The sequence below is a fragment of the Amycolatopsis tucumanensis genome, from assembly GCF_021654135.1.
Classification (GTDB): domain Bacteria; phylum Actinomycetota; class Actinomycetes; order Mycobacteriales; family Pseudonocardiaceae; genus Amycolatopsis_E; species Amycolatopsis_E tucumanensis.
The window spans coordinates 1-55,731 of the sequence record NZ_JAKGSD010000054.1 but is presented as its reverse complement, the minus strand read 5'-3'; the positions used below and the strand labels follow the sequence as shown (position 1 = coordinate 55,731).

The window sequence follows — 55,731 nt, the reverse complement described above, 5'->3', positions numbered from 1 at the left end:
CAGGCAGCGGAGGCGGGGCGGCGCGGTGGGGCGCGCGTTGCCGTGCGCGGGAGGCCGCTGATGACCGATGAGCAAAGCCCTGGTCGGGGGCGATCGGTGGCGCGGCGCCGCTGCGCGTGCTCCCGGTGCCTGGTGGTTTGCGCGGGAGCCGCGGAATCGGCTTCTGGGTGGTCTGCCGTCGCGGGTGGGCTGGCCGGCATTGGAGGCGGGGCGGCGCGGTGGGGCGGGCGTTGCCGCGCGCGGGAGGCCGCTGATGACCGGTGAGCAAAGCCCTGGTCCGGCGCGGGCGGTGGCCGCTGCGCGGCGCCGTGGCGCGGGGTGCCCCGGTGTGTGGTGGCTCCTGCGGGAGCCGGCGCCGCGGAGTCGCGTTCTGGGCAGTCTGGCGGCGGGTCGCTGCGCCTGGTCGCCGCGTCTGCTGCCGTCGCGGGCGGGCTGGCCGGCATTGGAGATCCCTCATGACCGGTGAGCAGGGGCGGGCGGTGGCCGCTGCGCGGCGCCGTGGCGTGGGGTGCCCCCGGTGTGGGGTGGCTCCTGCGGGAGCCGGCGCCGCGGAGTCGCGTTCTGGGCAGCCCGTCGGCGGGTCGATGCGCCTGGCCGCCGCGTCTGCTGCCGTCGCGGGCGGGCTGGCCGGCATTGGAGGTCGCCGATGACCGGGGAGCTGCTCGCCCTCGCGTCGGCGGGGTGCTTCGGCGTCACCCACTTCGTCAACGGCGTCGTCGCGCGCCGGGCGCCTGGGCTCACCGTTTCCCTCTACGCGCAGCTCGGCGGCACCCTCGTCACCCTGCTCGTCGCCCTGGTCTGGTCGGCTCCCACGAGCCACGGCATCTGGTGGGGCGCGCTCTCCGGCGCCGGCACGGGGATCGGCGTCGGGTTCCTCTACCGGGCCATGAGCCGGGACGCGCTGAGCGTCGTGGTGCCCGTCAGCGACGTCGGGGCCGTCGCGCTGCCCGTGGTCGCCGGGCTGGCCTTCCTCGGGGAACGGCCCTCGCCCGCGGCGATCGCCGGCATCGTGCTCGCCCTGCCCGCCATCTGGCTCGTCTCCGGCGGCGGGCGTCCCGCCGGGCCGGGCATCCGGGACGCGCTCGTCGCGGGGGCCGGCTTCGCGATCCAGTTCCTCGCCATGAAGCCCGTGCCGCTGGACGCCGGGCTCTGGCCGATCGTCGTCAGCCGCGCCGCGTCCGTGGCCGTCATCCTGCCCCTCGTGCTCGGCACGCGCACCCCGCTCGCGCTGCGGCCCCGCCTCGCCTGGCCGGCCGCCTCCGCGGGCGCGCTCGGCAGCGTCGCGATCGTGCTCTACTGGGTCGCCACCCACCAGCAGCTGCTCGCCGTCGCGACCGTCCTGGCCGCCCTCTACCCGGCCATCCCCGTGGTGCTCGCACTGCTCTTCCTGGGTGAACGCCTCAGCCGCAAGCAGACTCTGGGTGTCTGCGGAGCTGCCGCGGCACTCGCCCTGTTAGCCCTGGCGTAGGAGAAGTACCTCCGTAGCGTTTCGAAGTGACTCCGCCGGGTAGGAGGAGTGCGTGCCAGGGCATGCGGTCGTCACGGGTGGAGCGGGCTTCGTCGGCTCCCACCTCTGCGACCGCCTGCTCGCCCGCGGCATGCGCGTCACCTGCGTGGACAACCTGTCCACCGGCCGCGCGGACAACATCGCGCACCTGCGCGGCGACTTCCGCTTCGTCGAGGCCGACGTCGCCCGTGGACTGGACATCACCGGCCACGTCGACCTGGTGCTGCACCTGGCCAGCCCCGCCTCGCCACGCGACTACGAGCGCCTGCCGGTGGAGACGCTGCAGGTCGGCGCGGCGGGCACCAACCACGCGCTGGACCTCGCGCAGGCCAACGGCGCCCGGTTCGTGCTGGCCTCGACCAGCGAGGTCTACGGCGACCCGCGCGAACACCCGCAGCGCGAAACCTACTGGGGCAACGTGAACCCGGTCGGCCCGCGCAGCGTGTACGACGAGGCCAAACGCTACGCCGAAGCGCTCACCGCCGCCTACCGCCGCGCGCGCGGCGTGAACACCGGCATCGCGCGCATCTTCAACACCTACGGCCCCCGCATGCGCGCCGACGACGGCCGGGCGATCCCGACGTTCATCAGGCAGGTCCTCACCGGCGAGCCGGTCACCATCGCCGGCGAGGGCGCCCAGACCCGCTCCCTGTGCTATGTGGACGACACCGTCGACGGCCTGCTGGCGCTGGCGGACAGCGATCTCCCGGGACCGGTCAACCTCGGCAACCCGCACGAACTCCGCATTCGCGACCTGGTCGGGGAAATCCAGCGGCTGGCAGGCACGAGCGTCCCGGTGCGCGGCATCCCGGCCCCGGTGGACGATCCGCAACGACGCTGCCCCGATATCGCGGTGGCGCAACGGGAACTGGGCTGGCAGCCGCGGGTGGAGCTGCACGAGGGCCTGCGCCGGACCCTGGAGTGGTTCGCCACCCACGTCAGTCTCGTTTAGACGAGGAGTAGCAGGGGTAGCGCTAAGTAGCAGTGGTGACCGGATGTGGAGGTAACGAGCTTGCGGATCCTCGGGATCAACGCGGTGTTCCACGATCCGGCTGCCGCCCTCGTGGTGGACGGCCGGGTGGTCGCCGCCGCCGAGGAGGAGCGGTTCAGCCGCCGCAAGCACGGCAAGCGCCCGGTCCCGTTCGCCACCTGGGAACTCCCCGAGCAAGCCGCCCGCTGGTGCCTGGCCGAGGCCGGCCTGGAGCCCGCGGACCTGGACGCCGTGGGTTACTCCTACGACCCGGACCTGGTCGATCACGATCTCGACGGCGTCGACCCGGGCTGGGAGGAGCTGCGCACCACCTACGCGCGCCGCGCCCCGAACTTCCTGAAGACCGCGCTGCCCGGCCTGGACCCGGGCAAGGTGCGGTTCGTCCGTCACCACGTCGCGCACGCCGCGTCCAGCGGGCTGGCCGCGCCGTTCGGCGACGCCGCCGTCCTGGTCGCGGACGGCCGCGGCGAGGCGACGTCCTACCTGGCCGGCGAGTACCGCGACGGCAAGCTGGCCGAGCTGGCCGCGCAACGGCTGCCGCACTCGCTGGGCCTGCGTTACGAGGACCTCACCGAACACCTCGGGTTCGCGCGGTCCAGCGACGAGTACAAGGTGATGGCCCTTGCCTCGTACGGGAAACCGCGGTTCCGCGACGAGCTGTCCGAGGTGCTCGCCGCGTTGCCGGACGGCGGTTTCCTCGCCGCGCCGGTGGATCTGACCCGGTTCGCGCCGCGCCGTGAACCCGGCGCGGACTTCCGGCCCGAGCACGCCGACCTCGCGGCCAGCGTGCAGCAGCGGCTGGAAGAGGTCCTGCTCGACCTGCTGCGCTGGCTGCACGCCCAGACCGGGCAGCCCAGGCTCACGATGGCCGGCGGCATCGCGCTGAACTGCGTGGCCAACACCCGGCTGCTCGCCGAAGGCCCGTTCGACGAGATCTGGGTGCAGCCCGCCGCGGGCGACGCGGGCACCGCTCTGGGCGCCGCCCTGCACCTCGCCGCGGAACTGGGCGAACCGGCCGCGCCGATGCCGGGCGCCGACCTCGGCCGGGGCTTCACCGACGCGGAGATCCAGCAGGCGCTCGAGACCGCGCGGCTGCCCTACGACCGGCCGGACGACCTCGCCGCCACCGTGGCGCAGGCGCTCGCCGACGACGAGATCGTGGCCTGGTTCCAGGGCCGCGCCGAGTTCGGCCCGCGTGCGCTGGGCCACCGCTCGCTGCTCGCGCACCCCGGCCACCGGCGCAACCTGGAACGCCTCAACGACGTCAAGGGCCGCGAGCAGTTCCGCCCGGTCGCGCCCATGGTCCTCGCCGGCCGGGCGCGGGAGCTGTTCGAGCGCGGCCCGGTGCCCAGTCCGCACATGCTGTTCGTGCACGACGTCCGTCCGGAGTGGAGGGACCGCATCCCGGCGGTGACCCATGTGGACGGTACCGCGCGGATCCAGACGGTGGACCCGGCCGACGAGCCGCTGGTCGCGCGGATGCTCGACGAGTTCGCCGCCCGCACCGGCATTCCCGTCGTCGTCAACACCAGCCTCAACACCGCGGGCCGCCCGATGGTCGACTCGCCCCGCGACGCGCTGGAGTGCTTCGGCTCCAGCCCCATCGACCTGCTCGCCATCGGCCCGTTCGTGGTGCGGAGGCCGGCATGACGGCCTACACCGTGGTTGTCCCGACGACCGGCCGGGACAGCCTCCGGGCTCTGCTGTCCGCGCTCGGCCACGGCATCGGGCCGGGACCGGCGGAGGTCATCGTCGTCGACGACCGCCCCGAGCCCGGCGACCTGCCGCTGCCCGACACGAACCTGAAGGTGCGCGTGCTGCGCTCCGGCGGCCGCGGCCCGGCCGCGGCGCGCAACGTGGGCTGGCGCGCCGCCGACACCGAGTGGATCGCGTTCCTCGACGACGACGTCCGCACCACCGCCGACTGGCCGTCCCGGCTGGTGACCGACCTGGAGTCGCTGGCTCCCGACGTGGCCGCCTCGCAGGGCCGGATCGTGGTGCCCGGCCCGACCGGCGGCCGCCGCCCCACCGATCTGGAACGGGACACCGCCGGGCTCGCCACCGCGGAGTGGATCACCGCGGACATGGCGTACCGGCGCGCGGTTCTCGCCGCCGTGGGCGGTTTCGACGAGCGGTTCCCGCGGGCCTTCCGCGAGGACGCCGACCTCGCGCTGCGCGTCCGGCAGGCCGGGTGGCGGCTGGAGCACGGCACCCGCCGGACCCTGCATCCCGCGCGGCACGGCGATTTCTTCGCCAGCGTGCGCGCGCAGCGGGGCAACGCCGACAACGCGCTGATGCGCCGCAAATTCGGTCCACAGTGGAGGGAACTGTCCGCGGCCGGTCCCGGCCGTCTCGGCCGCCACGCGCTCACCACCCTCAGCGGCGCGGCCGCGCTCGCGTTCGCCGCCGCCCGCCGCAACACCCCGGCCGCCTTCGCGGGCATCGCGTGGCTCGGTCTCACCGCGGAGTTCGCGCTGCGCCGCATCCTGCCCGGGCCGAAGACGGCGGACGAGCTGGCGAAGATGACTGTCACGAGCGTGCTGATCCCGCCCGTCGCGGTGGCCCACCGGCTCGCCGGCGAGGTGCGGGTCCGCCGCCCGCGCCCGGTCGCCAAGGCGATCCTGTTCGACCGCGACGACACCCTCATCCACGACGAGCCCTACAACAACGACCCGGACAAGGTGCGCCCCGTGCCGGGCGCCGAGGACGTGCTGCGCCGCCTGCGCGCCGCCGGCGTCCCGGTGGGCGTGGTGAGCAACCAGTCCGGCGTGGCCCGCGGGCTGATCACCCCGGACGAGCTGGCCGCGGTGAACGCCCGCGTCGAGGAGCTGCTCGGGCCGTTCGGCACCTGGCAGGTGTGCGTGCACGCCGACGGCGACGGCTGCTGCTGCCGCAAGCCCAAGCCCGGCCTGGTGACACGTGCCGCGCTGGCACTGGGGGTGCGGCCCGAGGACTGCGTGGTCATCGGGGACATCGGCGCCGACATCGAGGCCGCCCGCGCCGCGGGCGCACGGGCTGTCCTGGTGCCGACCCCGCGCACACGGGCCGCGGAGATCGAAGCCGCGCGGCGGGACGCGCTGGTGGCGGGTGACCTGGCCGAGGCGGTCGGGCTGGCGATGGGGGACCGGAAGTGGTGAGGTCACGGGTTCTGGTGGCGCGGCTGGACAACGCGGGCGACGTCCTGCTGTCCGGGCCGCTGGTGCGCGCCGTCGCGGCGGAGGCCGACACGGTCACGTTCCTGGCCGGGCCGCACGGGCGCGCGGCCGCCGAACTGCTGCCCGGCGTCGACGAGGTGGTCGAGTGGTGCGCGCCGTGGATCGACCCGCAGCCGCCCGCGGCGACGCCCGCCCACCTGGCCGAACTGCGCGCGCACATCCGCGCGGCGCAACCGGATGCGGCGCTGATCGTCACCTCGTTCCACCAGTCGCCGCTGCCGCTCGCGCTGGTCCTGCGCGAGTGCGGGGTGCCGTGGATCGGCGCCATCTGCGAGGACTACCCGGGATCCCTGCTGGACCTGCGGCACCGTGTCGAGGGCGACCCGCCGGAGGCCGAACGCGCCCTGTCGCTGGCGCGGGCCGCCGGGTTCGAGCTGCCACCCGCCGACGACGGGCGGCTGGCCGTGCGCGAGCCCCTGCCGGACGTGTCCGGCCTGGTCGGCGAACCCGGCTACGTCGTGGTGCACCCGGCGGCGTCGGTGCCCGCCCGGCAGTACCCCGCCGAGCACAACGCGGAGGTCGTCCGGCTGCTCGCCGAATCCGGGTACCGGGTCGTCGTCACCGGCGCCCCGTCCGAACGGGACCTGACCGCCCGGGTCGCCGGTGACCACGGCCTGGACCTGGCGGGGAAGACCGATCTGCACGGCCTCGCGGCCGTGCTCGCCGGGGCGCGCGTGACCGTCGCCCCGAACACCGGGCCCGCGCACCTCGCCGCGGCCGTCGGCACCCCCGTGGTGTCGCTGTTCGCGCCGGTGGTGCCTGCCGCGCGGTGGGCGCCCTACGGGGTGCCGCTCGTCCTGCTCGGCGATCAGGACGCCCCCTGCCGTGACACCCGGGCCCGGACCTGTCCGGTGCCCGGCCACCCGTGCCTGGACCGGGTTCCGCCCGAGGAAGTCCTGCGGGCCGTGGAGAAACTAGGAGGTGCAGCGTGATCGAAGAGCGGTTCGCGGCGTTGGCCGCGACCATGCGGGACCTGACCGCGCTGGCGCCGAGGATCGAGGCGTGGGGTCGTCACCTCGCCGAGGTGCTCGGGGCCGGCGGACGGCTGCTCGCCTGCGGCAACGGCGGCAGCGCCGCCGAGGCCCAGCACCTGACCGGCGAGCTCGTCGGCCGGTTCGTCAACGACCGGCAGCCGCTGTCGGCGATCGCTCTGCACGCCGACACCTCGGCGGCGACGGCGATCGTGAACGACTACGGCGACCAGGAGGTGTTCGCGCGGCAGGTGCGCGCGCACGGCCGCCCCGGCGACGTGCTGGTGGCGCTGTCCACCAGCGGCCGCAGCCAGAACGTGTGCGCCGCGGCGAAGACGGCGCACGAACTGGGCATGACGACGTGGGCGCTGACCGGCCCCGGCCCGAACGCGCTGTCCTCGGTCAGCGACGACGCGGTGATGATCGACGCGCCCAGCACCGGCACCGTGCAGGAGGCGCACCTCGCGGTGATCCACGGCCTGTGCGCCGCGCTGGACGAGGCGCTGGGAGTGCCCTCGTGACCGGCCCGCTGGTGGTGGTCGGCGACACGCTGCTCGACATCGACGTGGACGGCAACGCCGACCGGCTGTGCCCGGAGGCGCCGGTGCCGGTCGTCGACGTCGGCCGCGAATGGCACCGTCCCGGCGGCGCCGGGCTCGCCGCCCGCCTGGCCGCCCGGTCCGCGGCGGACGTCGTGCTGGTCACGGCGCTCGGCGCGGACGAGGGCGGGGCGCGGCTGGCCCGGCTGCTCGCCGGCGAGGTCGAGCTGTGCGCGCTGCCGCTGGAGGGCGAAACCGTCCGCAAGACCCGCATCCGCGCGGCCGGGCAGTCGGTCGTGCGACTGGACCACGGCGACGGGCGCGCCGCGCACGAGCCGCTGGACGAGCGCACGGTGGCCGTGCTGCGAGAGGCGTCCGCGATCCTCGTCGCCGACTACGGGCGCGGCGTGGCGAGCCACCCGCGGATCCGGGAGCTGCTGGCCGCGACCGACGCGCCGGTCGTGTGGGACCCGCACCCGCGCGGCGGCCCGCCGGTGCCCGGCGCCGCGCTGGTCACCCCGAACGACAGCGAGGCCGCCAACTTCGCCGGCGAGCCCGGCACACCAGAGGAGCTGGCCGAGCGGCTGCGGGCCGAATGGGCGGCCGAGGCGGTCGCGGTGACCGTCGGCTCCAAGGGTGCCGTCCTCGCCGACGGCACCGGCACGCGGACCATCCCGGTGCCCAACGCCGCCCGCGTCCCGGCGAGCGTCCGGCCGGACACCTGCGGCGCGGGCGACCGGTTCGCCAGCGCCGTCACCGCGGCGCTGTTCGAGGGCGCCGCATTGCCGAACGCCGTGGCTTCCGCGGTCGAGTCGGCGGCCCGGTTCGTCGCCGCGGGCGCGGCCACCGCGCTGTCCGAGCCCGCCGAACCGATCCGCCCGCCCGAGGGACTGACCGGCTTCGAGCTGGCCGAGCGGGTCCGGCGCCGTGGCGGCCGGGTCGTCGCCACCGGCGGGTGCTTCGACATCCTGCACCCCGGTCACGTGACCCTGCTGCGGCGCGCCCGCGAGCTGGGCGACGCGCTGATCGTGTGCGTCAACTCCGACGAGTCGGTGCGCAGGCTGAAGGGACCGGGCCGCCCGGTCGTGACCGCCGCCGACCGGGTGCGCGTGCTCAGCGCCCTGGAGTCCGTCGACGCCGTCGTGGTGTTCGAGGAGTCCTCCCCGGTCGAGGTGCTGCGCACGCTGCGGCCCGACGTCTGGGTCAAGGGCGGCGACTACGAGGGCGCCGACCTGCCCGAGGCCGAGGTGATCCGTGAGAACGGCGGCAAGGTCGTGCTCGTGCCGACCGTCGAGGGCTACTCCACCACGCGGCTCATCGAGACCGTGTCCAACGGATAGAAGGGGAGACATGGCTGCATCGCCAGGCAAGGTACTGATCACCGGGGGCGCGTCCGGGCTGGGCGCGGCGACCGTCAAGGCGGTCGCGGACGCCGGCGGGACCCCGCTGGTGCTCGACCGCAAGCCCCCGGTCGCCGGGGTGCCCTACGTGCCGGTCGACCTCACCGACACCGCGGAGACCGAGCGGGCCGTCGCGGAGCTGGCCGAGCAGGCCGGCGGGCTGGACGCGGTGTTCACCGCCGCGGGCATCGACTTCCCGGGCAAGCTGACCGACGTGTCCACAGAGGACTGGGAGCGCGTCGTCAAGGTCAACCTGTTCGGCACCGCCGCCGTGGTGCGCGCCGCGCTGCCGTACCTGGAGCGCTCGCGCGGCAAGGTCGTCACCGTGGCGTCCACCCTGGGCATCAAGGCGGTCAGCGACGCCACCGCCTACTGCGCGTCGAAGTGGGGCGTCGTCGGCTTCACTCGCGCGCTGGCCGCGGAGACCGCCGGCCGCATCGGCGTCACCATGCTGGTGCCCGGCGGCATGCACACCGCGTTCTTCGACTCCCGCGACGAGCAGTACAAGCCGCCCGCGGACGCGAAGCTGAACAATCCGGAGAACGTGGCGCAGACCGTGCTGTTCGCGCTGTCCCAGCCGGCCGGCTGCGAGGTGCGCGAACTGGTCGTGGCGCACTCCGAGGAGGGCTCCTGGCCGTGACCGGCGACGTCCTGGTGCTGCGGGCGCTCGGGGTGGGCGACCTCCTGGTCGCCGTCCCGGCGCTGCGCGGCCTGCGGGCCGCGTTCCCGGACGCGCGGATCACCCTCGCCGCGCCCGCGGCGCTGGACGAGCTGGCCGCGCTCACCGGCGCGGTCGACCGGGTGCTACCCACGACCGGCCTCGGCGCGCTGCGCTGGACCGGCGCGCCGCCCGCCCTGGCGGTCAACCTGCACGGCAGCGGCCCGGAGAGCGTGACGGACCTGCTGGCCGCGCGGCCGGACCGGCTGCTGGCCCACCGGCACCCGGACTTCCCGGATCTGGACGGCCCGGACTGGCGGGAGGACCAGCACGAGGTGCTGCGCTGGTGCCGGATGCTCGCGTTCCACGGCATCGCGGCCGACCGGCACGACCTCGGACTTGCCCGGCCCGGGGTGCCGAGCCCGGCGGCGGACGCGGTCGTCGTGCACCCCGGCGCGGCGTTCGGGTCACGGCGCTGGCCGCCCCGGCGCTTCGCCGAGGTGGCACGCGAGTTCTCCCGCGCTGGTCACCGCGTCGTGGTGACCGGTAGCGCCGCGGAACGGGACCTCGCGGGAGACCTCGCGGCCGCCGCCGGCCTCGGCGGGGACGCGGTGCTGGCCGGGCGCACCGGTCTGACCGAGCTGGCCGCCCTCGTGGCCGGGGCGCGGCTGGTGATCAGCGGCGACACCGGGGTCGGCCACCTGGCCACCGCCTACGGCACCCCGTCGGTGCTGCTGTTCGGCCCGACCCCGCCGTGGCGGTGGGGGCCGCCGCCGGGCACCGAGGACCGGCACGTCGTTCTGTGGGCGGGGGAGGAGGGCGACCCGTTCGCCGACACCCCGGCCGCCGGGCTGCTGCGCATCACCGTCGACGAGGTCGTCGCCGCGGGCCGGAAGGTGCTCCGGCCGGTGGCGGAGGTGTGACGTGGCGGCCGTCGGGGTCGCCGGGGCCGGCTACGTCGGCCTGACGACCGCAGCCTGCCTCGCCGGGCTCGGCCACGACGTGACGTGCGCCGAGGTCGATCAGTCCAAAGTGGATCAGCTGTCCCGCGGCGAGGTTGCGCTGGGCGAGCCGGACCTGGCCCCGCTCGTGCGGGACGGGCTGGCCGCCGGGCGGCTGCGGTTCACCCCGGACCCCGGCGCGCTGGACGGCCGGGAGTTCGTGTTCGCCTGCGTGCCCACCCCGGCGGGCCCGGACGGCGCGGCCGACCTCGGCGCGGTCGAGGCCGTGCTCGCGGCGCTCCACCCCGGCCCGCACACCGTGCTGGTGGTCAAGTCGACCGTCCCGGTGGGCACCTGCGCCCGCATCGCGGAGACCGCCGGGATCCCGGTGGTGAGCAACCCGGAGTTCCTGCGCGAGGGCCACGCGGTGCACGACTTCCGCCACCCGGACCGGATCCTGCTCGGCGGCGAGGAACCCGCGGTGGCGCGGGTCGCCGCCCTCTACGCGGACCTGGGCGCGCCGGTGGTGCGCACCGACCACGCCAGCGCCGAACTGGGCAAGTACGCGAGCAACGCGTTCCTGGCCCTGAAGCTGTCGTACGTGAACCTGCTGGCCCGGCTGTGCGAGCGCACCGGGGCCGACATCGACGCCGTCACTCGCACGATGAGCCTGGACGAGCGGATCGGGCCGCACTTCCTGCACCCCGGCCCCGGCTGGGGCGGGTCGTGCCTGCCCAAGGACACCAGCGCGCTGGTGGCGACCGGCGCCGCGGCCGGGGTGGACCTGACGATCCTGCGGTCCGCGATCGAGGCTAACGACCGGCAGCACGACCACGTGGTCGCGCGGATCCGCCAGGCGGCCGGCGGGCGGCTGGACGGGGTGCGGATCGGATTGTTCGGGCTGACGTTCAAGGCCGGCACGCACGACCTGCGGGACTCGCCCGCGCTGGCCGTGGCCGCCCGGCTCGCCGCGGCGGGCGCCGTGCTGACCGGCTACGACCCGGGCGTGACCGGCGGCGACCAGGCCGGGCCCGTCCAGCGCGTGGACGACCCGGTGCTGGCCGCCAAAGGCGCCCGGGTGCTGGTGGTGCTGACCGAGTGGCCGGAGTTCGGCGGGCTCGACTGGAGCCAGCTGGCGGCCGTCGCCGAGGGCGACGTCGTGGTGGACACCCGGGGGGTGCTCGATCCCGCGGCGCTGCGGGGGAGCGGGCTGCGCTGCCTGCGGCTCGGGCACCCGGCCGGGGAGTGACGGTCAGTGCGCGACGGGTGCGCCCTGCGTGAGGTGGCGGGCGGCCACGGTGACGCTGGGGAAGAGCGGCAGCTGCTCGTGCAGGCCGGTGACCTGCAGCGGGCGGACGACCACCCGGTGGCTGCCGGCCAGTGCCCACCGCACGGAGCGCCGGGCGGCGGCCTCGTCGGCGTCGACCAGGGCCTGCAGGCCGGCCGAGCCGAGGAAGGCGATCGATTCGAGGTCGATGATGAACGTGCGGCCGTCGTCCACGCAGCGGGTCAGGAAGTCGCGCAGCGCGGGCGCCGCGGCGAGGTCGAGTTCACCGGTGAGGCGGGCCAGCCGGATGCCGTCGGCGCGGTCGGTGAGGTCTATGCGGAGTTCGTGAGCTTCGTACACGGGAGTCTCCCCGGGTTGTGGTGAGCACAGCGGGGAAAGCCACACACGCGTCCAAGTGTTCGAAGAGTCGAAATTCGAAAGCCCAAGGGCCGGGTGTGTCGTTCCCCGGCACGGCTGGTCACTCAACCGCTCCCCACCGACGGTACGGACCAGCAAGCCGCGTTGGCAACCCGGGTCATCCGGTTAGCGATGTTTCGCCGCGGGTATCCGGTGCTGGTCGGCACGACGGCGAGCCGTCCCCGGCCGCCGCCTGGGTCGTCGTGGTGGGTGCAACCGGCGGTGCGGGACAGCGGTGGTCCCGCACCGCCGGGTCCGCCGCTCACCGCACGGTCGCCCACACCGTCTTGCCGCCGGCGGGCTCCCGGTCGCACCCCCACTGCTCGGAGGTCTGCGCGACCAGCAGCAGCCCCAGTCCGGGCGGGTGACCGCTTTCCCGGATGACCGCCTCGTTCGGGTCGTCGTCGGTGACACTGACCGTCAGCTGGTCCCCCTTCAGGTGGTCTCGGTGCAGCTTCAGGCCGAGCCGGGGCGCCGCGCGGGTGTGCCGCAGCGTGTTCTCCACCAGCTCCGTGACGATCACGATCGCGTCCGGCGCCAGGCCGGGCACCCGCCACTTCGCACACACCTCGGTGGTGAAGCGGCGTGCCCGCCGCGCCGCGTCCAGTGTCCTGGGCAGCCTCAGCTCGGTACTGCGGCGCATCGCGCTCCCAACCCTTGCGGACGGGACGGGACATACCCCGAGGCCGGGGCGCGAAACCCCCGTCGTTTGCCCCGGCCGGGCACGGGTACCCGGCCGGGCATGGACGAGCAGTCGTTGCTGCGCACGCTGACCAAGGTGGTCACCACGCTGACGGCTCGGGAGATCCCGTTCACGGTGTCCGGCGGCTGCGCGGTCTACGCCAGGGGCGGGCCACCGTCCGACCACGACGTCGACGTCTTCCTCAAGGAGGAGGACGTGCCCGCCGCGCGCGCGGCCCTGGTCGCGGAGGGCATGCGGCCGGAGGACCCGCCGGAGGACTGGCTCAGCAAGGTCTGGGACGGCGACGTGCTGGTCGACCTGATCTTCCGGCCCAACTACCGCGCCGTCACCGACGAGACGCTGAGCCGCTCCGACGTGATGCGGGTCGGCCCGACCATGGCGCCGGTCCTGAACGGCACCGACATCATGATCGACAAGCTGCTCGTCCTCGACGCGCACCGCTGCGATTTCGCCCCGCTCCTGCACATCGCGCGCGACCTGCGGGAACAGGTGGACTGGGAGCGGGTGGCGAAGGAGACCGGCGAGTCTCCCTACGCGAAGGCGTTCCTGACGTTGCTGGACTCGCTGGACGTCGTCGAGCTCGAAGGAACCGCGTGATGACAACCGAGCACGAGACACCCCAATACCGCGCGGCCCACCTGCGCCGCGCGCTGGCCGAGGACCCCCGGACGGCCGAGATGGGCGTCCGGGTCAACGTCCGCGGCGACGACGTGCACCTGTCCGGGGAGGTGACCTGCGACGAGCGGCGCGCCGAGCTGGAGAACGTGCTGCACGAGGTCGCGCCCGGCCTGCGGGTGCACAACGACGTGCGGGTGGCCGACACCCGTGAACCGGCCCGGAGGGAGGACCTGCGGTGATCCGCGTGGCGGCGGTCGGGGACGTCCACCTCGGCGAGGACGCGCGGGGCCTGCTGCGCCCCGCCCTGGAACACCTCGGCGACCTGGCCGACGTGCTGCTGCTGGCGGGCGACCTGACCCGGCACGGCGCGCTGGAGGAGGCCGAGGTGGTCGCCGACGAGTTCAGCGGCCTGGACCGGCCGGTCGTGGCCGTGCTGGGCAACCACGACTACCACAGCGACCGGCAGGACGACATCACCAAGCTGCTCGAAGACAACGGCATCCAGGTGCTGGAGGGCGCCTCGACCCGGCTGGAGGTCGACGGGCAGACCCTCGGCGTCGCCGGGGTGAAGGGCTTCGGCGGCGGGTTCGCGGGCAAGTGCGCCAGCGCGTTCGGCGAGCGGGAGATGAAGGCGTTCGTCGAACACAGCATCGAACGGGCGGACGCGCTGCGCCGCGCGATGCTGGAGCTCGACGACGTCGACTACCGGGTCGCGCTCACCCACTACTCGCCCATCCCGGAGACCCTGCGCGGCGAGCCGCCGGAGATCTACCCGTTTCTCGGCGCCTACCAGCTCGGCGAGGTCATCGACGAATGCGGCGCCGACCTGGCCCTGCACGGCCACGCGCACTTCGGCTGCGAACAGGGCGTGACCCCGGGCGGGGTGCGGGTGCGCAACGTGGCCCAGCCGGTCATCCGCAGCGCCTACGCCACCTACGGGTTAGGGGCTTGATTCACCGGTGTGATCGGGAGCACCCTGGGTTCGTCCACTCGGCACCCGGGGAGGGCGCATGACGGAGCTGAAGGCACGTCCCATCGTCCTGGGCAACCGGTACGAGCTGCCGGCCAGGCACCGCAGGGGCAACCTGCTGGTGAAGATGGCGAAGACGACCGATCACAAGCTGATCGGCCTGATGTACCTCTACACGTCGCTGGGCTTCTTCGTCATCGGCGGCGCGCTGGCGCTGCTAATGCGCGGCGAGCTGGCGCGGCCCGGGATGCAGTTCCTGTCGCCGGAGCAGTACAACCAGCTGTTCACCATGCACGGCGCCATCATGCTGCTGCTCTACGCGACGCCGAACGTGTTCGCCTTCGCCAACCTGATCCTGCCGCTGCAGATCGGCTCGCCCGACGTGGCGTTCCCGCGGCTGAACGCGTTCTCCTACTGGCTGTTCCTGTTCGGCGGCTCGATCGTGCTGTCCTCGTTCCTCACCCCGGGCGGCGCGGCGGACTTCGGCTGGACCGCCTACACCCCGTTGTCCGACGCGGCGAACTCGCCCGGGATCGGCGGGAACCTGTGGATCACCGGCCTGATCGTCTCCGGTCTGGGCACCATCCTCGGCGCGGTCAACATGCTGACCACGATCGTGTGCCTGCGCTGCCCCGGCATGACCATGTGGCGGATGCCGATCTTCACCTGGAACATCCTGTTCACCAGCGTGCTGGTGCTCGCGGTGTTCCCGATCCTGACCGCGGCGCTGTTCGGGCTGCTGGCCGACCGGCTGATCGGGGCGCACGTGTTCGACCCGGCCGTCGGCGGGCCCATCCTGTGGCAGCACCTGTTCTGGTTCTTCGGCCATCCCGAGGTCTACATCATCGCCCTGCCCTACTTCGGGATCATCACCGAGATCATCCCGGTGTTCAGCCGCAAACCGCTGTTCGGCTACCGGCTGATGGTGTTCGCGACGATGGGCATCACCGCGCTGTCGTTCGCGGTGTGGGCGCACCACATGTTCGCCACCGGCGCGGTGCTGCTGCCGTTCTTCTCGTTCATGACGTTCCTCATCGCGGTGCCGACCGGGATCAAGTTCTTCAACTGGATCGGCACGATGTGGAAGGGGCACCTCACGTTCGAGACGCCGATGCTGTGGTCGGTGGGGTTCCTGGTGACGTTCCTGCTGGGCGGGCTGACCGGCATCATCCTGGCGTCGCCGCCGCTGGACTTCCACATCACCGACAGCTACTTCGTGGTGGCGCACTTCCACTACGTGCTGTTCGGCACGATCGTGTTCGCCACCTTCGCCGGGGTGTACTTCTGGTTCCCGAAGATGACCGGGCGGATGCTCGACGAGAGACTCGGCAAGCTGCACTTCTGGGCCACGTTCGTCGGGTTCCACACGACGTTCCTGGTGCAGCACTGGCTGGGTGACGAGGGCATGCCGCGCCGCTACGCCGACTACCTGGACAGCGACGGGTTCACCGTGCTGAACACGATCTCCACGATCGGCGCGTTCATCCTGGGCGCCTCGATGCTGCCGTTCGTCTACAACGTGGTGCGCAGCTACCGGTTCGGGGATCCGGTCGAAGTGGACGATCCCTGGGGCTACGGCAACTCGCTGGAGTGGGCCACCACCTGCCCGCCGCCGCGGCACAACTTCCTGGAGCTGCCCCGGATCCGGTCCGAGCGGCCCGCGTTCGAGCTGCACTACCCGCACCTGGTGGAGCGGCTGCACGACGAAGGGCACATCACCCTCACCGGGAAGACCATCCCGCACTCCGAGGCGCCGAAGACGCCGTCGGAGAAGGCCACCGAGGAGCTCAGCGAGGGCAGCTCGCCCACCGCGCACGATTAGTGCTCTCCGCCCGGGGGTAGCCGGACTACGAGCTACCCCAAGGGAGGCGAGGCATGACTGAGAGCACGGGCCGCGGGTCGACCGCGGTCGACGACCGCTCGATCGGGCAGCTCGTCCAGGACATGTCGCAGCAGATCCAGCGGCTGGTCCGGGACGAGATGCGGCTGGCCGCCGAGGAGCTGCGGCGGAAGGGCAAGCGCGCCGGCACCGGCGCGGGCCTGGCCGGCGCGGCCGGGATGCTCGCGCTGTTCGGAGCGGCGACGCTGGTCGCCGCCGCGGTGCTGGCGCTGGCCCTGGTGATGCCGGGGTGGGCCGCCGCGCTGATCGTCGGCGGCGCGCTGCTGCTGATCGGCGGGGTGGCCGGGCTGGCGGGCAAGAAGCAGCTGTCGGCGGCGGTGCCGCCGGTGCCGCAGGAGGCGGCGTCCGGGGTGCCCAAGGACGTGGCGGCCCTGCGGAAGGGGGTGCGCCGATGACGACGAAGAAGGACACCTTCCCGCACGACGCCGAACAGGCGCGGCTCGACCTGGAACTCACCCGCCAGGAGCTCGGCGAGACCGCCGAGGCCCTGGCGGGGAAGGTGCGGGAGACCGCGCACACGACACAGCGGATCGCGCTCGGCGCCGGCGCCGGGATCGGGATCCTGGCGCTGGTCTTCGTGATCGTGCGAAGGCTGACCGCCCGGAGGTGACAGATGGCAACGCAGTCGCATGTGGACGAAACACTGTGGGACGAGTTCCACCGCGTGGTGAACATGACCTCGCGGGAGCTCGGGGACTGGCTGCGGGTCCGCTCGGCGGGGACGGACAGCGAGGAGCTGCCGGACCAGTCGGGCACGAAAACCGGCCAGCACGTCCTGGAGATCCTCGGCAAGCGCCGGACGGACCTCACCGAGGACGACGAGCGCGTCATGCGCAAGGTGGTGGACAAGGTGCACGCCGAACGGCGGGACGACCTGGAGCCGACGGCGGGCCAGGAGAACTGGCGCCACCGGTTGATGACGATCGGGCACGACCCGCTGAAAGGGGCCGGCTGATGGAACGCGGCAGTGAGAAGCACAGCCCGCGCGAGGACGACGCGCTGAAGGCCGAACTGCGCGGCACGTTGCAGGGCAACCGGTCCAGCCGCGCCGAGGAGTGGCGCGACCCGGAGCCACCCGCCGACGACGACCCGGACGTCCCCCTGGCCGGTGAACGGCCCGAGGGGCAGTAGGGGAAGCGAACGGCCCGTGGTGTTGTCCCGGAGGGGGCACCACGGGCCGTTGCGCGCTTGCCGCCCGGCGTCAGGCGATCCGGAGGTGGATGGCCCGCGGGGCGGTAGGGGGAGCGGGCGGTCCGTGGTGGTGTCCGGGAGGGGACGCCGCGGGCCGTTGCGCGTTCGCGCCCTCCTCAGGCGTAGAGCTTCTTCGCGTACTCCTGGCCGTAGTAGCGCTCCAGCTCCGCCAGTGACGCGTCCCGCCGCTCGAGCGTCTTGGCGATCACCGCGCGCGGGGCCATCTCCTCCGGCGCCCAGGTGTCCGCCTCCCACAGCCGCGACCGCAGGAACGCCTTCGAGCAGTGGTGGAACACCTCGTCGATCTCCACCAGGATCGCCAGCCGCGGCCGGTGCCCCTTGACGACCATCTCGTCGAAGAACGGCGCGTCCCTCACCAGCCGCGCCCGTCCGTTGATCCGCAGCGTGTCGCCGCGGCCGGGGATGAAGTACAGCAGCCCGACGTGCGGATTGGCGAGGATGTTGCGGAACCCGTCGGCGCGCCGGTTGCCCGGCCGCTCCGGCACGGCGATCGTGCGGTCGTCGAGCACCACCGTGAACCCGGCCGGGTCGCCCTTGGGCGAGACGTCGCAGCGGCCGGCCGCGTCGGACGTGGCGATCAGGCAGAACGGCGACAGCGCGAGCCACTGCCGGTCCAGCTCGTGCAGCGCCGCCCGCTGCTTGTGCACCGCCTGCGGCAGCGGCTGCCCGATCAGCTCCCGCAGCTCGTCCTCGCCCGACACTTCGGTCACCCCAGTGAGATCCATGCCCGCAGGTTATCGGTCATGCGGGGAACCGCTCGAGCGCCACCTCCAGCAGCGTCTCCACGATCCGGCTCTCCGGCACCGTCGTGACCACCTCGCCCTTGACGAAGATCTGCCCCTTCCCGTTGCCCGACGACACCCCGATGTCGGCTTCCCGCGCCTCACCGGGCCCGTTCACCACGCACCCCATCACCGCGACGCGCAGCGGCACCGGGAACCCGTCGAACGCGGCGGTGACCCGCTCGGCGAGCTGGTAGACGTCCACCTGTGCGCGGCCGCACGACGGGCACGACACGATTTCCAGCCGCCGCGGCCGCAGCCCCAGCGACTCCAGGATCTGCGTGCCGACCTTGACCTCTTCGACGGGCGGCGCGGACAGGGACACGCGGATCGTGTCGCCGATGCCCTCGTGCAGCAGCACCCCGAACGCCACCGCGGACTTGACCGTGCCCTGGAACGCCGGCCCGGCCTCGGTGACGCCGAGGTGCAGCGGGTAGTCGCAGCGCGCCGCGAGCTGCCGGTAGGCCTCGATCACCACCAGCGGGTCGTGGTGCTTGACGGAGATCTTCAGGTCGGTGAACCCGTGCTCCTCGAACAGCGAGCACTCCCACAGCGCGGACTCCACCAGCGCCTCGGGCGTGGCCTTGCCGTGCTTGCCGAGCAGCCGCGGGTCCAGGGATCCGGCGTTGACGCCGATGCGGATCGGCGTGCCGTGGTCCTTCGCCGCACCGGCGATCTCGGCGACCTTGTCGTCGAACTTGCGGATGTTGCCCGGGTTCACGCGCACCGCCGCGCAGCCGGCCTCGATCGCGGCGAAGACGTACTTCGGCTGGAAGTGGATGTCCGCCACCACCGGGATGGCCGACTTCGCCGCGATCCGGGGCAGCGCCTCGGCGTCGTCGGAGCTGGGCACCGCGACCCGGACGATCTGGCAGCCGGCCGCGGTCAGCTCGGCGATCTGCCGGAGGGTGGCGTCGACGTCCGCGGTGACGGTCGTGGTCATCGACTGCACCGACACCGGCGCCCCGCCGCCGACGGGGACGTCGCCGACCAGCACCTGCCGGGACTTCCGGCGCGGCGCGGGCACCCGCGGCACGCCCAGCGCCACCGCGGTCACGACTTCCTCCGCACGGCCGTCGGCAGCGTGAAGTGGATGGTCTCGCGGGTGGTCTCCCGTTCGCCGACGGTGAGCGGGCCGAGGCCGCCGAGCGCGGTGACGACCGAGTCGACCAGCCTGGGCGGCGCCGACGCGCCGGCGGTGAGCCCGATCCGCTCCACCCCGGACAGCCACTCGGGCCGCACGTCCCGCGCGTCGTCGATCAGGTGGGCGGGCGTGCCCGCCCGCTCGGCCAGCTCGACGAGGCGCAGCGAGTTCGACGAGTTCCGCGACCCCACCACCAGGACCAGGTCGGTGTCCCTGGCGACCGAGCGCAGTGCGTCCTGCCGGTTGGTGGTGGCGTAGCAGATGTCGTCGGAGGCGGGGCCGCGCAACGCGGGGAAGCGCCGGCGCAGCTCGGTGAGCACCTCGGCGGTCTCGTCGACGCTGAGGGTGGTCTGGGTCAGGTAGGTGACCCGGTCCGGGTCCGGCACCCGCACCCGGCGGGCCTCCTCGACCGACTGCACCAGGACGGTCCGGTCGGGCGCCTCGCCGAGGGTGCCCTCGACCTCCTCGTGCCCGGCGTGGCCGATCAGCAGGACGGTGTCGCCCTGCCCGGCGAAGCGGCGCGCCTCGGCGTGGACCTTGGTGACCAGCGGGCAGGTGGCGTCGACGACCTTGAGGCGTCGGCGGTCCGCCTCGGCGCGCACGGCGGGGGAGACGCCGTGCGCGGAGAACACGACGGTCGCTCCTCGCGGCACGGCGTCCAGTTCGTCGACGAACACCGCGCCCCGCGCGCGGAGGTCGTCGACGACGTGGCGGTTGTGGACGATCTCCTTGCGGACGTAGATCGGCCCGCCGCGCTGGGCGAGGAGGCGCTCGACGATCTCGATGGCCCGTTCGACGCCCGCGCAGAACGACCGGGGCGCGGCGAGCAGCACCGAGCGGGGCCGCCCGGCGACGGCGAGCACCGCGGCCATCGCGGCGCTCACGGCGGCCGCGAGCGCGGAGGAGGCCTGCCCGGTGGCCGCGACGCCCAGCCCGGCCGGCCCGCGGGCCGCGGGGAGCACGGCGCGCAGGGCGACCGCGGCGGCGTGGTCGGTGTCGACGTAGAGGGGCCCGCGGGCGGTCGCGATCCCGCGGCGCCGCAGCTCGCCTTCGAGCAACCCGGCGCCGGGACAGCGGACCGACGGACGGTCCGCCCAGAGCAACTCATCGGCGACGAGAACCTCCCCGGGAGCCGGCCGGCCAGGATGATGCGCGGCGAGAATGCTCTGCGCTGCGGTGAACGACATGGTCTCTCCCGTTCCAGGTGGGGTTGGTCTTCTCGGGCGGTGTGGGCGCCGGGACGGCACCTCGGGGTGGCGCCGGAGGGCCGCGCCGCGGGTGACCCCGCAGCGACCCTCCGGGCACCCCTCGGGTGGCACCCCGAGGGGTGCGGGATGCCCGCACCGAGGGCAGGCCTCAGGTGTGACCCCGCTTTGCGGGGTGGCTTCTGGCGGCGTGGCCAGGCTTCGCGGATGGCGGCCCGGCAGGGGGAGCACCCGGCCTGCCCGATACGGCGGCCTGGCGGCCCTTCCGCCGCGGAGTCAGCCCCACAGGGGCGGCTGCTCCCGGGCCGGGTTCGCCCCGGGCGCGGCCCGTCGGCGGCCACCGCTCCCGGCCACCACCCGCTCCGCGGGTGCCCGAGGCGGCCGCAGGCGGGCTGCCTACCCCGGCCACCGCCTCCGGCTGCGCGGCCCTGCCACCACCCGCTCCGCGGGTGCTTGGACGCGGCCCGCTGACGGGCCGCCGAGCCCCGCCGTCGCTCGCGGCGGCCGCTTCCGACATCCGCTCCCGGCCACACCCGCTCCGCGGGGTCGCCGCTACCCGGTCCGCGGGTGGTCGGCCCAGGGCACCGCCTCCGGCTATCTGTCCCGGTCCGCGAGCAGCGCCGCCAGCGCCTCGAGGTCCGCGGCGCCCCTCGGGTCCGGCACGGCGGCTCTCAGGTGCGCCCTGGCGCGTTCCAGCAGCGCCGCCGCCTCGGTGCGGGTCCACTCCCGGCCGCCGGCCTGGTCGACCAGTCGCGCGGCCCGCACCAGGTCCGACCCGGCCAGCTCACCCGGCGCCGCGTACAGCGACGCCAGCTCCCGGCCCGCGGCCGTCCCCGAGGTCAGCGCCGCCACCACCGGCAGCGACTTCTTGCGGTTGCGCAGGTCCGAGAACACCGGCTTCCCGGTCGCCGCCGGGTCGCCCCAGATCCCGAGCAGGTCGTCGACCATCTGGAACGCCAGCCCGGCCGCCTCCCCGAACCGCCGCAGGTGCGCGACCTGCTCGGACGACCCGCCGCCGAGCAACCCGCCCAGCGCGCACGCGCACCCCAGCAGCGCCCCGGTCTTGCCCTCCGCCATCAGCCGGCACTCGTCCAGCCCGACGTCGGCACGCTGCTCGAACGCCAGGTCCGCGCCCTGGCCCTCGATCAGGTCCTGCACCGCCGCGCCGAGCACCCGCAACGCCTCCCGCGCCGCCGGGTGCCCGCTCGCCGCCAGCACGTCCGACGCCGCCACCAGCAGGCTGTCCCCGGCCAGGATCGCCGGCCCCGCGCCGAACAGCTTCCACACCGTCGGCCGGTGCCGCCGCGTCTCGTCGCCGTCCATGACGTCGTCGTGCAGCAGCGAGAAGTTGTGCACCAGCTCGACGGCGACCGCGCCGGGCAGCGCCGGCCCCCACTCGCCGACCGCCCGCGCCGCCGCCAGCACCAGCGCCGGCCGCACCGCCTTGCCGCCGCCCCCGCTCGCCGGCGCGCCCGTCTCGTCCGCCCACCCGAAGTGGTAGGAGACCAGCGGCCGCATCGATTCCGGCAGCCGCGCCACCGCCGCTCGCAACGCCGGGTCCACGCACCCGCGGCTCCACGCCAGGAGTTCCCGCGCCGTCCGGGTCCCCGCCACCGTCTCCGTCACCGTCCGACCTCCACGTGTTCGAGCACGCCCAGCGCGTCCGGGACCAGCACCGCGACCGAGAAGTACGCCGTGACGAGGTAGGACACGATGGCGCGCGAGTCGATCCCCATGAACCGCACGTTCACGCCCGGCTCGACCTCGTCCGGCAGCCCGGTCTGGCGCAGCCCGATCACGCCCTGGCTGTCCAAACCGGTCCGCATCGCCAGGATCGACGTCGTCCCGGTCCGCGACACCGGGATCTTGTCGCTCGGGAAGATCGGCACCCCCCGCCACGTGGACACGACGTGACCGTCCACTTCGGTGCTCTCCGTGGCGATCCCGCGCGCCGAGCACTGCCGCCCGAACGCCGCGATCGCCTTGGGGTGCGCCAGGAACAGCTTGGTCTTGCGGCGGCGGCACAGCAGCTCGTCCAGGTCGTCCGGGGTGGGCGGACCGGTGCGGGTGTGCAGGCGCTGACTGAGGTCGGCGTTGTGGAGCAGGCCGAACTCGGCGTTGTTGAGCAGTTCGGACTCCTGCCGCTCGCGCAGCGCCTCCAGCGTCACCCGCAGCTGCTGCTGCGTCTGGTCCATCGGCTGGTTGTAGAGGTCGGCCACGCGGGTGTGCACCCGCAGGATCGTCTGCGCCACCCCGAGTTCGTACTCGCGGGGGCTGAGGTCGTAGTCGACGAACGTGGCCGGCAACGCGGGCTCCCCGGCGTGCCCGGACGCCAGCTCGATGTTCGCCTCGCCGTGCTTGTTCTGCGCCAGCTGCGAACTGTGCCGCAGTCCGTCCACATGGGACCGAAGCTCCGGCGAGGTGTCCAGCAAAGCCAGCACTTCCCGCTGCGGCAGGGCGAGCACCGTCACCGGCGTCTCCGCCCGGACGCTGTAGGCCCACGGCTCCGGCGACTCCGCGAGCACCTGCTGCCCGAGGTAGTCGCCGTCGGCGAGCACCCCGAGCGTGACCGGGTCGCCGTAGTCGCCGCGGCCGACCTTGCTCACCTTGCCGTGCGCGACGAGCAGCGCCTCGCCGGTCGGCGCGCCGGCGGTGACGATCGTCTCCCCGGCCCGGTACTCGCGCTGCTCGAACCGGTCGGCCAGCGCGGTCAGGACGAGCTGGTCGCCGAAGCCGCGGAACAACGGCAGTTCGGCGAGGCTGGCCGGCACCACCCGGACCCGGCCCGCCTCGACGGTGAACGCCACCCGGCCCTGCCCGGCGACGCAGGTGAGGCGCCGGTTGACCCGGTAGGTGCCGGCCTCGGTCTCCTCCCAGGGCAGCAGGCTCAGCAGCCACCGGCTGGTGACCGCCTGGTTCTGCGGCACGGACTTGGTGGTGCTGGCCAGTTTGCGGGCCGCCGCCGTGCCCAGGCTCAGCCGGGTTTCGGTGTGCTGGAAGGTCTGCAGGGTTACGGTCAACGGACCCAACCACCCCTCGTTCGCTCGTGGGTTCCGCGGGTCAGCTCGCGCGGCCGATCTCCACCTTCTCCAGCACGGCCAGCGCGTCCGGCACCAGCACGGCCGCCGAGAAGTACGCCGACACCAGGTAGGAGATGATCGCCTTCTCGTTGATGCCCATGAACCGCACCGACAGGCCGGGCTCGACCTCGTCCGGCAGACCGGTCTGGTGCAGGCCGATCACGCCCTGGTTCTGCTCGCCGACGCGCATCAGCAGGATCGAGCTGGTGCGGGTCTCCGACACCGGGATCTTGTTCGACGGCAGGATCGGCACGCCGCGCCAGGACGGCACGTGGTGCCCGTTGAACTCCACGCCCGCCGGGTAGATCCCGCGCGTGTTGCACTCGCGCCCGAACGCCGCGATCGTCTTCGGGTGGGCCAGGAAGAACGCCGGCTCCTTCCACACCGCGCCGAGCAGCTCGTCCATGTCGTCCGGCGTCGGCGGGCCGGTGCGGGTGTGCAGGCGCTGCCTGACGTCGGCGTTGTGGAGCAGGCCGAAGTCCTTGTTGTTCAGCAGCTCGGACTCCTGCCGCTCGCGCAGCGCCTCGATGGTCAGCCGCAGCTGCTGCTCGGTCTGGTTCATCGGCTGGTTGTAGAGGTCGGCGACGCGGCTGTGCACGCGCAGGACGGTCTGGGCGACGCTCAGCTCGTACTCGCGCGGGGACATCTCGTAGTCGACGAACGTGCCGGGCAGCTCCGGTTCGCCTTCGTGCCCGGAGGACAGCTCGATGCTGGCCTCGCCGTATTCGTTGCCACTGGACAGTTTCCGGGCGCGGAACAGTTCGATCTGCTCGCGCAGCGCCTCGGACTGCTCGACCAGCTCGTCGAAGCCGCGTTGTTCGAGCACCAGCACCGTGCAGGAGGTGACGGCCTTGACCGTGTACTCCCAGATGCTCGAGTCGTCCAGCAGCGAGTCGTCGCCGAAGTGGTCGCCGTTGGCCAGCACCCCGAGGTTGGTGAAGTCCCCGTACTCGCCGGGGCCGACCTTGCTGACCTTGCCGTGCGCGATGAGGAAGGCCTGGTCGGAGGCGCTGCCGAACTCGACGATCACGTCGCCGGGCTCGTACTCGCGCTGCTCGAACCGGCTCGCGAGCGCGGCGAGCACCTCCTGGTCGTCGAAGCCGCGCAGGATCGGCAGCTCACCGAGCTCGGCGGGGATGACCTCGATGTTCCCCGCGGTCGTCACGAACGTCACGCGCCCGTCGCCGACCGCGTAGGACAGCCGCCGGTTGACCCGGTAGGCGCCGCCGGAGGCCTCCACCCAGGGCAGCAGGCGCAGCAGCCATCGCGACGTGATGGCCTGCATCTGCGGGACGGACTTCGTCGTGGTCGCCAGGTTCCGCGCGGCGCGGGTGCTCAGGCTCTGCTGCTGGCTGCCGCTGTCCAGTGCGGGCACGGCGGGATCGGTCACGGTCACGGCAAATACCACCCATCGTCGAAAATCAGATCCGCGAATTGGAAATTGGTGATCCGGCGAACTGGCGCCTTGTTTTCTCGGCCGGCGGAAGCGACGTTAGCACCGGCGTCGCGGACCCGTACAGTCACTCGTCCGTGGCGCGGCGTGATGGCGATTTCCGGAAAAGCACACGTTCGGCGGTTCCGGCAGACTCACGGTAGACCGGAATGGACGGTGATCACCCGGGCCGCCCAACCGGGCCGGTCCCGGTGGTGTGACCCGCTCGGCAGTGTGCGCCCGGCATTTCCGGTTCGTTGCTCCGAACGGGCTGAAACTTCCCGGAGTCTGGGAACGCCGTGGTCCGGGCGGGGCAACAGTGACGTCCTACCCTTGGCTGTCAACGGAAAAACCGCGCCGAGTCCGAGGTGGAGTGACGTCCGGTGACCGGAACTCGCCCGGTCGGCCCAGCCGCGCGTCCGGCCGCGCGTTGGCCCCCGGACAACAGGGCCGGGAAATTCGCGGAATACGCGCCTGCTGCTCCGAACAAGTGACGGCGAATAATCCGTTCTATTCCGTCGGACTGAAAGAGCGAATCGAACTTGCCGCCGTGATCCGCACGCGCCTAGCGTGGACCGAAGTCCTTTTCCCGTTCGGGAGGCACAGCCGATGAATGTCTACGTGGCCGGTTCGCTGTGGGTGGTGGGCGCCGTCGGGCTGGGCGCGCTCATCGCCTACCTGGTCCGCCGCTACGGCCTGGACGAGGGCAGACCGGACAACAACGACGCGGCCGGCCAGGCGTTCACCATCGTCGGCGGCCTGCACGCGGCGGTGATCGCGTTCGTGCTGATCTCGCTGTTCGACGCGGCGAGCACCGTGCGGGACTCTTCCTACGAGGAGGCGCAGAGCCTGGTCGCCGCCTCGTGGGCGGCCGACGCGTTGCCCGAGCCGGCGCGCACGGAGATCCGCGAGCTGGCCGCGGGCTACGCGGACACGGTGGTGAACCGGGAATGGCCGCGCATGCGGGACGGCGGTGTGCTGCCCGAGGAGGGCTGGGACCAGCTCGACCGGATGCGCGCGGTGGTCGACACCGCCGACGTCCCCGGCGACGACGACTGGCTGACCAGCCGCAAGACCGAGGTCGCCGACTCGCTGCTGGACGTGTTCAAGGAGCGGCAGGCCCGGCTCAACGCGGTGCGGGACAACAACGTCGGCATGGTGGTGTGGTTCGTGCTGATCGGCGGCAGCGTGATCTTCGTGCTGCTGCCCAACCTGTTCGGCGGCACGAAGTCACTGACCCACATCGTGATCGTGTCCACCCTCGCCGCGGCGACGACCCTGCTGCTCTTCGCGATCTTCCAGATGCAGAACCCGTTCGCGGGCGGGTCGAAGGTGGGCCCGGACGCGTTCAGCCAGGCGATCGAGCGGCTGCGGTGAGGGTACGGCGGCCGGCCCGGGTGCTGGCGGCCGCGGCCGTCCTGGCGGCCTCGCTGCTGCCGGTCACGCCCGCGGCCGGGGCGGCGCCCGCCACCGCCTGCACGGTCCTCCGCGTCGTCAACACGGCACCGGGCGGACCGTCCACCGTGGAGCTGGTGCGGATGCCCTCCGGGGCGGTGGAGAACCGGACCGCGCTCGGCGTGCAGGTCAACGCCCTCGGCTACGCCCGCGCCCAGGACCGGGTGTACGGCCTGACCCGCGACGGCACGGCGGTGGCCGTCGGCCGGGACGGCGAGCTGACCCGGCTCGGCCCGGTGCGGACGACCGACCGCCGCGGGCTTGACCGGGCCACCGCGGGCGCGGTGTTCGGCAACCGCTGGTACGTGCTGCGGGACGACGACCTGTACGTGATCGACATCGACCCGGGCGGCGACGGGTACCTCTCGGCGGTGCGCGGGGTCGACCTGTGGCCGGCGCCGTTCACCTCCGGCATCGACGACTTCGACTTCGCCGGGGGCAAGCTCTACGGGGTGACGAGCACGTTCCCGTTCAGCGGGCGGGTCGTGCGGATCGACCCGGTGTCGGGGTGGACCCACCCGGTGTCCGGGCCGGTGCTGCCGCCTGCCACCGCGTACGGCTCGGTTGTGCTGGCGGGGGAGACCCTGTACGTGACGGCGAACCGCAGCGCCGGCCGCAGCCGCACGTTCCGGGTCGCGCGGGACGGCTCCGGGCCGGTGAGCGAGGTGTCCTCCGGGGCGCCGCTGTCCGGTTCGGACAGTGCCGGGTGCCTGCGGGCCCCCGCGCCACCGCCGCCCCCACCTCCACCGCCCCCACCTCCAGCGCCTCCAGTGCCACCGCCTCCTCCGCCGCCCGCACCTCCACCGCCTCCGCCGCCCCCGGCGGTGGCTCCGGTCGTGCCCGCGCCGCCGCCTCCTCCGGCGCCGAGCCCGCCGCCGCGGCCGGTCGCGACGCCGCGCCCGGCGCCGCCACCGTCCACCACGAAGCGCCGTCCGGTGACCACGAAGAAACCGGTCGAGCAGGTGTCCACACAGGAGCGGACCGAGGAGAAGCGCGGGTGGTCCTTCACCGTGCTGGTGCTCGTCCTCGGCGCGAGCATCGCCGTGCGGCGGCTGAGCCGGTGAGTCAGAGCAGGCGGCGCTGCACGACGTCCGCGACGACGGTCTCCACGACCCGGCCGACCTCGCCGGCCGCGGGGCGGTTCGCGCGGTCGGCGAAGAGCAGGTGGCCGGCGCCGATCAGGGCGAGCGCGAGCGAGTCCACGTCGGCGTCGGCGGCGATGCGGCCCTGGGCGCGTTCCTCGGTCAGGTAACCGGCGAGCATGGCCGCCGCGTCGGCGAGGACCGGGATGCCGCGCCCGAGCCGGGCCCGCAGCTCGTCGCGGAAGACCACCAGACCGACGATGCCGACGGCGACCGGGTCGAACAGCTCGGTCAGGGCCGCGGTGAGGTTGCCCGTGACGGTGCCGGTGCCCGCCGACGCGCGCAGCATCGCGCTCTGGTCGCCGATGCGCCGGACGCGGTCCTGGACGAGCTCGGCGAGGAAGGCGTCGAAGTCGGCGAAGTGCCGGTGCAGCACGCCCTTGGCGACGCCCGCTTCGGCGGTGACGGCGCGGCTGGTCAGCGCGGCCGCGCCGTCGCGGAGCAGAACGCGCTCGGCGGCGTCGAACAACTGCTGGCGCGCGTCGCGGATGTGCACCCCGGTTGGCATGCGGCCATTGTCCTCCTTGCCCTTGTGGGCGCTTGCCCACTAAGGTGGGCGCATGCCCACTTCACATCAGGCCAGGGAGATGGCCGAATCGTTCGGGATCGACGCCGGCCGCTACGACCGCGCCCGGCCGCCCTACCCGGACGCGCTGATCGAGCGCGTCGTCGCGGCGAGCCCAGGGCCGGTGATCCTGGACGTCGGCTGCGGCACCGGCATCGAGGCCCGGCAGCTCCGGGCGGCGGGCTGCCGCGTGCTCGGGGTCGACCCGGATCCGCGGATGGCGGAGTTCGCGCGCCGCGGCGGAATCGAGGTCGAGGTCGCTACCTTCGAGGACTGGGACCCGGCGGGCCGCGAGTTCGACGCCGTGGTGGCGGGGCAGGCGTGGCACTGGGTGGCGCCGGAGGCGGGCGCGGCGAAGGCGGCGGCGGTGCTGCGGCCGGGCGGGCCGCTGGCGGTGTTCGCGCACGTCTTCGAACCGCCGCCCGCGGTGGCGGAGGCGTTCGCCGAGGTGTTCCGGCGGGTGGTGCCCGACTCGCCGTTCGCCGGGCAACCTGCCGGCGACGCGGTGGCGGCGTACCGCACCGGGTTCGAGCGGTTCGCCGGGACGTTCCGGAGGACCGGGGCGTTCGCCGAACCGGAGCACCTGCGGTTCGACTGGGAACGCACCTACACCCGCGCGGAGTGGCTGGACCTGCTCCCCACGACCGGCGGCCTGACCCGCCTGCCCGCCGCGGCGCAGCGGGAGATCCTGACCGCGGTCGGCGCGGCGATCGACGACCTGGGCGGCGCCTTCACGAAGACGTTCACCACGCTCGCGGTGGTCGCCGTGCGCGCATAGGTCGTCCTGAGCGGCGGAGCCGCCTCGCCACCTGAGCAGCTTGCACCGCCTCAGGTTCCGCTACCCGCACCGCCACGCAGGCCGTCGACGAACACTTTCTTCAGTCCTTCGCGCCGGCGGGGTTGGTGTCGTCGCCGAGGTAGGTGCCGTGGCCCTCGCGGACGAGAGGGCCGTCGAAGTGCAGCACCTCGCTGACGAGCCCGCCCTTCTGGTTGCGGTAGTTGATGACCACGGTGTCCACACCGGAGTACACGCCGACCACCTCGAAGCGCAGGTCCGGGATGCGGCGCAGGCCTTCGCTCCAGTAGGCGCGCAGTGCGTCCTTGCCGCGGATCACCGCGGTTCCGGTGAGCTGCGCCGCGACCGGTGAGGTGAACACCACGTCCTCGGTGAAGTGCGCCAGCAGCGCGTCGAGGTCGTGTGCGTTCCAGGCCTTGACCCAGTTTTCGGCGAATTCGCGGGCGTCCATGCCCCGGAGCCTATCCGGCTCACTCGGTGCTCAGGGCGAAGACGGTCGTGGTGTGGTACACCTCTCCGGGCCGCAGCACGGTGCTGGGGAACCCGGGCTGATTGGGCGAATCCGGGAAGTGCTGCGTCTCCAGCGCGAAGCCGTAGCTCTGCCGGTAGGCCTTCCCGCCGGTGCCGACGAGCGTGCCGGTCAGGAAGTTGCCCGAGTAGAACTGGATTCCCGGCTCGGTGGTGTAGACGGTGAGGACGCGGCCGCTCGCCGGGTCCGCGGCACGGGCCGCCGGCGCCAGACGGCCGGCGGAGTTCAGCGCCCAGTTGTGGTCGTAGCCCTGGCCGATCAGCAACTGCGGGTCGTTCTCCGCGATGCGCGCGCCGATCGGCACCGGGCGGCGGAAGTCGAACGGGGTGCCTGCCACCGGGGCCAGCTCACCGGTCGGGATCTGGGTCGCGTCGGTGGGGGTGTAGCGGTCGGCGTCGATGCGCAGGGTCTGGTCGTAGATGTCGCCGGAGGACTCGCCCGCCAGGTTCCAGTACGTGTGGTTGGTCAGGTTCACCACGGTCGGCTTGTCGGTGGTGGCGCGGTAGTCGACGGTGAGCCGGTTGCGGCTGTCCACTGTGTACGTCACGGTCGTGGTCAGCGTGCCGGGGTAGCCCTGGTCGCCGTCGGGGCTGACCAGGCTCAGCCGCAGCCCGGCCTTGCCCGGCTCGCGCACCTCGGTGGCGGACCACACCTTGTCGTCGAACCCGGCGGTGCCGCCGTGCAGGCTGTTGCCGTTGTTGTTGACCGGCACCTGGTACTCGACCCCGTCCAGGGTGAACCGGCCGCCGGCGATCCGGTTGGCGTAGCGGCCGATCAGCGAGCCGAAGTACGGTCCGCCGCCTTCGGCCGGGCTGTTCTTCGCCACGTAGTCGGCCAGGGTGGGGAACCCGAGCACGATGTTCGCGGTGCGCCCGCGCTTGTCCGGCGCCTCCAGCGTCTGGATGGTGCCGCCGTAGGTCAGGATCCGCACCCGCATCCCGTTGCCGCTGGTCAGCGTGTACCGCTCGACGGACTGGCCGCCCACGCTGCCGAACGCTTCCTTCGAGATCGCCGGAGCCGTGGGCCGCGGGGCGGCGGAGGAGGTCACGGCGGGCAACCCTACCGCCGCGGAAAGGATGGTGGCGCACGCGATCGGAACGAGTCTTCGCATGAGGGCACTCCTCGGTCACTGCTGGAGCCGGTACTCGGCGTGCACGAGCTCGAGCAGCTCGGCCACCGAGGTGTCCCGGGACGGTTTGTCGAACGTGATCTCGCCGTGCTGGAGCAGGTTGACCCGGTCGCACACGTCCACGACCTGGCTGTAGTTGTGCGCGATCAGGATGATCGCGAGGTCGCCGCGTTGTTTGAGCTGGGCGAGCAGCCGCAGGATCAGCCCGCCCTCCTTGGCGCCCATCGCGGCCAGCGGCTCGTCGAGCAGCAGCAGCTTGGTGTTGCGGGTGAACACCGAGCGGGCGACCGCGATCGCCTGCCGCTGCCCGCCGGAGAGCTGACCGACCTCGGCGGTCACCGACGGGATGCTGATGCCGATCTCGTCGAGCGCCTCCCGCGCGCGCCGTTTCATCTCCCGCCGCTTCAGGAACGGCAGCGGCCGGTGCACCAGTTCCTTGTTGAGGTGCAGGTTCAGGTACACCGGCAGGTCGTTCACCATCGCCAGGTCCTGGAAGACCGTTTCGATCCCCAGCGACCGGGCGTGCGTCACCGACTTCAGCTGCACCGGCTGCCCCTCGAACAGCAGCCGCCCGCTGTCCGGCTGGTGGAAGCCGGTGAGGATCTTGATCAACGTGGACTTGCCCGCGCCGTTGTCGCCGATCAGGCCCAGGACCTCGCCCGCCGACACGTGCAGGCTGACGTCCGACAGCGCCCGCACCGGCCCGAACCGCTTGCCGATGTGCTCGGCGCGAATCACCTCGGTCACGGCCGCCCCCTCGATCCGAGCCGTTTGCGCATCACCGACACGTACACGTTGAGCAGCGCCGCGACCAGGATCGCGACCCCGAGCACCAGGTAGAACGCGTTGGCGCTGATGCCGGTCAGGTTGAACCCGTCGTAGACGAGCCCGAGCAGCAGCGCGCCGAGGAACGCCCCGACCACCGTGCCGGACCCGCCGAGCAGCGCGGTCCCGCCGATCACCGCCGCCGCCACGGCGTAGAACATCACGTTGAACCCGCCGTTGGTCGGGTCGTAGGAGCCCACCCGGGTGCCCTGCAGGATCCCGGCCAGCCCGGCCAGCGCGCCGACGATCGCGAAGTTGACCACCTTGATCCGGTTCGTGCGGATGCCGGCCTCGGCCGCCCCGACCGGGTTGCCGCCGGTGGCCTGCGTGGCGATGCCGAACCGGGTCGTGGACAGCACCACCTGCATGACCACCACGACCACGACCGCCCACACGAACTCCGACCAGCCCCACGCGCCGAAGACGTCCATCACCCAGCCGTCCGCGGGCGCGCTCACCGGGGAGCCGCCGGAGATGACCAGCGACAGGCCCCACAACAGGAACGCCATGCCGAGGGTGGTGATGAACGAGGACAGGCCGAACACCGTGTGGATCAGCCCGTTCACCATCCCGATGGCTCCGCTGACCACGATCGCCCCGATGACGGCGAGCAGCAGCGGGAAACCGTTGTTGTGGAACAGCACCAGCACGAACGGCGACAGCGTGAACACGAACCCGGCGGAGAGGTCGATCTGCCCGCAGATCAGCACCATCACCTCGCCCGCGGCGACGATCGCCCACGGCGCCACGTACTGGGCGATGGTGTGGTAGTTGTCCGTCGTGGTGAACCCGGGCCCGCTGGTGAGGGCGAAGTAGATCGCCGCGGCGATCGTCACCAGCAGGATGCTCAGCTCCTTGACCCGGATCAGGCCGGGCAGGAACCCGGCGCCGCCACGCGCGCGGGCCGCGGCCGGGCGCTGGTCGGGAAGCGCTTTCGTCATCGCGCCTGCCCGGTCGCGGGCGGCAGCGGGATGGAGGACGGCATCGGCACCAGATCGGCCTTGGCGCCGCCCTCGAACTTGCTGTCCGCGGTCAGGTACGGCCCGACGTTGTCCCTGGTGACGAACGTGAGCCCGGTGTCGGTGAACGGTGGCGTGACCAGCGTGCCCGACACGCGGTAGAGGTAGAGGTAGAGCACGGACAGGAAGCCCTGCAGGTACGCCGACTGGTCGATGGTGAAGTCCAGCGCGCCGGACTGGACGCCCCGCAGGGTGTCGGTCAGCGTGTCGTACCCGCCGGCCCGCACCTGCCCCTGCAGGCCGCGGCTGGTGAACAGCTGCGCGATCGAAGCCGTGCTGCCCGCGTCGACCGCGTACACGCCCTTCGCGTCCCGGTGCCCGTCGTAGGCGGCGGTGATGGCGTTGAGCTCGGCGGCCTGCTCCGCGCCGGTGTTGATCGGCAGCACGGTCACGCCCGGGGCGGCCTGCCGCAGCGCGTCGGTGATGCCGTCCAGCCGCGGCTGCACGTTGTTGCCGCCGGGCTGGGAGATGCCGACCAGGATCAGCCCGGACGTGATGTCCCGCGCGATCCGTTGTCCCATCAGGAAACCGGACTGGTAGAGGTCCTGCCCGACGTAGGTCAGCGGGTGGTTGCCCGCGGCGGTCGCGTTGTAGGCGATCACCGGGATGCCGCGCTCGAAGGCGCGCTTGGTGGGCTCGACGAACGCGTTGTCGTCGGTCAGCGCGATCGCGATGCCGTCGACCCCGCCGTTGATCGCCGTGGAGAACGCGTTGGCCATCTCGGACACGTTGCCGTCGGCGGAGCCGGTCCACTGTGGCTCGGGAATGCCGACCAGCCGGGCCGCGTCGGCCATCCCGGTCCGGGTCGGCACGAAGAACGAGTTGGTCGTGACATGGTTGACGAAGACGAAGCGCCAGTCCGGGGTGTCCGGGAACGCGCCGCCACCGCCCGATTCCGGGCTGTCGCGAACGCCTTGGCAGGCGGCCAGCAGGGCCGAGGCGGCCACGGCTCCGCCGCCAGCCCCCAGGTACTTCAGGGCGCTCCGCCGGGAGGTGAGGCTGATCTGGTCGTCGGTCATGGGGGACCACCCATCCACGTCGTCGGGGAGCTGGGATATCGAACCAAGAACCTGCATGAATGATTGGATGATTCGTCGATACAGTCAACCCCTGTCGTGTGATGGGCACATTGACTTTATGGATCAATGATTTGAGGATTACTCCGTGAGCAGGAGTCAGAGCGGGCCGCTCGGGCGGCACCGCACCCTCCACGGCCAGGTCGTGGAGTGGCTGGGGCGGCGCATCGTGTCCGGCGAGCTCGCCCACGGTAGCCAGCTGCCCAACGAGGCCGACCTGGCGGCCCAGCTGAACGTCAGCCGCGGCGGCGTGCGCGAGGCGGTCAAGGCGCTGGCCGCCAAGGGGCTGGTCGAGCCGCGGCCCCGCCTCGGCACCCGGGTGCTGCCGCGCGAGCAGTGGAACCTGATGGACCGCGAGGTGATCAGCTGGCACGGCCAGCTCTCCGACGCGGCCTTCCTGCGCGACCTGCTCGAGCTGCGGCTGATGGTCGAGCCCGGCGCCGCGCAGCTGGCCGCCGAGCGCGCGACGGACGAGCAGCTCGCCGTGCTGGAAAGTGCTTGCGCCCGGATGGCGGAGGAGGCGGGCCGGGTCGACGCCGACTCGGCCGCGTTCGTCGAGGCCGATCTGGCCTTCCACCTGACCCTGCTGCGCGCGAGCGGCAACCAGCTCGTCGAGCAGCTGGGCCGGCTGCTGGAGGCGAGCCTGCACCACGGCCTGGCGGCCAGCTCGCACGCGCCCGGCGGGGTGGCCGCGACGCTGCCGCTGCACCAGGCGGTGCTCGTGGCGGTCCGCGCCCGCCGCCCGGCCGCGGCCGCGCGGGCGATGCGGAAGCTGATCGAGACCACCACCGACGCGGTGCGGCGGATGACGACCGAGGGGGACTGACGTGGTGTCCACAGTGGACCAGGTGACGGAACCGGTTGCCGCGCACGGTGAAGGCCCGGTGTGGGCGCCGGAGTGGCCGGGCGTGCGCTGGGTGGACATGCTCGCCGGGGACGTGCTCGAACTCGACGGCGACGAGGTCCGCCGCCACCACGTCGGCTCGGTCGCGGCGGCGCTGCGGCCGGGCGCCGCCGGCGGGGTCGTGCTGGCGCTGGAGCGCGGGTTCGCCCTCGCCGACGCCGCGCTCACCGAGGTGCGGCCGCTGGGGGAGGTGTGGACCGGTGCCGGGGTGCGGATGAACGACGGCGGGTGCGATCCGGACGGCCGGTTCTACTGCGGCTCGATGGCCTACGACGAGACCCCGGGCGCGGGCGCCCTGTACCGGCTCGACCCGGACGGCGCCGTCACCACGGTGCTCACCGGCGTCACGATCTCCAACGGCCTCGCCTGGAGCCCGGACGGCGGCACGGCCTACTACGTCGACACGCCCACCGGCCGGATCGACGCCTTCGACTACACCGCCGCGGCCGGGCTCACCCACCGCCGCCCCGTGGTGACGATCCCGGACGGGATCGGCTCGCCGGACGGCCTCACCGTCGACGCGGAGGGCAACATCTGGGTCGCGCTGTGGGGCGGCGGCGCCGTGCACTGCTACACCCCGGCCGGCGAGCAGGTCGCGCGCGCCGAGTTCCCGGTCACGCAGGTCACCGCGTGCGCGTTCGGCGGGCCGGACCTGGCCGAGCTGTACGTCACCACGTCGCGACAGGGCGTCGAGGAGGGCACGCAGCCCGAAGCCGGGGCCCTGTTCCGCCTCCGGCCCGGCGTCCGCGGCCTGCCCGCCCACCGCTATTCCGGCTGCTGAGGACTCCGTACCGGAATACGTACTTTCCCGGTGCCCGGGTTTGGGCGCGACCAGGGAGGGTCACTCTGTCGTGGTTTGCGCACCCGGAGGAGTGACGATGCGAGCGGTCAAGGCGGTGGAGCTGGGCCTGGCGGCCGGGCTCGTGCTGACCAGGACCGCGCTGCGCGCCGCGACCGGCGGCCTGATCGGCCCGACGTCCCGCACCGGGCCGGCCACCCCGGTCACCAGCGGCCGCGGCCGGTCCCGGACCGTCACCGCCGACGACGGCGTCGAACTGCACGCCGAGGTCTTCGGCGACCCGAACGCGCCGGTGACCGTCGTGCTGTGCCACGGCTACGCCCTGTCCGGCGCCAGCTGGTGCTTCCAGATCCCCGAGCTCGCTCGCCACGCCCGCGTCGTGACCTGGGACCAGCGCGGGCACGGCCGCTCCCAGCGCGGCGCGGCCGCGCACGCGACCGTCGACCAGCTCGGCCGCGACCTGCGCGCGGTGCTCGACCAGACCACGCCCTCCGGGCCGGTGGTCCTCGCCGGGCACTCGATGGGCGGCATGACGATCATGGCGCTGGCCGAGCAGGAGCCGGACCTGTTCGGCACCCGCGTCGCCGCCGCCGCGCTGCTCGCCACCAGCGCGGAGCCGGTGTTCGGCGATCTCGGCCTGCCCCGCCACGGCATGCGCGCGCTGCACTGGGTCACCCCGTGGGCGCTGGCGCTGCTGCAGCGGGCCAGCGTCCTGGCCGGCCCGGTGCGCGAGCTGACCGGCGCGGTCGTGCCCCGGCACGCGTTCGCCTCCGACGTCCCGCCGCACGTCGCCGAGTTCCTGGTCGAGCAGATCGGGCAGACGCCGCTGGACGTGCTGGCCGACTTCTTCCCGCAGTTCCGGGTGCACGACAAGACCGCCGCGCTGGCCGCGCTGAACCGGGTCGACTGCCTCGTCCTGGCCGGCTCGCACGACGTGGTCACGCCGCCGGAGAACAGCGAGGCGATCGCGCGCGCGGTGCCCGGCGCGGACCTGGTGGTCCTGCCCGACGCCGGGCACGCCTTCCCGCTGGAGCACCCGGAGCTGGTCAACGCGCACCTGGTGGCCCTGCTGCGGCGGCAGAGCCGCCGTCGAACCGCCTGATCAGCAGCGGACCCGGCCTAGAATCGTGGCATGCCCGACGTCTCGCGCGGCGCCGGCAACCTGCCCAGCGAGCTCACCAGCTTCGTCGGGCGGCGCCGCGAGCTCGCCGAAACCCGCCGCCTCCTGGCCTCGGCCAGGCTGGTCACGCTGACCGGGGTCGGCGGCGTCGGCAAGACCCGGCTGGCCCTGCGCGCGGCCGCCGACGTGCGCCGGGCCTTCCCCGACGGCGTGTGGTTCGTGCCGCTGGCCGAGCTGCGTGATCCCGCCCTGCTGGCCCACACGATCGCCACCACGCTCGGCCTGACCGACGAGGCCGGCGCCCAGGTGGGCGGGCTCGCCGAGTACCTCGAGGACCAGCGCGTGCTGCTGGTGCTGGACAACTGCGAGCACGTGCTGGACGCGTGCGCGGTGCTGGTCGCCAAGCTGCTGTCGGCCACCGCGTCGGTGCGGGTCCTGGCCACCAGCCGTCAGCTGCTGCGCGCCGACGGCGAACAGGTCCTCGTCGTGCCGCCGCTGCCGGTGCCCTCGGAAGGGGAGCCCGCGGTCGAGGCGGTGACGTTGTTCGCCGAGCGGGCCGCCGCGGTGGTGCCCGGGTTCACCGTCGACGCGTCCAACCGCGACACCGTCGTCCGCATCTGCCGCCGCCTGGACGGCATCCCGCTCGCGCTGGAACTGGCCGCGGTCCGGCTGCGCGTGCTCTCGGTCGACCAGCTGCTGCAGCGCCTGGACGACCGGTTCCGGCTGCTCACCGACGGCAGCCGCACCGCGCCGGACCGCCAGCAGACGCTGGAGGCGGCGATCGCGTGGAGCTACGACCTGTGCAGCCGCGCCGAGCAGGCCGTGTGGTCGGCGGTGTCGGTGTTCGCCGGCGGGTTCGACCTGGAGGCCGCCGAGGCGGTGTGCGCCGCGGTCGGGATCGGCCAGGACGAGGTGCTCGACCTGATCGCCGCCATGGTGGACAAGTCCATCCTGGTCCGCCGGGACGGCACCTTCGGGCGGGCGGCGTGGTACGGGATGCTGGAGACCGTCCGCGAGTACGGGCACGTCCAGCTCGTGCGCTCCGGCCGCTCGAACGCCGTGCGGGGCCGCCAGGTCGAGCACTGCGCCCGCCTGGCCCGCCGCTACCGCGCGGAGAGCTTCGGCCCGCACCAGCTGGACTGGGTCGGCCGGATGCGGCGCGAGCAGCCCAACATCCGCGTCGCGCTGGAGCACTGCCTCGCCGGCGGCCCGGAGGGGGCCTGCCGCGCGGCCGAGATCACCGGGCCGCTGTGGGACTACTGGTTCGCCGGCGGCTACGTCCGCGAGGGCTACCGCTGGCTGCGGGCGTCGCTGGCCCAGGAGGTCGCCCGCGACACCCCGGCCCACGCCCGTGCCCTGCAGGGCGCCGCGTTCGTGGCGGCGCAGATCGGCGACGAGGAACCGGCCCGCGCGATGCTCGCCGAGCTGCGTGAGCTGGCCGAGGCGCTGGACGACGACAACCTGCGTGCCGGCTGGGCCCAGTGCGCCGGCATGGGCTCGATGTTCCTGGGCAGGCTCGACCGCGGCCGCGAGCTGATGGAGCAGGCCCTGGACGGGTTCCTGTGCACCGGCGACGAGATGCAGGCGTGCAACACGCGGATCCTGCTGGCCGCGGCGCTGTTCTTCCTCGACGACCCCGAGGGCCTCGCGGTGGCCGAGGCGGCGCTCGCGCAGTGCGAGGAACACCAGGCCGACTGGTCCCGGGCGTACGCGCTGTGGGCGGTGGCGATCAACACCTGGCGGCGGGGCGACCACCGCCGCGCCTCGGCCCTGCTGCTCGAGGCCATCGCGATGCGGCAGCCCGACCGCACCCAGCTGGCCTTCACGCTGACCGCGCTGGCCTGGTGCGCGGGCGCGGCGGGGGAGCACGAGCGCGCGGCCGGGTTGCTCGGCGCGTCCAGCGCGGTGTGGCGGATCAGCGGCGCCGGCGTCGCCGAGACCGGTCCGTACCGGCAGTTCGACGAGGAGTGCGAAGCGCGGGCCCGCGAGGCGCTCGGCGACGACGGCTACACCCGCGCGTTCGCCGCGACCAGGGGGTTCGACGTCGACGAGGCGATCGCGTACGCGCTGGCGGAGAAGCCGGGCGGGCCGCGCGCGCCGCGCCGGAGCAGGCAGAGCAGCCCGGGCGGGCTGACCCGGCGCGAGCGCGAGATCGCCGAGCTGGTCGCCGACGGCCTGAGCAACAAGCAGATCGCGGGCAGGCTGGTCATCGCGCAGCGCACCGCGGAGACCCACGTGGAGAACATCCTGACCAAGCTCGGCTTCACCTCGCGCGCGCAGATCGCCGCGTGGCTGGCCGAGCAGCGCGCCGCACCGGAGGACGATACGTAGCCCGTTCTACGTACCCAGATGCGTAGGACTCCCGGTTCCCCGGCCCCGCTGCCCAGGCACTCTGGTATTCGCGACCGGAGCCGAGAACACCGGAGGGGTGGTCATGAAGGTCGATTCGCCGCCGCAGCCCTGCTCGCGGTGCCACCGCCAGGTGGTGCTCGCCGGGTACAGCTGGGGACGGCAGTGGGTACACCTGGGCACGTGGCGGCCGCAGTGCGGTCCACCGTCCTGGGCGCTCGCCCGCTCGGCCGGGACCACCTCGACGGCTTCCTGACCCCGGTCCGGTCCACAAGTCCAGCCGTCCGGCGCCGCCCTCCCCCTCGCGTGCCGGCCGGTCGAGCGCGGCGGGTCGTGCCCAGCCTGCCCGCGAACTCCGGCACCCCGCCGCGCTCACTCCAACCGAACACGGAGAACCGCCCCGCTCCCCGGGGCGGTTCTTCGCGTGACAAGAAGTTCACCGTCCGCGGCCCGGATTTCACAGCAAACTGTCAGATTTCTCGTGGATCCTGGTGTTAGCTGGATCGAGTGATCTTCGAGGGGGAACCGGGGTGCTGCGCAAACGGGGAGTGACTGCCGCGCCCGCGCGCGGTCACCGCTGGCGCCCGGTCGCGTACACGGCCGTCGGGCTGGCGTCGCTGCTCGTGCTCGGCGGCACCGGGTTCGCCTGGACCCAGCTGTCCCGCCTGGACACCGGGCTGGCCACCGCCGACGTGATCGCGCCGTCCGCGCAGGTCCCGGCCGGGCGGGCGAGCCTGTCGGTGGACCAGAACATCCTGCTGGTCGGCCTCGACTCGCGCACCGACGTGCAGGGCAACCCGCTGCCGCAGGAGGTGCTCGACCAGCTGCACGCCGGGGACGCATCGGACGGCGGCGACACCACCGACACGATGATCGTGGTGCACATCCCGGCGGGCGGCGGTTCCGCGTCGGCGATCTCGATCCCGCGCGACTCCTACGTCCAGATCGCGGGCGGCTACGGCAAGCACAAGATCAACTCCGCGTACACCTACGGCAAGCAGGCGGCGCTGGACACGTTGCGCGAGCAGGGCCTGACCGGAGCGGCGCTGGAGCGCGCGGCGTCGGCGGCCGGCGCCAGGACCGCGATCGAAACGGTCGAGGACTTCACCGGACTGACGATCAACCACTACGCGGCGGTCAACCTGGCCGGGTTCTACACGCTGAGCAACGCCGTCGGCGGCGTGCCGGTGTGCCTGAAGCAGGCGGTGCACGACAGCTACTCGGGGGCGAACTTCCCGGCGGGGGAGCAGACCCTGTCCGGGGCGCAGGCGCTGGCGTTCGTCCGGCAGCGGCACGGGCTCCCCAGCGGCGACCTGGACCGCATCGCGCGCCAGCAGGCGTTCCTGTCCGGGATGGCCCAGGTGGTGCTCGGCGCCGGGACGCTCACCAACCCGGTCAAGCTGTCCGGGCTGATCGGCGCGGTGCAGCAGTCGGTGGTCATCGACCAGGGCTGGGACGTGCTGACCTTCGCCGAGCAGATGCACAACCTGACCTCGGGGTCGATCACGTTCGCCACCATCCCGGTGCAGAGTCTGAGCCTGCAGACCCCCTACGACGGCGACGCGGTGAAGGTCGACCCGGTGCAGGTGCGCGACTTCATCACCGCCCTGCTGGGCGGGCCGGCGTCCGCCACGCGGGACGGCAGCACCTCCACGACGCCGACGACCGCGGCGAAGCAGGCCGCGGAAACGGCAGGCGCCACCACGACCACCCCGTCCACGCTCGCGCCGGAAACCGCCAGCACGGATCTGTCGGGCTGCGTGAACTGAGGTGACGGGCGACCCGCACATCCACGTCGAGCGGGGCGTCGCGCACGCCGGTTCCGCGGTCCGCGGCCTGGTCGCGTCGACGTTCGGCCTCGTCGCGGACGCGCCGGTGGAAGTCACCACCGGGTGCGGCGCCCGCGTGCCTTACGCGATGACCTCCACACGCCCGGAAAGCGTCACCTGCCTGGCCTGCCGCGAGCACGCCCGGCGGGAGCACCTGCGGCTCGCCGACCAGGTCGAACTCCTCGGCCGGGCACCGGGCGCGCCGGTGTCCGCGGCGGACGCGGAACGCGCCGCGCGCGGGCTGCGCGACCTCGCGAAGCGCTACTCCGAATAGTCCGGACGGACGGGGCCGGCCGGGTGAGACATTCTCCAACCCTACTTCCGGCGGGTGTGAAGTTGTCGTGACCCGCAGCAGACTGCGCGTGTCCCCATCGGCAGCGAAGGAAGGCACCCATGAAGCGACCACCCCTCGTCCGGACGATCGGCCTCACCGCGCTGGCCGTCGGCTCGGTTCTCGCCGCCACGGTGAACTCCGCCGGAGCCGTGCCCGCCTCGCCGCTCCTCGACGCGGTGCAGCGGGACCTCGGGCTCACCGCCGAGCAGGCCGGCGCCCGCCTCGCCCAGGAGGCCGCGGCCGCGAACGTCGCCCCCGCCGCCGAGGCCGCGGCCGGTCCCGCGTTCGGCGGCGCCTGGTACGACGCCACGTCCGGCAAGCTGGTCGTCGGCATCACCGACGCCGCCCGCGCGGACGCCGTCGAGGCCACCGGCGCCGACACCGCGCTGGTCGCCCACACCGAATCGGCGCTGGACGCGGCCAAGGCGAGCCTCGACACCCTCACGGCCCCGCGCGAGGTCACCGGCTGGTACGTCGACGAGCGGGCCAACCGCGTGGTGGTGACCGTCGTGCGCGGCGCGCAGGGCGCCGAGGTGCAGGGCTTCCTCGACCGGGCCCGCGCCGCCGGTCCCGTCCAGGTCGAGGAGACCACCGACGTGCCGCGGCTGTTCGCCGGGAACATCGTCGGCGGCGACGCCTACTACATCAACGGATCCGCCCGCTGCTCCATCGGATTCTCGGTGCGGGGCGGGTTCGTGTCGGCAGGCCACTGCGGCGGCGCGGGCGACTCGGTGAGCGCGCCGGACGGCTCGGCGATGGGCACGTTCCAGGGTTCTTCGTTCCCCGGCAACGACTACAGCTACGTCCGCACCACCTCGTCCTGGACGCCCACGCCCGTCGTGGACGGTTACGGCAACGGGAACGTGACGGTCACCGGGCACACCGCGGCCCCGGTCGGCTCGTCGGTGTGCCGCTCCGGTTCCACGACCGGCTGGCATTGCGGCACCATCCAGGCCACCAACCAGACCGTCAACTACGCCGAGGGTTCCGTCTCCGGCCTGACCAGGACCACCGCGTGCGCGGAGCCGGGCGACTCGGGCGGTTCGTGGGTCAGCGGCAGCCAGGCGCAGGGCGTGACCTCCGGCGGGTCCGGCAACTGCAGCAGCGGCGGGACGACCTACTTCCAGCCCGTCAACGAGATCCTGTCCGCCTACGGGCTCACGCTCGTCACCGGCTGACCGGCACGACCCGCAGCCCCCGTCCGGCCGGGCGGGGGCTGTGTGGTGTCCGTGCTCAGGTGGTGGCCGGCGCCCAGGCACGCTCGAGCGCGGCGGCGCGTGCCCGGCGCTTCAGGCCGGCGAGGCTGTGCTTGGCGGGGATCAGCAGCGCGGTCAGCCAGGTGCGCCGGTACTCCTCCAGCGCCAGCGCCACGGGGCGATGCATGACGCAGTGCACCAGACCCGGCGTGCCGAGCCGGTGCCTTCCGGTGTGCTTGCTCTGCGTCATCGTTCCTCCGTGCGGGCGACCTTTCCCGCCGCGCACCGTACGCAACGAGAGGCCCGAAGCGTAGTAGCGCGGCGGCGTGTCACCGATCTCGTTCCGGTCACAGACCGATCAGGGAGTAAAGAACACCCGATCGTGGCGTCTGGTCTAATGCGAACCATGCTGCGGGTGGGGTTGTCCGGTGGGATCGGTGCGGGGAAGTCGACTGTCGCGGCGCGACTCGTGGAGCACGGCGCCGTGCACGTGGACGCCGACGCGATCGCCCGCGAGGTCGTGGAACCGGGCACCGAGGGGCTGGCGAAGGTCGTGGAGGCCTTCGGCGCGGACGTCCTGGGCGCGGACGGCCGGCTGAACCGCCCCGCGCTGGCGGCGAAGGCGTTCGCGGACGAGGACTCGCGCCGTCGGCTGAACGGGATCCTGCACCCCCTGATCGGGGCCCGCACCGCCGAGCGGATGGCCGAGGTGCCGCCGGACGGGATCGTGCTGCACGACGTGCCGCTGCTGGTCGAGGGCGGGTACGCGCCGAACTACCACCTCGTGGTGATCGTGGACGCCCCCGAGGAGACGCGGGTGCGGCGGCTGACCGAGCTGCGCGGGATGTCCGAGGCGGACGCCCGCGCCCGGATCAAGGCGCAGGCCAGCGACGAGCAGCGGCGCGCGGTGGCCGACGTGTGGCTGGACAACTCGGGCGCGGCGGAGGACGTGCTGTCCGAGGTGGACCGGTTGTGGCGCGAGCGGCTGGTGCCGTTCGAGGAGAACGTCCGGTTGCGCCGCCCGCGCCCGCCGATGCCGCCGAAGGTGGTGCCCTACGACGGGACGTGGCCGGCGCAGGCCGCCCGGGCGCTGGCCCGGTTGCGGCTGCTGACCGCGGGGCGCGCGTTGCGGGTGGACCACATCGGGTCCACGTCAGTGCCCGGGCTGCCCGCGAAGGACGTGCTGGACCTGCAGGTGACCGTCTCGACGCTCGCGCAGGCCGACGAGTTCGCCGACGTCCTGTCCGACGCCGGTTTCCTGCGCGCCGAAGGCGAGTGGTGGGACGACCCCCAGGGCGGCGGCGAGCGCTGGGAGAAGCGGTTCCACTACGGCGCCGACCCGGCGCGGCCGGTCAACGTGCACGTGCGCAGCACGGCCACCCCGGCCTGGCGGCTGGCGCTGTTGTTCGCCGCGTGGCTGCGGGCGAACCCGGACGAGCGCGACGCGTACGCCGAGGTGAAGGCAGCGCTGGCAAAGGCGCACGCGAGCGACGCGAGCGTGGACGCCTACGCCGAGGCCAAGCAGAGCTGGGTCAACGAGGGCTTCCAGCGAGCCGAGGAGTGGGCTGAGCGCACGGGCTGGTCCACCTGACGCGCGCCTGGTCTGCCTGAAGCGCCCGCGCTGAGCTCGGCGGCGGGATCCCCGCTGATTCACCGCACCGGACCGGCGGAGGCGGGCCAGCCCAGCACGGGCCGGCCCGGCCGGCTGATGACTCCCAGCCGCGCCGCCCCGCGGCGGCCCTCCACTGCTCCGTGACGGTCGGCGCGCCCCCGCGCCCGCGCCGCCGCAACGGCGGCCTGGCTCGCCCCGGCTCGGCCCGCCTCGCCGGCGGCCCGCCTGGCCTCCAGATACTCCGCGTCGGCTGGCTTGCCCTGCGCCGCCCCAACGGCGGCCGGGTTCCTCCGCCCTCGGCCCGGCTCGCCTCGCGCCCCCGCCCCCAACACCACCCCTACCCAGCAGACCCCAGATCCGCCGAGAACCACCGCTCCGGCCGCATCCTGATCACCACGTGCTCGCCCAGCCGCGTCCGTTCGTAGGCGACGAACTCCTCCACCTGGCCCGCCGGCAGGTACTGTCCCGCCATCTCCCGCGCCCGCTCCGGGGTGTCCGCCTCGATCGCCGTCACCGGGCCGGCCACCGACACGTACCGCACCGTCGGCTCGGTCCGCTGCACCATCAGGCTGAACCGCCCCGCGGCCTCGATCGCCCGCGCCTTCCGCGAACCCGGCGGCGTGCGGACCCACAGCTCACCGCCCGGCGTGTACCGGTACCAGATCGGGACCGTCAACGGCGCGCTGTCGGGCGCCTCCACGACCGACAGCGCGCCGATGTGCGGCTCGGCCAGGAACCGTTCGCGTTCTTCCACTGACAACGCCATGCGCCCGAGGCTAGGCGGGGGGTACGACAAAAACGGGGTGTCAGGGTCGTGACAGCCCGGTGTCAGCCGCGGCGGCGAAGGTGATCACACGCCCCCCGAAGAAGGAGTCCCTCCGATGATCACTTTCGCCACCCCCGAGCCCATCACCGCCGGCCTGATGACCGCGGGCGCCCGGGTCCGCATCGCCGCGAGCGAGCGCCCGGACACCGTCGTGCGGGTCGAGCCCGTCGACCACGCGAACCAGTCCCACGTGAAAGTCGCCCAGCGCACCGAGGTCGCCTTCGCCGACGGCCACCTGTCGGTCAAGACCAGGAAGCCGGGCCACCGGGACGGTTCGGTCGTCGTCACCATCGAGCTGCCCGCCGGGTCCCGCCTGGTCCTGCACAGCACGTGGACCGACGTGCGCGCCGACGGCCGGTTCGGCGACTGCGAACTGAACCTGGGCTCGGGCCACGTCCAGCTCGACCACATCGCCGCGCTGCGCGGGAACCTCGCCGCCGGTTCGGTCGCCATCACCCGGATCGCAGGCCCGGCCGACGTCGACGGCGGCGCCGCCGCGCTGCGGATCGGCGAGGCCGGGGGCGCCGTCCGGTACCAGGGCTCGACCGGCACGGTCTGGATCGGCCACGCGAAGTCCGGCGTCGACCTCGGCAGCGCCAAGGGGAGCTTCCACATCGACCGGGCCGACGGCGGCGTCGTCGCCAAGGCGGGCGACTGCCCGATCCGGATCGGGCGGCTGGCCCGCGGCGTCGCGGAGCTGGCGAACGCCTCCGGGGGCATCGAGGTCGGCATCGGCGACCGCACCGCCGTCTCGGTGGACGCCCGCAGCACCAAGGGAACCGTGCGCAACTCCCTGCCCGCGCGGGAGAACTCGGCCGGCTTCGACGACCAGGTCAGCCTGCACGCCCGCACCCGGCTCGGCGACATCGTCGTCCACCGCGCGGCCGTCTGAACCTAATCCAGTTCGATGAGCCCCCGGCGCAGCGCGAGCGCCACCGCGGCGGCCCGGTCCTTCACGCCGAGCTTGGCGTAGGCGTGCAGCAGGTGCGTCTTCACCGTCGCCTCGCTGATGAACAGCTTCGCGGCCGCGTCCTTGTTCGTGCCGCCGCGCGCGACGAGGGTCAGCACCTCGATCTCGCGCTGGCTCAGCTCCTCCCGGGCGGGCGCGCGCACCTGCCCCATCAGCCGGGTCGCCACGGCGGGGGAGAGCACCGCCTCGCCCCGCGCCGCCGCCCGCACCGCCCGGAACAGCTCCTCCCGCGGAGCGTCCTTGAGCAGGTAGCCCGTCGCGCCGGCTTCGATCGCGGGCAGCACGTCCGAGTCGGTGTCGTAGGTGGTCAGCACGAGCACCCGCGCCGGGTTGCCGCGGCGCGCCAGCTCGCCGATCGCGTGCACCCCGTCGGTGCCCGGCATCCGCAGGTCCATCAGCACGACGTCGGGCCGCACGCGTTCGGCGAGCGCCACCGCCTCCGCGCCGTCCGCGGCCTCGCCGAGCACCTCGAACCCGTGCTCGGCGGTGAAGATCCCGCGCAGCCCGTCCCGCACCACCGGGTGGTCGTCGGCGAGCACCAGCGTGATCATGCGGCTCCGATCGCGGGCAGGCTGGCCGAGATGGCCGTGCCGGCGCCGGGTTCCGACTCCACCGCGAGCGTGCCCGCGAGCCGCTGCACCCGCTGCAGCATCCCGGGCAGTCCGAACCCGTCGCCGCGCCGCGCCGGGTCGAACCCGGACCCGTCGTCCCGCACGTCGAGCGTCACCTGATCCTCCATGTAGGACAACGTGAGGCCGACGCGCCGCGCGCCGGCGTGCTTGGCCACATTGGACAGTGCCTCCTGTGCGACGCGCAGCAGCGTGGCCTCGATCTCCGGGTGCATCGGGCGGGCGGTGCCGGTCGCGGTGAACTCGATCGCCACCTCCGACCGCTGCGCCCACCGCTCCGCCACCGCCTTCAGCGCGTCCGGCAGCCGCGCCTCGTCGAGCGGGCCGGGCCGCAGCGCGTGCACCGACCGCCGCGCTTCGGCGAGGTTCTCCCGCGCCAGCGCGGTGGCCGTGGCCACCCGCCGCCGCCACTCGCCGGGGTCCTGTTCGGCGGCCTCGAGCTGGGTGATGATCCCGGTGAAGCCCTGCGCGAGGGTGTCGTGGATCTCCAGGCTGAGCCGTTGCCGCTCCTCCATCACCCCGGCCTCGCGAGCCTGGGCGAGCAGCTGCCGGTGCAGGCCCGCGTTCTCCGCCTGCGCCGCCTCCAGTTGTTCCAGCGCCGCGCGCCGCGCCTCGTTCTGCTCGCTGACCTTGCGCGAGATGATGGTGCCGAAGCAGATCGCCCCGGTCTGCACGGTCACGATGGTCACCCACAGCACCGGCTCGGTGCTCAGCGCCTTGCCCGGCCCGCCCGCGCCGATCGTGTTGATCAGCAGGGATGTCGTGGCCAGCGCCAGCACGCCCAGCGGCGCGGGCTTGAGCCGCAGCGCGCCGAAGAAGCAGGTGAGCATGAAGACCAGGAACAGCACGTCCCGGAACATCAGCAGGGACGCCAGCGTCAGCGTCCCGGCGAACGAGACCGCCAGGGTGATCCCGTGCGACCGCCACCGCCGGGGCATCGCGGGGCCGGTCAGCAGCAACCACGCCAGCGCCGCCCCGGCCAGCGGCAGGGTGTCGGCGCGGTGGACGAGCAGGGTCGCCAGTCCCAGCAGCAGGTACGGCAGGTAGTGGTCGACCAGCCGGCTCCACGTCTCCGACAGCGGCCCGCCGGGGCCCTCGGCGAAGTCGAGGGACTGTGTCCAGGAGCGGCGGTTCACACCGGGCATTATCCGGTCCCCACACCCAGATCCCGCATCCGCGGCCACACCGCGGACCACGGTCCGGCCCGGCCGGTGGCCAGCCACAGCGCGGTGCCCTGGCCGAAGCCCGGGCCGTCGTCGATCCGCCCGGCCGGTGTGATCGCGGCGAAGTGCCCGGTCAGCACCGCCGGGTCGTCGCCGACGAACAGCACGTCCCGCGCGCCCGCCGGCGGCGTGCCCAGGTCCCAGTAGCCGCGGCTGCCGCTGTAGGGCTCGGGCAGCCCGAGCGGACGGCCGAAGCGGTCCAGCGCGGCGGCGTGCCAGTAGAAGCCGGTGACGATCGCGGTGCGGGCGGGGTCGGGCACCTGCCGGTAGGCGCGCGCCACCGACGCCGCGACGTCGGGCCAGCCGATCTCCGCGGTGGCGAACCCCGGCGCGGGCGCCCTGCCCACCCAGGACACCGGGACCACGGGCAGCGCGAACGGCACCACGATCAGCGCGCTGACCGCGTACACCGGCCAGGTCGCGACCCAGCGCCACCACCGCGCGGCCGCCCCGGCTTCCAGGCTCACGGCGGCGGCCGCCCAGCACACCGCGAACATCCCGGCCACGTAGTAGGACCGCCCGCCCGTCGCCAGGAACACCGCGGTGAGCCCGGCCGTGGCCGCCCCGAGGAACCGGTACGCGCGCAGCTCCGGCGACCGCAGCAGCCGCCACACCCCGTACACCAGCAGGACCGCGCCCACGACGATCCCGGCTCCGGCCAGCATCCCGGGCAGGAACATCAGGCGCCCGCCGTAGACCTGCTCGACCTCCGCGCTGATCGCGGCGTTCATCTCCAGCTGCGGCCAGCCGTGCGCGGCCTGCCAGACCACCGTCGGCGCCGCACCGGCCGCGGCGATCAGCGCGCCTGCCCACAGCAGCGGCCGCCGCAGCAGCCCGCGCGGCCCGAACACCAGCACGCAGATCCCGGCGACCAGCCAGAACGCCAGGACCAGGAACTTCACGTTGACCGCCACCGCGGTCACCACTCCCGCCCACACCAGCAGCCCGTCCGCGCGGGTGCGCACCCAGCGCACCAGCAGCCAGCACAGCACCGTCCACAGCAGCGGGTCGAACGTGGAGGTCGCCAGGTAGTGGCCGGTGCCGAGGAGCTGCCCGCTGATCGCGAAGGTCCCGGCGGTGAGCACCTGCGCGCGCCGCCCGCCGCCGAGCTCCCTGGCGATCAGCGCGGCGACGACCACCCCGGCGGCGGTCGCCAGCGTCGCGGGCAGCCGGAACACCACCAGCGACCCGGGCGCCAGCGCGTCCACCAGGTGCGCGAGCAGGGGGAGTGCCGGCGGCTGGTCGGCATACCCCCAAGCCAGATGCCGACCAGCCGCCAGGAAATACAGCTCGTCGCCGAAGTAGCCGTAGCGGCCGCTCGTGACGAGCAACAGCAGCCCGACGGCCCCCGCCATGGCGAGCACGGGAACGCGAGCGAGCTTCGCAACTCTGACGCCGCCCGGGGCCGTTCGGTTGCCCACGAAAGTCAACTTCTTCACTCCCACCGGAAGAAGCGGACGGCCAGACCACCGCAGACCAGGGCGAACACGATCATCGCCGCCAGCTGCAGCGGCTCCGGCGCGCCGCCGGTCCAGCACGCGCGCAGGGCGTTGAGCATCGCGCCGAGCGGCAGCACGTCGGCCAGCTCCCGCAGCACCCCCGGCAGGTTCTCCTTCGGCACCCACACCCCGCCGAGCGCGAGCATCGGGAAGAACACCGCGGTCCCGGCCCCGCCCGCGGTCCGGCCGGTCGGCGCGAGCGCGGCGACCAGCAGTCCCGCGGCGAACAGCGCCGTGGTGCCCAGGACGAGCGTGAGCAGGAAGCCGCCCGGGTTGGCGGGCAGCGCCAGGCCGAGCACGACGTGCCCGCCGACGACGATCAGCAGCACGACCACGAGCGCGGCGGCCAGGTTGACCAGCAGTTGCGCGGTGAGCAGGCGGGACGGCGGCACCGGGCTCGCCGCGAGCCGCCGCAGCACCCCGCGTTCCCGGTGGGTCGCCATCGCGCCGGGGAACAGCGTCAGCGCCAGCATCCCGATCAGGATCGCCACCGCGAGCGGCGCGATGAACCCGGACAGCGGCGGCTGGCCGCCGAACTCCTCGCTCGGCCGGTTCGCGTCCGGCAGCAGCCCGAACACCAGCAGCAGCGCGATCGGGACGCCGAGCACCGTGATCGGCGCCCCCGGGTCGCGCAGGAACAGTTTCGCCTCGACGGCGGTGAGCCTGGTGAGCATCAGCGGTCCCCCTGTCCGATCCGGCGGCCGGTGAGCGCGACGAACGCGTCGTCCAGCCCGGCCTGTGCCACCCGCAGCTCGCCGGCGACGATCCCGCGCCGCGCGAGGACGGACGTGACGGCGTGCAGCACGTTGCCGACGCCGCTGACCTCGACCTGCTCGCCGCGCCGCGTCACGGTCCGCACCTCGGGCAGGCCGGTGAACAGCTCGTCGGGCACCGGCTCCGACGGGCGGAACCGGATCACCTGCTCGTCGGCGACGCGCGCGACGAGCCCGGCCGGCGTGTCGACGGCGACCACGCGGCCGGCGTCGATCACCGCGATCCGGTCGCAGAGCCGTTCGGCTTCCGCCATGAAGTGGGTGACCAGCAGGATGGTCACCCCGCGGTCGCGGATGCCCTCGATGACCTCCCAGGTGTCCCGGCGGGCCTGCGGGTCCAGCCCGGTGGTGAGCTCGTCGAGCACGGCGACCTCCGGGTTGCCGATCAGCGCGAGCGCGATGGACACGCGCTGCTGCTGGCCGCCGGACAGCTTCCGGTAGGCCGTGCCGCGCCGCCCGGACAACCCCAGCTGTTCGAGCAGGGCGTCCGGATCGGCCGGGTTCCGGTAGAACGACGCGTACAACTCCAGCGCCTCGCCGACCCGGAGCTTGTCCGGCAGCCGGCTCTCCTGCAGCTGGACGCCCAGCCGCTGGCGCAGTTCCGCGGTGTCGCGCCACGGGTCGAGCCCGAGCACCGTCGCCCGGCCGCCGTCCGGGCGCCGAAGTCCTTCCAGGCACTCGACGGTCGTGGTCTTGCCCGCGCCGTTGGGCCCGAGAATCCCGAAGATCTCGCCCCGTTCGACCGTGAAGGACACGTCCTCCACGGCGGGCTTCCCGCCGTAGTGCTTCCTGAGGTTCCGCACCTCGATGACCGGCATCGTGCCGCCCCCTTTCCTCCGCCCGACCAGCATGCGGGGGAGGGGGCGGGCGCCGGATCGACTCCGCGGCGGGACTTCGCTCAGCCGCCCGGTGACCGGCCATCCACCGATCGGTGGATGCTCAGCGGCGGCGCCAGGTCAGCTCGATGCCGTGGGTGGCCAGCCAGCGGTCCACGCGGTAGCCGTGCGCGGCGAGGCCGTCGACGGCGTCGTAGGCGATCTCCAGCGCGCGCCGCGCCTCGCCCGCGGTGAGCAGGCCGGCGCCGGCCGCGGCGAGCAGCTCGTCGATGTCGACCACGTCGACCCGCTCGCCCTCGCGCACCACGAGGTCCAGGTACCAGTCGGTGGTGCGCCAGGTCGCGTCGTCGCGCTCGACCGAGACGATGTCGAGGTAGAAGTCCTGGTCGCGTTCGTGCCCGGGGCGGAACCAGAAGTCGGTCAGCCGCAGGCCGAGCGCGGGCAGCAACCAGGATTCGAGGTAGTGGAACTGGGCGCGGCCGGGGGTGGGCCGGGCGAGGTAGAGCCCGAACGGCTCGACCCGGTACTCCTCGACGGCGCGGGCGATGCCCTTGGGATCGGTGTTGGTCCGGTTCGCGACGTCGAAGGTCTCGATCTTCGGGGGGTGGATCGTCCCGGCGTGCGCGGTCATGCCTCCCATTCTGCTGGTTTACATAAGTTTGGGAACTGTCACGACGGTAGGGTGATCACGTGGCGGACGAGGCAGACGCGGTCGAAGGAGTGGCGCGGGTGGCCGCCGTGCTCGCGGAGCGGGCCACCGAGCTCACCGGCGATCTGGTGCAGCTGTACGCGCGCGAGCTGCCGAACCTGGTCAACGACGACGAGAGTGTCGTGAGCCTGCTGTCGGCGAGCGTCTACCAGAACGTGGACACCGCGCTGCGGATCTTCCAGCACGGCATCGACCCGCGCCGGGTGGAGGCGCCGGCCGCCGCGATGGAGTACGCGCGCCGTCTCGCCCAGCGCGGCACCCCGGTGGTGGACCTGATCCGCGCCTACTACCTCGGCCAGACCGCGCTGCTCGATTATTCCCTGCGCGAGGCGGTCAGGTTCGAGTCCGATCCGGAGCTGCTGGGCGCCATGATGGGGCACGCGCTGACCGGCGCGTTCGCGTTCATCGACCGCGTCACGCAGCAGGTGGTGTCGGCCTACCAGGAGGAACGCGACCGCTGGCTGGTCAACCGCAGCGCGGTCCGGGCCGCGAGGGTGCGCACCCTGCTGGAGGGCGGGGCCACCGACACCAGCGAGACCAGCCTCGGCTACCGGCTGCGCGGCACCCACCTGGCGATGATCGTGTGGCAGGACCCGGTCCCGGGCGCCGGGCACGTGCTCGGCGGGCTGGAGGCGGTCGCGGCCGAGCTCGCCGCGGGCCTGCCCAGCGCGGGCGCGCCGCTGTTCGTGCCGAACGACGAGGTCTGCGCGTGGGTGTGGGTCCCGCTGGAGCGGCCCGCGATGCCGGACGAGGAGCGCGTCCGTAAGGTGCTGGAGAAGGCCGATCCGGGCATCCGGCTCGCGCTCGGCGACCCGGGGGAGGGGCTGGACGGGTTCCGGCGCAGCCACCGGCAGGCGCAGCGGGTGTACAACCTGGCCTTCGCCGCGGGCGAGCACTGCGACCGGGTCCTGACGTTCCGCGAGGTCGGGGCGATGGCCCTGATGGCGGGCGACATGGCGGCCGCACGCGGCTGGGTCGCCGACACGCTGCGGGACCTCGCCACCGACGACGAGCAGCACGCCCGGCTGCGCGAGACGCTGCGGGTCTTCCTGGCCGCGGGCGGCAGCTACACCGCGGCGGCCACCCAGCTGACGATGCACAAGAACTCGGTGCAGTACCGGGTGCGCAAGGCGGAGGAGATGCTGGGCCGCCCGGTGTCGGAGAACCGCCTGGACGTCGAACTCGCGCTGCGGCTGTGCCACCGGCTCGGCGCGGCCGTGCTGGCGACGCCGTAACAAAGCTGCCTCCGCCGGCCCGCGCTTCGGAACCCGCGGAACCGACCTCACCGGACGACACACCGGAACGGAACGCCTGGTTTGTCTCTTTCGGGTGTTTCATCGACCCCCGCGGCAGGCCGCGGTCCAGCGCTTTCGTCCTTCAGGACCAGTCCTGGCCCCCAGGATTGGGCCGACGGCACGAAGATTCCACGATTATTCCGGTTTACGCTTCGCCCATGGGGAACGTCGTCCACGCCGAGCCGACCGGAGTGATGGCCCTCGTGCGCCTGCGCCGGGGCGCCGCGGGTGAGCGCGACCGGGTCTGCCACCTCGTCCCGATCCCCGAAACCGGCCCCATCCCGGAGGTCCTGATCGCCCGCTGCGGCGCGCCGATCGCCTGCGGGAGCGCCGAGCTGCTGGAGCGGATCTGCGGCATGCCGTGCGAGTCGTGCCTGGCCCGCGCCGCCCGCGACCGCCGTCTGGCCTGCTAGAACGCCGCCTCGCTGAAAACTGTCGGTGGGTCGGCCTACCCTGGTTCCCGTGGCTTTCGCAACCGAACACCCCGTGCTCGCCCAGTCCGAGTTCCGGCCCGTCTCCGAGATCCCGCGCGCGGGCGGCCGGTTCGAGGTCGTCAGCGAGTACCAGCCCGCCGGTGACCAGCCGGCGGCCATCGACGAGCTCGCCAAGCGGCTCGAGCGGGGCGAGAAGGACGTCGTGCTGCTGGGCGCCACCGGCACCGGCAAGTCGGCGACCACGGCCTGGCTGATCGAGCGGGTGCAGCGGCCCACGCTGGTCATGGCGCCCAACAAGACCCTGGCCGCGCAGCTGGCCAACGAGCTGCGCGAACTGTTCCCGCACAACGCGGTCGAGTACTTCGTCAGCTACTACGATTATTACCAGCCGGAAGCCTACGTCCCGCAGACCGACACCTACATCGAGAAGGACTCGTCGATCAACGACGACGTCGAGCGGCTCCGCCACTCGGCGACGATGAACCTGCTGTCCCGGCGGGACGTCATCGTGGTCGCCTCGGTGTCCTGCATCTACGGCCTGGGCACGCCGCAGTCCTACCTCGACCGGTCCTCCAAGCTGGAGGTCGGCATGGAGGTCGAGCGCGACACGTTCCTGCGCGCGCTGGTCGACGTCCAGTACACCCGCAACGACCTGGCGTTCTCACGCGGCACGTTCCGGGTGCGCGGCGACACGGTGGAGATCATCCCGGCGTACGAGGAGCTGGCCGTGCGGGTCGAGTTCTTCGGCGACGAGGTCGACAAGCTGTACTACCTGCACCCGCTCACCGGCGAGATCGTGCGTGAGGTCGACGAGGTGCGGATCTTCCCGGCCACCCACTACGTGGCGGGGCCGGAGCGCATGGAGAAGGCGATCCGCGGCATCGAGGCGGAGCTGGCCGAGCAGCTGGAGCGCCTGGAGAAGCAGGGCAAGCTGCTGGAGGCGCAGCGGCTGCGCATGCGCACCACCTACGACATCGAGATGATGCGGCAGGTCGGGTTCTGCTCGGGCATCGAGAACTACTCGCGGCACATCGACGACCGCCCTGCCGGGTCGGCCCCGGCCACCCTGATCGACTACTTCCCGGAGGACTTCCTCCTGGTCATCGACGAGTCGCACGTGACGGTGCCGCAGATCGGCGGCATGTACGAGGGTGACGCGTCGCGCAAGCGGACCCTGGTGGAGCACGGGTTCCGGCTGCCCAGCGCGCTGGACAACCGGCCGCTGACGTGGGAGGAGTTCACCGACCGGATCGGCCAGACGGTGTACCTGTCGGCGACGCCGGGCCCGTACGAGCTGGGCCAGACCGGCGGCGAGTTCGTCGAGCAGGTCATCCGCCCGACCGGCCTGATCGACCCGGAGGTCGTGGTCAAGCCCACCGAGGGCCAGATCGACGACCTGGTGCACGAGATCCGGGTGCGCGCCGAGCGGGACGAGCGGGTCCTGGTGACCACGCTGACCAAGAAGATGGCCGAGGACCTCACCGACTACCTGCTGGAGATGGGCATCCGGGTGCGGTACCTGCACTCCGAGGTGGACACGCTGCGGCGGGTGGAGCTGCTGCGGCAGCTGCGGTCGGGCGACTTCGACGTGCTGGTCGGCATCAACCTGCTGCGCGAGGGCCTCGACCTGCCCGAGGTGTCGCTGGTGGCGATCCTCGACGCGGACAAGGAGGGCTTCCTGCGCAGCGGCACGTCGTTGATCCAGACGATCGGCCGCGCGGCGCGCAACGTCTCCGGTGAGGTCCACATGTACGCGGACAAGATCACCGACTCGATGCGGTACGCGATCGACGAGACGAACCGCCGCCGCGAGAAGCAGATGGCGTACAACAAGGAGCGGGGCATCGACCCGCAGCCGCTGCGGAAGAAGATCGCGGACATCCTGGACCGCGTCTACAGCGAGGCGGAGGACTCCGAGCAGGCGGTGCAGGTGGGCGGTTCCGGTCGCAACGCCTCGCGCGGCAAGAAGCCCGAGCAGGGCGGCCGCAGCTCCGGGGTGCTGGTGGACCGCGACGTGGCCGGCATGCCGCGCGCCGAACTGGCCGACCTGATCCAGCAGATGACCGACCAGATGATGCAGGCCGCCCGCGACCTGCAGTTCGAGCTGGCGGCCCGCCTCCGCGACGAGATCGCCGAGCTGAAGAAGGAACTGCGGGGCATGGACGCCGCCGGCGTGAAGTGACCCTTCGCGGTGGTCGGCGCGGGGGTGCCGGCGACTCAGCCGGGATGGGGGCGTGAGTGGCCGGGCACCGGAGTGCCGGTGGCCGGCCTGGCCGCGGGGAGTGGCTGGGCGCCGGGATGCCGGTGCCCAGCCACCCGGATGGAGGGAGCGGCCGTTGACCCGCGACGACGTGATCGCGTGGTGCCTGGCTCAGCCGGGCGCCGTGGAGACCTATCCGTTCGGTGAGCACGTGCTCGTCGTGAAGGTCACGGGCAAGGCGTTCGCCTACATCGGCTTCGAGGAGAACTCGATCGCCCTCCGGTGCGGCGCCAACGCCGAGGAGGCCGCCACCGTGCGGGAACGCCACCCGGACGCCATGCGCCCCATGGGCTACCAGTCCCGCCACGGCTGGAACACGATCACCCTGGACAACCCCATCCCGGACGCCGAACTCCACGAACTGCTGTCCGCCTCCTACGACTACGCCCGTTCCTGAACCAGCCGCACGCACGTCACTGCTCGCCTCGGCTCGCGCGGGAACTCGCCATCCGCGCCCGACCGCTGCCGCTCGCTCTCGTGCTGGCGCAGCCGCTTGCGTCTGACCGTTGCTGCTCGTTCTCGTGCTGGCGCAGCCGCTTGCGTCTGACCGTTGCTGCTCGTTCTCGTGCTGGCGCAGCCGCTTGCGTCTGACCGTTGCTGCTCGTTCTCGTGCTGGCGCAGCCGCTTGCGTCTGACCGTTGCTGCT

The 55,731-nt window shown here is 73.3% G+C and carries 57 protein-coding genes; 35 read left to right on the top strand and 22 right to left on the bottom strand.

Features of this window, described 5'->3' with window-relative positions:
- Positions 1-646: 646 nt before the first annotated feature.
- Genes L2C96_RS35820 through L2C96_RS35775 form a run of 10 tightly spaced genes read left to right on the top strand, consistent with a single transcriptional unit; the run spans position 647 to position 11,471 of the window.
- Positions 647-1,468, top strand: coding sequence for an EamA family transporter (locus L2C96_RS35820; protein ID WP_237339337.1), 822 nt, complete (start codon positions 647-649; stop codon positions 1,466-1,468).
- Between the two features lie 52 nt (positions 1,469-1,520).
- Complete coding sequence (locus L2C96_RS35815) at positions 1,521-2,459, top strand: NAD-dependent epimerase/dehydratase family protein (protein ID WP_237339336.1); 939 nt, start codon at positions 1,521-1,523, stop codon at positions 2,457-2,459.
- A gap of 60 nt (positions 2,460-2,519) precedes the next feature.
- Complete coding sequence (locus L2C96_RS35810) at positions 2,520-4,148, top strand: carbamoyltransferase family protein (protein ID WP_237339344.1); 1,629 nt, start codon at positions 2,520-2,522, stop codon at positions 4,146-4,148.
- Complete coding sequence (locus L2C96_RS35805; RefSeq protein ID WP_020423249.1) at positions 4,145-5,635, top strand: HAD-IIIA family hydrolase; 1,491 nt, start codon at positions 4,145-4,147, stop codon at positions 5,633-5,635. The genes L2C96_RS35810 and L2C96_RS35805 overlap by 4 nt, the downstream gene beginning before the upstream one ends.
- The gene (locus L2C96_RS35800; protein ID WP_237339335.1) at positions 5,632-6,645 is read left to right on the top strand and encodes a glycosyltransferase family 9 protein; all 1,014 of its coding nucleotides are present in this window, start codon (positions 5,632-5,634) and stop codon (positions 6,643-6,645) included. The genes L2C96_RS35805 and L2C96_RS35800 overlap by 4 nt, the downstream gene beginning before the upstream one ends.
- Positions 6,642-7,205: a D-sedoheptulose-7-phosphate isomerase gene (locus tag L2C96_RS35795; RefSeq protein ID WP_020423251.1), complete on the top strand. Its 564-nt coding sequence runs from the start codon at positions 6,642-6,644 to the stop codon at positions 7,203-7,205. Before L2C96_RS35800 ends, L2C96_RS35795 begins: the two co-directional genes overlap by 4 nt.
- Entirely contained in the window at positions 7,202-8,563 is a 1,362-nt protein-coding gene (rfaE2, locus tag L2C96_RS35790) for a D-glycero-beta-D-manno-heptose 1-phosphate adenylyltransferase (protein ID WP_237339334.1), read from the top strand. Before L2C96_RS35795 ends, rfaE2 begins: the two co-directional genes overlap by 4 nt.
- Positions 8,564-8,573: 10 nt before the next feature.
- Positions 8,574-9,263, top strand: a complete 690-nt coding sequence (locus tag L2C96_RS35785) for an SDR family oxidoreductase (protein WP_020423253.1) — start codon at positions 8,574-8,576, stop codon at positions 9,261-9,263.
- On the top strand, positions 9,260-10,204 hold the full coding sequence (locus L2C96_RS35780) for a glycosyltransferase family 9 protein (RefSeq protein ID WP_237339333.1): 945 nt from the start codon (positions 9,260-9,262) through the stop codon (positions 10,202-10,204). Before L2C96_RS35785 ends, L2C96_RS35780 begins: the two co-directional genes overlap by 4 nt.
- A 1-nt stretch (position 10,205) precedes the next feature.
- Entirely contained in the window at positions 10,206-11,471 is a 1,266-nt protein-coding gene (locus L2C96_RS35775; RefSeq protein ID WP_237339332.1) for a UDP-glucose dehydrogenase family protein, read from the top strand.
- A gap of 3 nt (positions 11,472-11,474) precedes the next feature.
- On the opposite strand, the gene L2C96_RS35770 is transcribed toward L2C96_RS35775, so the two are convergent.
- Positions 11,475-11,849, bottom strand: coding sequence for an STAS domain-containing protein (locus L2C96_RS35770; protein WP_237339331.1), 375 nt, complete (start codon positions 11,847-11,849; stop codon positions 11,475-11,477).
- 319 nt (positions 11,850-12,168) lie between these two features.
- Positions 12,169-12,549, bottom strand: coding sequence for an ATP-binding protein (locus L2C96_RS35765; protein WP_237339330.1), 381 nt, complete (start codon positions 12,547-12,549; stop codon positions 12,169-12,171).
- A gap of 99 nt (positions 12,550-12,648) precedes the next feature.
- Here L2C96_RS35765 and L2C96_RS35760 point away from each other — a divergent pair, with 99 nt between their 5' ends.
- The 8 genes from L2C96_RS35760 to L2C96_RS35725 are packed head-to-tail and all read left to right on the top strand — an operon-like array spanning position 12,649 to position 17,228.
- Positions 12,649-13,206, top strand: a complete 558-nt coding sequence (locus L2C96_RS35760) for a nucleotidyltransferase family protein (protein WP_020423258.1) — start codon at positions 12,649-12,651, stop codon at positions 13,204-13,206.
- Positions 13,206-13,466 carry a BON domain-containing protein gene (locus L2C96_RS35755; RefSeq protein WP_020423259.1) on the top strand — a complete coding sequence of 87 codons (261 nt, stop codon included), beginning with the start codon at positions 13,206-13,208 and terminating at the stop codon, positions 13,464-13,466. The genes L2C96_RS35760 and L2C96_RS35755 overlap by 1 nt, the downstream gene beginning before the upstream one ends.
- A complete protein-coding gene (locus L2C96_RS35750) occupies positions 13,463-14,179 on the top strand; it encodes a metallophosphoesterase family protein (protein ID WP_237339329.1) in 717 nt (238 codons plus the stop codon). The genes L2C96_RS35755 and L2C96_RS35750 overlap by 4 nt, the downstream gene beginning before the upstream one ends.
- A 58-nt stretch (positions 14,180-14,237) precedes the next feature.
- Positions 14,238-16,019 (top strand): aa3-type cytochrome oxidase subunit I, encoded by a 1,782-nt coding sequence (gene ctaD, locus L2C96_RS35745; RefSeq protein ID WP_020423261.1) that lies wholly within the window; start codon positions 14,238-14,240, stop codon positions 16,017-16,019.
- Between the two features lie 53 nt (positions 16,020-16,072).
- On the top strand, positions 16,073-16,492 hold the full coding sequence (locus tag L2C96_RS35740; RefSeq protein WP_020423262.1) for a phage holin family protein: 420 nt from the start codon (positions 16,073-16,075) through the stop codon (positions 16,490-16,492).
- Complete coding sequence (locus L2C96_RS35735) at positions 16,489-16,707, top strand: DUF3618 domain-containing protein (protein ID WP_020423263.1); 219 nt, start codon at positions 16,489-16,491, stop codon at positions 16,705-16,707. Before L2C96_RS35740 ends, L2C96_RS35735 begins: the two co-directional genes overlap by 4 nt.
- Before the next feature lie 3 nt (positions 16,708-16,710).
- Positions 16,711-17,052: a DUF3140 domain-containing protein gene (locus tag L2C96_RS35730; RefSeq protein WP_237339328.1), complete on the top strand. Its 342-nt coding sequence runs from the start codon at positions 16,711-16,713 to the stop codon at positions 17,050-17,052.
- Complete coding sequence (locus L2C96_RS35725) at positions 17,052-17,228, top strand: hypothetical protein (RefSeq protein ID WP_020423265.1); 177 nt, start codon at positions 17,052-17,054, stop codon at positions 17,226-17,228. Before L2C96_RS35730 ends, L2C96_RS35725 begins: the two co-directional genes overlap by 1 nt.
- A gap of 176 nt (positions 17,229-17,404) precedes the next feature.
- On the opposite strand, the gene L2C96_RS35720 is transcribed toward L2C96_RS35725, so the two are convergent.
- The 6 genes from L2C96_RS35720 to L2C96_RS35695 all read right to left on the bottom strand — a co-directional run bounded on the left by L2C96_RS35720 (position 17,405) and on the right by L2C96_RS35695 (position 24,916).
- A complete protein-coding gene (locus L2C96_RS35720; protein ID WP_039792108.1) occupies positions 17,405-18,034 on the bottom strand; it encodes a pyridoxamine 5'-phosphate oxidase family protein in 630 nt (209 codons plus the stop codon).
- 16 nt (positions 18,035-18,050) lie between these two features.
- Entirely contained in the window at positions 18,051-19,148 is a 1,098-nt protein-coding gene (gene ispG, locus L2C96_RS35715; RefSeq protein ID WP_237339327.1) for a flavodoxin-dependent (E)-4-hydroxy-3-methylbut-2-enyl-diphosphate synthase, read from the bottom strand.
- The gene (locus L2C96_RS35710; protein ID WP_237339326.1) at positions 19,145-20,422 is read right to left on the bottom strand and encodes a 4-hydroxy-3-methylbut-2-enyl diphosphate reductase; all 1,278 of its coding nucleotides are present in this window, start codon (positions 20,420-20,422) and stop codon (positions 19,145-19,147) included. The genes ispG and L2C96_RS35710 overlap by 4 nt, the downstream gene beginning before the upstream one ends.
- Before the next feature lie 612 nt (positions 20,423-21,034).
- Positions 21,035-22,066 carry a family 2 encapsulin nanocompartment cargo protein polyprenyl transferase gene (locus tag L2C96_RS35705; protein ID WP_020423480.1) on the bottom strand — a complete coding sequence of 344 codons (1,032 nt, stop codon included), beginning with the start codon at positions 22,064-22,066 and terminating at the stop codon, positions 21,035-21,037.
- Complete coding sequence (locus tag L2C96_RS35700) at positions 22,063-23,460, bottom strand: family 2B encapsulin nanocompartment shell protein (RefSeq protein WP_372491303.1); 1,398 nt, start codon at positions 23,458-23,460, stop codon at positions 22,063-22,065. The genes L2C96_RS35705 and L2C96_RS35700 overlap by 4 nt, the downstream gene beginning before the upstream one ends.
- 40 nt (positions 23,461-23,500) lie before the next feature.
- Positions 23,501-24,916, bottom strand: coding sequence for a family 2B encapsulin nanocompartment shell protein (locus tag L2C96_RS35695; protein ID WP_372491302.1), 1,416 nt, complete (start codon positions 24,914-24,916; stop codon positions 23,501-23,503).
- A gap of 645 nt (positions 24,917-25,561) precedes the next feature.
- On the opposite strand from L2C96_RS35695, the gene L2C96_RS35690 reads away from it, so the two are divergent.
- Entirely contained in the window at positions 25,562-26,329 is a 768-nt protein-coding gene (locus L2C96_RS35690) for a bestrophin-like domain (protein WP_020423483.1), read from the top strand.
- Positions 26,326-27,471: a DUF6923 family protein gene (locus tag L2C96_RS35685; protein WP_237339324.1), complete on the top strand. Its 1,146-nt coding sequence runs from the start codon at positions 26,326-26,328 to the stop codon at positions 27,469-27,471. The genes L2C96_RS35690 and L2C96_RS35685 overlap by 4 nt, the downstream gene beginning before the upstream one ends.
- Position 27,472: 1 nt before the next feature.
- On the opposite strand, the gene L2C96_RS35680 is transcribed toward L2C96_RS35685, so the two are convergent.
- Positions 27,473-28,057 (bottom strand): TetR/AcrR family transcriptional regulator, encoded by a 585-nt coding sequence (locus tag L2C96_RS35680; RefSeq protein ID WP_237339323.1) that lies wholly within the window; start codon positions 28,055-28,057, stop codon positions 27,473-27,475.
- A gap of 79 nt (positions 28,058-28,136) precedes the next feature.
- Here L2C96_RS35680 and L2C96_RS35675 point away from each other — a divergent pair, with 79 nt between their 5' ends.
- Positions 28,137-28,892: a class I SAM-dependent methyltransferase gene (locus tag L2C96_RS35675; RefSeq protein WP_237339342.1), complete on the top strand. Its 756-nt coding sequence runs from the start codon at positions 28,137-28,139 to the stop codon at positions 28,890-28,892.
- Positions 28,893-28,992: 100 nt separating this feature from the next.
- Here L2C96_RS35675 and L2C96_RS35670 read toward each other — a convergent pair whose 3' ends face one another.
- The 5 genes from L2C96_RS35670 to L2C96_RS35650 are packed head-to-tail and all read right to left on the bottom strand — an operon-like array spanning position 28,993 to position 33,431.
- Positions 28,993-29,361, bottom strand: a complete 369-nt coding sequence (locus tag L2C96_RS35670; protein WP_020423323.1) for a nuclear transport factor 2 family protein — start codon at positions 29,359-29,361, stop codon at positions 28,993-28,995.
- A gap of 19 nt (positions 29,362-29,380) precedes the next feature.
- The gene (locus L2C96_RS35665; RefSeq protein ID WP_237339322.1) at positions 29,381-30,550 is read right to left on the bottom strand and encodes an aldose epimerase family protein; all 1,170 of its coding nucleotides are present in this window, start codon (positions 30,548-30,550) and stop codon (positions 29,381-29,383) included.
- A 15-nt stretch (positions 30,551-30,565) separates the two neighbouring features.
- Positions 30,566-31,315: an ATP-binding cassette domain-containing protein gene (locus L2C96_RS35660; protein WP_020423325.1), complete on the bottom strand. Its 750-nt coding sequence runs from the start codon at positions 31,313-31,315 to the stop codon at positions 30,566-30,568.
- Positions 31,312-32,334 (bottom strand): ABC transporter permease, encoded by a 1,023-nt coding sequence (locus L2C96_RS35655; protein ID WP_020423326.1) that lies wholly within the window; start codon positions 32,332-32,334, stop codon positions 31,312-31,314. The genes L2C96_RS35660 and L2C96_RS35655 overlap by 4 nt, the downstream gene beginning before the upstream one ends.
- Positions 32,331-33,431 (bottom strand): substrate-binding domain-containing protein, encoded by a 1,101-nt coding sequence (locus L2C96_RS35650; protein WP_020423327.1) that lies wholly within the window; start codon positions 33,429-33,431, stop codon positions 32,331-32,333. Before L2C96_RS35650 ends, L2C96_RS35655 begins: the two co-directional genes overlap by 4 nt.
- Before the next feature lie 145 nt (positions 33,432-33,576).
- Between L2C96_RS35650 and L2C96_RS35645 the strand changes: the two genes are divergently transcribed.
- The 8 genes from L2C96_RS35645 (at position 33,577) to L2C96_RS35610 (ending at position 42,001) form a co-directional block, all read left to right on the top strand.
- Positions 33,577-34,314 carry a FadR/GntR family transcriptional regulator gene (locus L2C96_RS35645; RefSeq protein WP_020423328.1) on the top strand — a complete coding sequence of 246 codons (738 nt, stop codon included), beginning with the start codon at positions 33,577-33,579 and terminating at the stop codon, positions 34,312-34,314.
- A gap of 13 nt (positions 34,315-34,327) precedes the next feature.
- Positions 34,328-35,173: an SMP-30/gluconolactonase/LRE family protein gene (locus L2C96_RS35640; RefSeq protein ID WP_020423329.1), complete on the top strand. Its 846-nt coding sequence runs from the start codon at positions 34,328-34,330 to the stop codon at positions 35,171-35,173.
- 97 nt (positions 35,174-35,270) lie between these two features.
- Positions 35,271-36,293, top strand: coding sequence for an alpha/beta fold hydrolase (locus L2C96_RS35635; protein WP_020423330.1), 1,023 nt, complete (start codon positions 35,271-35,273; stop codon positions 36,291-36,293).
- 30 nt (positions 36,294-36,323) lie between these two features.
- Positions 36,324-38,642, top strand: a complete 2,319-nt coding sequence (locus tag L2C96_RS35630; RefSeq protein ID WP_237339321.1) for an ATP-binding protein — start codon at positions 36,324-36,326, stop codon at positions 38,640-38,642.
- Between the two features lie 103 nt (positions 38,643-38,745).
- Positions 38,746-38,916 carry a hypothetical protein gene (locus tag L2C96_RS35625; RefSeq protein WP_157358865.1) on the top strand — a complete coding sequence of 57 codons (171 nt, stop codon included), beginning with the start codon at positions 38,746-38,748 and terminating at the stop codon, positions 38,914-38,916.
- Between the two features lie 292 nt (positions 38,917-39,208).
- Positions 39,209-40,429, top strand: a complete 1,221-nt coding sequence (locus L2C96_RS35620) for an LCP family protein (protein WP_237339341.1) — start codon at positions 39,209-39,211, stop codon at positions 40,427-40,429.
- A 1-nt stretch (position 40,430) separates the two neighbouring features.
- On the top strand, positions 40,431-40,763 hold the full coding sequence (locus tag L2C96_RS35615) for a hypothetical protein (RefSeq protein ID WP_237339320.1): 333 nt from the start codon (positions 40,431-40,433) through the stop codon (positions 40,761-40,763).
- A 119-nt stretch (positions 40,764-40,882) separates the two neighbouring features.
- Positions 40,883-42,001, top strand: coding sequence for a S1 family peptidase (locus L2C96_RS35610; protein ID WP_237339319.1), 1,119 nt, complete (start codon positions 40,883-40,885; stop codon positions 41,999-42,001).
- Positions 42,002-42,056: 55 nt separating this feature from the next.
- On the opposite strand, the gene L2C96_RS35605 is transcribed toward L2C96_RS35610, so the two are convergent.
- Entirely contained in the window at positions 42,057-42,269 is a 213-nt protein-coding gene (locus tag L2C96_RS35605) for a hypothetical protein (protein WP_017981917.1), read from the bottom strand.
- Positions 42,270-42,425: 156 nt separating this feature from the next.
- On the opposite strand from L2C96_RS35605, the gene coaE reads away from it, so the two are divergent.
- Positions 42,426-43,610: a dephospho-CoA kinase gene (gene coaE, locus L2C96_RS35600; protein WP_237339318.1), complete on the top strand. Its 1,185-nt coding sequence runs from the start codon at positions 42,426-42,428 to the stop codon at positions 43,608-43,610.
- A gap of 358 nt (positions 43,611-43,968) precedes the next feature.
- On the opposite strand, the gene L2C96_RS35595 is transcribed toward coaE, so the two are convergent.
- Positions 43,969-44,397: a pyridoxamine 5'-phosphate oxidase family protein gene (locus tag L2C96_RS35595; RefSeq protein WP_237339317.1), complete on the bottom strand. Its 429-nt coding sequence runs from the start codon at positions 44,395-44,397 to the stop codon at positions 43,969-43,971.
- A gap of 115 nt (positions 44,398-44,512) precedes the next feature.
- Between L2C96_RS35595 and L2C96_RS35590 the strand changes: the two genes are divergently transcribed.
- Positions 44,513-45,349: a DUF4097 family beta strand repeat-containing protein gene (locus L2C96_RS35590; protein WP_237339316.1), complete on the top strand. Its 837-nt coding sequence runs from the start codon at positions 44,513-44,515 to the stop codon at positions 45,347-45,349.
- A gap of 2 nt (positions 45,350-45,351) precedes the next feature.
- Here L2C96_RS35590 and L2C96_RS35585 read toward each other — a convergent pair whose 3' ends face one another.
- From L2C96_RS35585 to L2C96_RS35560, 6 genes are all read right to left on the bottom strand, one after another.
- On the bottom strand, positions 45,352-45,978 hold the full coding sequence (locus tag L2C96_RS35585; RefSeq protein WP_237339315.1) for a response regulator: 627 nt from the start codon (positions 45,976-45,978) through the stop codon (positions 45,352-45,354).
- Entirely contained in the window at positions 45,975-47,201 is a 1,227-nt protein-coding gene (locus L2C96_RS35580; protein ID WP_237339314.1) for a sensor histidine kinase, read from the bottom strand. Before L2C96_RS35580 ends, L2C96_RS35585 begins: the two co-directional genes overlap by 4 nt.
- Positions 47,201-48,634 carry a glycosyltransferase family 39 protein gene (locus tag L2C96_RS35575; RefSeq protein WP_237339313.1) on the bottom strand — a complete coding sequence of 478 codons (1,434 nt, stop codon included), beginning with the start codon at positions 48,632-48,634 and terminating at the stop codon, positions 47,201-47,203. Before L2C96_RS35575 ends, L2C96_RS35580 begins: the two co-directional genes overlap by 1 nt.
- 80 nt (positions 48,635-48,714) lie before the next feature.
- Complete coding sequence (locus L2C96_RS35570) at positions 48,715-49,452, bottom strand: ABC transporter permease (RefSeq protein ID WP_237339312.1); 738 nt, start codon at positions 49,450-49,452, stop codon at positions 48,715-48,717.
- Positions 49,452-50,369 carry an ABC transporter ATP-binding protein gene (locus L2C96_RS35565; RefSeq protein WP_020420357.1) on the bottom strand — a complete coding sequence of 306 codons (918 nt, stop codon included), beginning with the start codon at positions 50,367-50,369 and terminating at the stop codon, positions 49,452-49,454. The genes L2C96_RS35570 and L2C96_RS35565 overlap by 1 nt, the downstream gene beginning before the upstream one ends.
- Before the next feature lie 121 nt (positions 50,370-50,490).
- Positions 50,491-51,018, bottom strand: coding sequence for a ribonuclease FAU-1 family protein (locus tag L2C96_RS35560; protein ID WP_237339311.1), 528 nt, complete (start codon positions 51,016-51,018; stop codon positions 50,491-50,493).
- Between the two features lie 59 nt (positions 51,019-51,077).
- Here L2C96_RS35560 and L2C96_RS35555 point away from each other — a divergent pair, with 59 nt between their 5' ends.
- From L2C96_RS35555 to L2C96_RS35540, 4 genes are all read left to right on the top strand, one after another.
- Positions 51,078-52,331, top strand: coding sequence for a PucR family transcriptional regulator (locus L2C96_RS35555; protein ID WP_237339310.1), 1,254 nt, complete (start codon positions 51,078-51,080; stop codon positions 52,329-52,331).
- Positions 52,332-52,549: 218 nt separating this feature from the next.
- Positions 52,550-52,804: a hypothetical protein gene (locus tag L2C96_RS35550; protein ID WP_020420360.1), complete on the top strand. Its 255-nt coding sequence runs from the start codon at positions 52,550-52,552 to the stop codon at positions 52,802-52,804.
- A 49-nt stretch (positions 52,805-52,853) separates the two neighbouring features.
- The gene (gene uvrB, locus L2C96_RS35545; RefSeq protein WP_308191213.1) at positions 52,854-55,007 is read left to right on the top strand and encodes an excinuclease ABC subunit UvrB; all 2,154 of its coding nucleotides are present in this window, start codon (positions 52,854-52,856) and stop codon (positions 55,005-55,007) included.
- A gap of 154 nt (positions 55,008-55,161) precedes the next feature.
- Positions 55,162-55,482: an MmcQ/YjbR family DNA-binding protein gene (locus tag L2C96_RS35540; RefSeq protein WP_237339309.1), complete on the top strand. Its 321-nt coding sequence runs from the start codon at positions 55,162-55,164 to the stop codon at positions 55,480-55,482.
- Positions 55,483-55,731: the final 249 nt, after the last annotated feature.

Excerpts from the sequence above, each read along its gene's own strand:
- L2C96_RS35630 (WP_237339321.1), top strand. The coding sequence starts at position 36,324 with ATGCCCGACGTCTCGCGCGGCGCCGGCAACCTGCCCAGCGAGCTCACC.
- L2C96_RS35670 (WP_020423323.1), bottom strand. The coding sequence starts at position 29,361 with ATGGACGCCCGCGAATTCGCCGAAAACTGGGTCAAGGCCTGGAACGCA.
- L2C96_RS35740 (WP_020423262.1), top strand. The coding sequence starts at position 16,073 with ATGACTGAGAGCACGGGCCGCGGGTCGACCGCGGTCGACGACCGCTCG.
- L2C96_RS35585 (WP_237339315.1), bottom strand. The coding sequence starts at position 45,978 with ATGATCACGCTGGTGCTCGCCGACGACCACCCGGTGGTGCGGGACGGG.
- L2C96_RS35735 (WP_020423263.1), top strand. The coding sequence starts at position 16,489 with ATGACGACGAAGAAGGACACCTTCCCGCACGACGCCGAACAGGCGCGG.
- L2C96_RS35605 (WP_017981917.1), bottom strand. The coding sequence starts at position 42,269 with ATGACGCAGAGCAAGCACACCGGAAGGCACCGGCTCGGCACGCCGGGT.
- L2C96_RS35730 (WP_237339328.1), top strand. The coding sequence starts at position 16,711 with ATGGCAACGCAGTCGCATGTGGACGAAACACTGTGGGACGAGTTCCAC.
- L2C96_RS35820 (WP_237339337.1), top strand. The coding sequence starts at position 647 with ATGACCGGGGAGCTGCTCGCCCTCGCGTCGGCGGGGTGCTTCGGCGTC.
- L2C96_RS35560 (WP_237339311.1), bottom strand. The coding sequence starts at position 51,018 with ATGACCGCGCACGCCGGGACGATCCACCCCCCGAAGATCGAGACCTTC.
- L2C96_RS35675 (WP_237339342.1), top strand. The coding sequence starts at position 28,137 with ATGGCCGAATCGTTCGGGATCGACGCCGGCCGCTACGACCGCGCCCGG.
- L2C96_RS35575 (WP_237339313.1), bottom strand. The coding sequence starts at position 48,634 with ATGGCGGGGGCCGTCGGGCTGCTGTTGCTCGTCACGAGCGGCCGCTAC.
- L2C96_RS35595 (WP_237339317.1), bottom strand. The coding sequence starts at position 44,397 with ATGGCGTTGTCAGTGGAAGAACGCGAACGGTTCCTGGCCGAGCCGCAC.
- L2C96_RS35565 (WP_020420357.1), bottom strand. The coding sequence starts at position 50,369 with ATGCCGGTCATCGAGGTGCGGAACCTCAGGAAGCACTACGGCGGGAAG.
- L2C96_RS35550 (WP_020420360.1), top strand. The coding sequence starts at position 52,550 with ATGGGGAACGTCGTCCACGCCGAGCCGACCGGAGTGATGGCCCTCGTG.
- L2C96_RS35635 (WP_020423330.1), top strand. The coding sequence starts at position 35,271 with ATGCGAGCGGTCAAGGCGGTGGAGCTGGGCCTGGCGGCCGGGCTCGTG.
- L2C96_RS35720 (WP_039792108.1), bottom strand. The coding sequence starts at position 18,034 with ATGGATCTCACTGGGGTGACCGAAGTGTCGGGCGAGGACGAGCTGCGG.
- L2C96_RS35655 (WP_020423326.1), bottom strand. The coding sequence starts at position 32,334 with ATGACGAAAGCGCTTCCCGACCAGCGCCCGGCCGCGGCCCGCGCGCGT.
- coaE (WP_237339318.1), top strand. The coding sequence starts at position 42,426 with ATGCTGCGGGTGGGGTTGTCCGGTGGGATCGGTGCGGGGAAGTCGACT.
- L2C96_RS35710 (WP_237339326.1), bottom strand. The coding sequence starts at position 20,422 with ATGTCGTTCACCGCAGCGCAGAGCATTCTCGCCGCGCATCATCCTGGC.
- L2C96_RS35725 (WP_020423265.1), top strand. The coding sequence starts at position 17,052 with ATGGAACGCGGCAGTGAGAAGCACAGCCCGCGCGAGGACGACGCGCTG.
- L2C96_RS35680 (WP_237339323.1), bottom strand. The coding sequence starts at position 28,057 with ATGCCAACCGGGGTGCACATCCGCGACGCGCGCCAGCAGTTGTTCGAC.
- L2C96_RS35785 (WP_020423253.1), top strand. The coding sequence starts at position 8,574 with ATGGCTGCATCGCCAGGCAAGGTACTGATCACCGGGGGCGCGTCCGGG.
- L2C96_RS35805 (WP_020423249.1), top strand. The coding sequence starts at position 4,145 with ATGACGGCCTACACCGTGGTTGTCCCGACGACCGGCCGGGACAGCCTC.
- L2C96_RS35690 (WP_020423483.1), top strand. The coding sequence starts at position 25,562 with ATGAATGTCTACGTGGCCGGTTCGCTGTGGGTGGTGGGCGCCGTCGGG.
- L2C96_RS35610 (WP_237339319.1), top strand. The coding sequence starts at position 40,883 with ATGAAGCGACCACCCCTCGTCCGGACGATCGGCCTCACCGCGCTGGCC.
- L2C96_RS35590 (WP_237339316.1), top strand. The coding sequence starts at position 44,513 with ATGATCACTTTCGCCACCCCCGAGCCCATCACCGCCGGCCTGATGACC.
- L2C96_RS35625 (WP_157358865.1), top strand. The coding sequence starts at position 38,746 with ATGAAGGTCGATTCGCCGCCGCAGCCCTGCTCGCGGTGCCACCGCCAG.
- L2C96_RS35580 (WP_237339314.1), bottom strand. The coding sequence starts at position 47,201 with ATGCCCGGTGTGAACCGCCGCTCCTGGACACAGTCCCTCGACTTCGCC.
- L2C96_RS35570 (WP_237339312.1), bottom strand. The coding sequence starts at position 49,452 with ATGCTCACCAGGCTCACCGCCGTCGAGGCGAAACTGTTCCTGCGCGAC.
- ctaD (WP_020423261.1), top strand. The coding sequence starts at position 14,238 with ATGACGGAGCTGAAGGCACGTCCCATCGTCCTGGGCAACCGGTACGAG.
- L2C96_RS35760 (WP_020423258.1), top strand. The coding sequence starts at position 12,649 with ATGGACGAGCAGTCGTTGCTGCGCACGCTGACCAAGGTGGTCACCACG.
- L2C96_RS35650 (WP_020423327.1), bottom strand. The coding sequence starts at position 33,431 with ATGACCGACGACCAGATCAGCCTCACCTCCCGGCGGAGCGCCCTGAAG.
- L2C96_RS35755 (WP_020423259.1), top strand. The coding sequence starts at position 13,206 with ATGACAACCGAGCACGAGACACCCCAATACCGCGCGGCCCACCTGCGC.
- L2C96_RS35665 (WP_237339322.1), bottom strand. The coding sequence starts at position 30,550 with ATGCGAAGACTCGTTCCGATCGCGTGCGCCACCATCCTTTCCGCGGCG.
- L2C96_RS35765 (WP_237339330.1), bottom strand. The coding sequence starts at position 12,549 with ATGCGCCGCAGTACCGAGCTGAGGCTGCCCAGGACACTGGACGCGGCG.